53 protein-coding genes and 1 tRNA gene (1 of these 54 only partly in view) are annotated in these 57,671 nt (G+C 60.6%); 24 read left to right on the forward strand and 30 right to left on the reverse strand.

Annotated features, from left to right (window positions below):
- Positions 1-92: 92 nt before the first annotated feature.
- From hypE to PMN64_RS01705, 17 genes are all read right to left on the reverse strand, one after another.
- Positions 93-1,139: a hydrogenase expression/formation protein HypE gene (gene hypE / locus PMN64_RS01625; protein WP_411779398.1), complete on the reverse strand. Its 1,047-nt coding sequence runs from the start codon at positions 1,137-1,139 to the stop codon at positions 93-95.
- Entirely contained in the window at positions 1,139-2,278 is a 1,140-nt protein-coding gene (gene hypD / locus PMN64_RS01630; RefSeq protein ID WP_411779399.1) for a hydrogenase formation protein HypD, read from the reverse strand. Before hypD ends, hypE begins: the two co-directional genes overlap by 1 nt.
- Positions 2,275-2,511 (reverse strand): HypC/HybG/HupF family hydrogenase formation chaperone, encoded by a 237-nt coding sequence (locus tag PMN64_RS01635; RefSeq protein ID WP_411779400.1) that lies wholly within the window; start codon positions 2,509-2,511, stop codon positions 2,275-2,277. The genes hypD and PMN64_RS01635 overlap by 4 nt, the downstream gene beginning before the upstream one ends.
- 1 nt (position 2,512) lies before the next feature.
- Entirely contained in the window at positions 2,513-4,792 is a 2,280-nt protein-coding gene (hypF, locus tag PMN64_RS01640) for a carbamoyltransferase HypF (protein ID WP_411779401.1), read from the reverse strand.
- Entirely contained in the window at positions 4,789-5,733 is a 945-nt protein-coding gene (hypB, locus tag PMN64_RS01645; protein ID WP_411779402.1) for a hydrogenase nickel incorporation protein HypB, read from the reverse strand. The genes hypF and hypB overlap by 4 nt, the downstream gene beginning before the upstream one ends.
- Positions 5,733-6,074 (reverse strand): hydrogenase maturation nickel metallochaperone HypA, encoded by a 342-nt coding sequence (gene hypA / locus PMN64_RS01650; RefSeq protein ID WP_411779403.1) that lies wholly within the window; start codon positions 6,072-6,074, stop codon positions 5,733-5,735. Before hypA ends, hypB begins: the two co-directional genes overlap by 1 nt.
- Complete coding sequence (locus PMN64_RS01655; protein ID WP_411779405.1) at positions 6,067-7,164, reverse strand: nickel-dependent hydrogenase large subunit; 1,098 nt, start codon at positions 7,162-7,164, stop codon at positions 6,067-6,069. The genes hypA and PMN64_RS01655 overlap by 8 nt, the downstream gene beginning before the upstream one ends.
- Before the next feature lie 109 nt (positions 7,165-7,273).
- A complete protein-coding gene (locus tag PMN64_RS01660) occupies positions 7,274-8,134 on the reverse strand; it encodes a hydrogenase expression/formation C-terminal domain-containing protein (protein ID WP_411779485.1) in 861 nt (286 codons plus the stop codon).
- Between the two features lie 347 nt (positions 8,135-8,481).
- Positions 8,482-8,835: a HypC/HybG/HupF family hydrogenase formation chaperone gene (locus PMN64_RS01665; RefSeq protein WP_411779487.1), complete on the reverse strand. Its 354-nt coding sequence runs from the start codon at positions 8,833-8,835 to the stop codon at positions 8,482-8,484.
- Positions 8,836-8,865: 30 nt separating this feature from the next.
- On the reverse strand, positions 8,866-9,450 hold the full coding sequence (locus tag PMN64_RS01670) for a HyaD/HybD family hydrogenase maturation endopeptidase (protein ID WP_411779406.1): 585 nt from the start codon (positions 9,448-9,450) through the stop codon (positions 8,866-8,868).
- Between the two features lie 12 nt (positions 9,451-9,462).
- Positions 9,463-10,182, reverse strand: coding sequence for a Ni/Fe-hydrogenase, b-type cytochrome subunit (cybH, locus tag PMN64_RS01675; RefSeq protein WP_411779489.1), 720 nt, complete (start codon positions 10,180-10,182; stop codon positions 9,463-9,465).
- Positions 10,183-10,204: 22 nt separating this feature from the next.
- Positions 10,205-11,995 (reverse strand): nickel-dependent hydrogenase large subunit, encoded by a 1,791-nt coding sequence (locus PMN64_RS01680; RefSeq protein WP_411779407.1) that lies wholly within the window; start codon positions 11,993-11,995, stop codon positions 10,205-10,207.
- A gap of 8 nt (positions 11,996-12,003) precedes the next feature.
- Positions 12,004-13,104 carry a hydrogenase small subunit gene (locus PMN64_RS01685; RefSeq protein WP_411779408.1) on the reverse strand — a complete coding sequence of 367 codons (1,101 nt, stop codon included), beginning with the start codon at positions 13,102-13,104 and terminating at the stop codon, positions 12,004-12,006.
- Positions 13,105-14,011: 907 nt separating this feature from the next.
- The gene (locus PMN64_RS01690) at positions 14,012-14,992 is read right to left on the reverse strand and encodes a PDR/VanB family oxidoreductase (RefSeq protein ID WP_411779409.1); all 981 of its coding nucleotides are present in this window, start codon (positions 14,990-14,992) and stop codon (positions 14,012-14,014) included.
- Positions 14,993-15,003: 11 nt separating this feature from the next.
- Positions 15,004-15,756 (reverse strand): GntR family transcriptional regulator, encoded by a 753-nt coding sequence (locus PMN64_RS01695; protein ID WP_411779410.1) that lies wholly within the window; start codon positions 15,754-15,756, stop codon positions 15,004-15,006.
- Positions 15,757-15,759: 3 nt separating this feature from the next.
- Positions 15,760-16,809 carry a Rieske 2Fe-2S domain-containing protein gene (locus tag PMN64_RS01700; RefSeq protein ID WP_411779411.1) on the reverse strand — a complete coding sequence of 350 codons (1,050 nt, stop codon included), beginning with the start codon at positions 16,807-16,809 and terminating at the stop codon, positions 15,760-15,762.
- A gap of 584 nt (positions 16,810-17,393) precedes the next feature.
- Entirely contained in the window at positions 17,394-17,675 is a 282-nt protein-coding gene (locus PMN64_RS01705) for a helix-turn-helix transcriptional regulator (protein WP_411779412.1), read from the reverse strand.
- A 378-nt stretch (positions 17,676-18,053) separates the two neighbouring features.
- On the opposite strand from PMN64_RS01705, the gene PMN64_RS01710 reads away from it, so the two are divergent.
- The 5 genes from PMN64_RS01710 to PMN64_RS01730 all read left to right on the forward strand — a co-directional run bounded on the left by PMN64_RS01710 (position 18,054) and on the right by PMN64_RS01730 (position 22,205).
- Positions 18,054-18,129, forward strand: a tRNA-Ile gene (locus tag PMN64_RS01710).
- A 680-nt stretch (positions 18,130-18,809) separates the two neighbouring features.
- Entirely contained in the window at positions 18,810-19,415 is a 606-nt protein-coding gene (locus PMN64_RS01715; protein ID WP_411779413.1) for a hypothetical protein, read from the forward strand.
- 59 nt (positions 19,416-19,474) lie between these two features.
- Positions 19,475-20,512, forward strand: a complete 1,038-nt coding sequence (locus PMN64_RS01720) for a S1/P1 nuclease (protein ID WP_411779414.1) — start codon at positions 19,475-19,477, stop codon at positions 20,510-20,512.
- A gap of 381 nt (positions 20,513-20,893) precedes the next feature.
- Positions 20,894-21,508 (forward strand): SGNH/GDSL hydrolase family protein, encoded by a 615-nt coding sequence (locus PMN64_RS01725; RefSeq protein WP_411779415.1) that lies wholly within the window; start codon positions 20,894-20,896, stop codon positions 21,506-21,508.
- A 178-nt stretch (positions 21,509-21,686) separates the two neighbouring features.
- Positions 21,687-22,205: an acyltransferase gene (locus tag PMN64_RS01730; RefSeq protein ID WP_411779416.1), complete on the forward strand. Its 519-nt coding sequence runs from the start codon at positions 21,687-21,689 to the stop codon at positions 22,203-22,205.
- 108 nt (positions 22,206-22,313) lie between these two features.
- Here PMN64_RS01730 and PMN64_RS01735 read toward each other — a convergent pair whose 3' ends face one another.
- Positions 22,314-22,652 carry a hypothetical protein gene (locus PMN64_RS01735; RefSeq protein ID WP_411779417.1) on the reverse strand — a complete coding sequence of 113 codons (339 nt, stop codon included), beginning with the start codon at positions 22,650-22,652 and terminating at the stop codon, positions 22,314-22,316.
- 105 nt (positions 22,653-22,757) lie between these two features.
- Here PMN64_RS01735 and PMN64_RS01740 point away from each other — a divergent pair, with 105 nt between their 5' ends.
- From PMN64_RS01740 to PMN64_RS01755, 4 genes are all read left to right on the forward strand, one after another.
- A complete protein-coding gene (locus tag PMN64_RS01740) occupies positions 22,758-23,039 on the forward strand; it encodes a type II toxin-antitoxin system RelE/ParE family toxin (protein ID WP_411779418.1) in 282 nt (93 codons plus the stop codon).
- Between the two features lie 57 nt (positions 23,040-23,096).
- A complete protein-coding gene (locus PMN64_RS01745) occupies positions 23,097-23,399 on the forward strand; it encodes a HigA family addiction module antitoxin (protein WP_411779419.1) in 303 nt (100 codons plus the stop codon).
- Between the two features lie 147 nt (positions 23,400-23,546).
- The gene (locus PMN64_RS01750; RefSeq protein WP_411779420.1) at positions 23,547-24,902 is read left to right on the forward strand and encodes an MBOAT family O-acyltransferase; all 1,356 of its coding nucleotides are present in this window, start codon (positions 23,547-23,549) and stop codon (positions 24,900-24,902) included.
- 10 nt (positions 24,903-24,912) lie between these two features.
- Positions 24,913-25,764 carry a hypothetical protein gene (locus tag PMN64_RS01755; protein WP_411779421.1) on the forward strand — a complete coding sequence of 284 codons (852 nt, stop codon included), beginning with the start codon at positions 24,913-24,915 and terminating at the stop codon, positions 25,762-25,764.
- Positions 25,765-26,197: 433 nt separating this feature from the next.
- Here the strand turns inward: PMN64_RS01755 and PMN64_RS01760 are convergent, their stop codons facing one another.
- The 4 genes from PMN64_RS01760 to PMN64_RS01775 form a co-directional block, all read right to left on the reverse strand.
- Positions 26,198-27,103, reverse strand: a complete 906-nt coding sequence (locus PMN64_RS01760) for a dioxygenase (RefSeq protein WP_411779422.1) — start codon at positions 27,101-27,103, stop codon at positions 26,198-26,200.
- A gap of 112 nt (positions 27,104-27,215) precedes the next feature.
- Positions 27,216-28,823 (reverse strand): 4-hydroxyphenylacetate 3-hydroxylase family protein, encoded by a 1,608-nt coding sequence (locus PMN64_RS01765; protein WP_411779423.1) that lies wholly within the window; start codon positions 28,821-28,823, stop codon positions 27,216-27,218.
- A 16-nt stretch (positions 28,824-28,839) separates the two neighbouring features.
- The gene (locus tag PMN64_RS01770) at positions 28,840-29,247 is read right to left on the reverse strand and encodes an ester cyclase (protein ID WP_411779425.1); all 408 of its coding nucleotides are present in this window, start codon (positions 29,245-29,247) and stop codon (positions 28,840-28,842) included.
- Positions 29,244-30,068: a flavin reductase family protein gene (locus tag PMN64_RS01775; protein ID WP_411779426.1), complete on the reverse strand. Its 825-nt coding sequence runs from the start codon at positions 30,066-30,068 to the stop codon at positions 29,244-29,246. Before PMN64_RS01775 ends, PMN64_RS01770 begins: the two co-directional genes overlap by 4 nt.
- Before the next feature lie 151 nt (positions 30,069-30,219).
- On the opposite strand from PMN64_RS01775, the gene PMN64_RS01780 reads away from it, so the two are divergent.
- The gene (locus PMN64_RS01780; protein WP_411779427.1) at positions 30,220-31,143 is read left to right on the forward strand and encodes a LysR family transcriptional regulator; all 924 of its coding nucleotides are present in this window, start codon (positions 30,220-30,222) and stop codon (positions 31,141-31,143) included.
- A gap of 645 nt (positions 31,144-31,788) precedes the next feature.
- Here the strand turns inward: PMN64_RS01780 and groL are convergent.
- A complete protein-coding gene (groL, locus tag PMN64_RS01785) occupies positions 31,789-33,441 on the reverse strand; it encodes a chaperonin GroEL (protein ID WP_411779428.1) in 1,653 nt (550 codons plus the stop codon).
- Positions 33,442-33,734: 293 nt separating this feature from the next.
- Positions 33,735-34,091 (reverse strand): Mth938-like domain-containing protein, encoded by a 357-nt coding sequence (locus tag PMN64_RS01790; RefSeq protein ID WP_411779429.1) that lies wholly within the window; start codon positions 34,089-34,091, stop codon positions 33,735-33,737.
- A 344-nt stretch (positions 34,092-34,435) separates the two neighbouring features.
- Between PMN64_RS01790 and PMN64_RS01795 the strand changes: the two genes are divergently transcribed.
- The 4 genes from PMN64_RS01795 (at position 34,436) to PMN64_RS01810 (ending at position 39,433) form a co-directional block, all read left to right on the forward strand.
- Positions 34,436-35,164: an S-adenosyl-l-methionine hydroxide adenosyltransferase family protein gene (locus PMN64_RS01795; RefSeq protein ID WP_411779430.1), complete on the forward strand. Its 729-nt coding sequence runs from the start codon at positions 34,436-34,438 to the stop codon at positions 35,162-35,164.
- Positions 35,165-35,588: 424 nt separating this feature from the next.
- Positions 35,589-35,852, forward strand: coding sequence for a hypothetical protein (locus PMN64_RS01800; protein WP_411779431.1), 264 nt, complete (start codon positions 35,589-35,591; stop codon positions 35,850-35,852).
- Positions 35,853-36,644: 792 nt separating this feature from the next.
- Positions 36,645-37,097 carry a (2Fe-2S)-binding protein gene (locus PMN64_RS01805; RefSeq protein WP_411779432.1) on the forward strand — a complete coding sequence of 151 codons (453 nt, stop codon included), beginning with the start codon at positions 36,645-36,647 and terminating at the stop codon, positions 37,095-37,097.
- A 2-nt stretch (positions 37,098-37,099) separates the two neighbouring features.
- The gene (locus PMN64_RS01810; RefSeq protein ID WP_411779433.1) at positions 37,100-39,433 is read left to right on the forward strand and encodes a molybdopterin cofactor-binding domain-containing protein; all 2,334 of its coding nucleotides are present in this window, start codon (positions 37,100-37,102) and stop codon (positions 39,431-39,433) included.
- Between the two features lie 287 nt (positions 39,434-39,720).
- Here the strand turns inward: PMN64_RS01810 and PMN64_RS01815 are convergent, their stop codons facing one another.
- From PMN64_RS01815 to PMN64_RS01825, 3 genes are all read right to left on the reverse strand, one after another.
- Positions 39,721-40,302, reverse strand: coding sequence for a ubiquinol-cytochrome c reductase iron-sulfur subunit (locus PMN64_RS01815; protein WP_411779434.1), 582 nt, complete (start codon positions 40,300-40,302; stop codon positions 39,721-39,723).
- A 17-nt stretch (positions 40,303-40,319) separates the two neighbouring features.
- The gene (locus PMN64_RS01820; protein WP_411779436.1) at positions 40,320-40,751 is read right to left on the reverse strand and encodes a hypothetical protein; all 432 of its coding nucleotides are present in this window, start codon (positions 40,749-40,751) and stop codon (positions 40,320-40,322) included.
- Positions 40,752-40,862: 111 nt separating this feature from the next.
- Positions 40,863-42,593: a PQQ-dependent dehydrogenase, methanol/ethanol family gene (locus tag PMN64_RS01825; protein ID WP_411779437.1), complete on the reverse strand. Its 1,731-nt coding sequence runs from the start codon at positions 42,591-42,593 to the stop codon at positions 40,863-40,865.
- 523 nt (positions 42,594-43,116) lie between these two features.
- On the opposite strand from PMN64_RS01825, the gene PMN64_RS01830 reads away from it, so the two are divergent.
- A complete protein-coding gene (locus PMN64_RS01830) occupies positions 43,117-43,305 on the forward strand; it encodes a hypothetical protein (protein ID WP_411779438.1) in 189 nt (62 codons plus the stop codon).
- Positions 43,306-43,663: 358 nt separating this feature from the next.
- On the opposite strand, the gene PMN64_RS01835 is transcribed toward PMN64_RS01830, so the two are convergent.
- Positions 43,664-44,053: a hypothetical protein gene (locus tag PMN64_RS01835; protein WP_411779440.1), complete on the reverse strand. Its 390-nt coding sequence runs from the start codon at positions 44,051-44,053 to the stop codon at positions 43,664-43,666.
- A gap of 30 nt (positions 44,054-44,083) precedes the next feature.
- Positions 44,084-44,764, reverse strand: coding sequence for a protein-L-isoaspartate(D-aspartate) O-methyltransferase (locus PMN64_RS01840; protein ID WP_411779442.1), 681 nt, complete (start codon positions 44,762-44,764; stop codon positions 44,084-44,086).
- 81 nt (positions 44,765-44,845) lie between these two features.
- Between PMN64_RS01840 and PMN64_RS01845 the strand changes: the two genes are divergently transcribed.
- Positions 44,846-45,001, forward strand: a complete 156-nt coding sequence (locus tag PMN64_RS01845) for a hypothetical protein (protein ID WP_411779443.1) — start codon at positions 44,846-44,848, stop codon at positions 44,999-45,001.
- Positions 45,002-45,741: 740 nt separating this feature from the next.
- Positions 45,742-47,160 carry a hypothetical protein gene (locus PMN64_RS01850; protein ID WP_411779444.1) on the forward strand — a complete coding sequence of 473 codons (1,419 nt, stop codon included), beginning with the start codon at positions 45,742-45,744 and terminating at the stop codon, positions 47,158-47,160.
- Here the strand turns inward: PMN64_RS01850 and PMN64_RS01855 are convergent.
- Positions 47,108-48,187 carry a glycosyltransferase family 2 protein gene (locus tag PMN64_RS01855; protein WP_411779445.1) on the reverse strand — a complete coding sequence of 360 codons (1,080 nt, stop codon included), beginning with the start codon at positions 48,185-48,187 and terminating at the stop codon, positions 47,108-47,110. The genes PMN64_RS01850 and PMN64_RS01855 overlap by 53 nt on opposite strands.
- Positions 48,188-49,507: 1,320 nt before the next feature.
- On the opposite strand from PMN64_RS01855, the gene PMN64_RS01860 reads away from it, so the two are divergent.
- From PMN64_RS01860 to PMN64_RS01890, 7 genes are all read left to right on the forward strand, one after another.
- Positions 49,508-50,890: an ABC transporter substrate-binding protein gene (locus tag PMN64_RS01860; protein ID WP_411779446.1), complete on the forward strand. Its 1,383-nt coding sequence runs from the start codon at positions 49,508-49,510 to the stop codon at positions 50,888-50,890.
- 147 nt (positions 50,891-51,037) lie between these two features.
- The gene (locus PMN64_RS01865) at positions 51,038-53,404 is read left to right on the forward strand and encodes a hypothetical protein (protein ID WP_411779447.1); all 2,367 of its coding nucleotides are present in this window, start codon (positions 51,038-51,040) and stop codon (positions 53,402-53,404) included.
- Positions 53,401-54,291, forward strand: coding sequence for a branched-chain amino acid ABC transporter permease (locus PMN64_RS01870; protein ID WP_411779448.1), 891 nt, complete (start codon positions 53,401-53,403; stop codon positions 54,289-54,291). Before PMN64_RS01865 ends, PMN64_RS01870 begins: the two co-directional genes overlap by 4 nt.
- Positions 54,292-54,293: 2 nt before the next feature.
- A complete protein-coding gene (locus tag PMN64_RS01875; RefSeq protein WP_411779450.1) occupies positions 54,294-55,298 on the forward strand; it encodes a branched-chain amino acid ABC transporter permease in 1,005 nt (334 codons plus the stop codon).
- Positions 55,295-56,068, forward strand: a complete 774-nt coding sequence (locus PMN64_RS01880; protein WP_411779452.1) for an ABC transporter ATP-binding protein — start codon at positions 55,295-55,297, stop codon at positions 56,066-56,068. Before PMN64_RS01875 ends, PMN64_RS01880 begins: the two co-directional genes overlap by 4 nt.
- A 2-nt stretch (positions 56,069-56,070) precedes the next feature.
- On the forward strand, positions 56,071-56,790 hold the full coding sequence (locus PMN64_RS01885; protein WP_411779454.1) for an ABC transporter ATP-binding protein: 720 nt from the start codon (positions 56,071-56,073) through the stop codon (positions 56,788-56,790).
- Positions 56,791-56,841: 51 nt separating this feature from the next.
- Positions 56,842-57,671, forward strand: partial view of a hypothetical protein gene (locus tag PMN64_RS01890; RefSeq protein WP_411779455.1) — the 5' portion only. It continues 313 nt past the right edge of the window; the window shows 830 of its 1,143 coding nt (coding positions 1-830); its start codon is at positions 56,842-56,844; the stop codon falls past the right edge of the window.

Here is a 57,671-nt window from a genome sequence, read left to right on the forward strand (position 1 = left end):
TGCGGCGTGCACGCTAGGTATTGCTCCAGAGGCGGGACAAATTGAGACTTCCCGGAAAGCCGAACCAGTCCTTCGTGCCGGCGCTGGCGCCCTCAACAAATCCGGGGCAGTTGTTCGCCCGACAACCAGTCGACAATTCGTCCGCCGCCAAAGCTGGTCGACATCTGCACCAAATGATGACGATCAGCGACCGCTTCGCCGATATCAGCTGCATCGCACCCGAGCGGATGGGCCTTCATGGCGGCAAGCACGGCATCCGCCATATCTGCCGCCACGATTGCAACGAGTTTGCCCTCGTTGGCAACATGGAGCGGATCAAGCCCAAGGAGTTCGCAGGCAGCCGTAACGGCCGGCTTTACCGGGATCGCCTCTTCCTGCAGGCGGAATCCAAGGCTCGATTGGTGCGCGATCTCGTTGAGCGTTGCCGCAACACCGCCGCGCGTGGGGTCGCGCATCACCCGGATGCTCGCGCCGCCGGCCGCAACCATTACGGCGACAAGATCATGCAGAGCTGCGGAATCCGAGACAATGTCGACCTGGAAAGCGAGATTATGGCGTCGCGACATGATCGCAACCCCATGGTCGCCGAGGCAGCCCGAAACCAGTACCCGGTCGCCGATCCGTGCGTTCTCGGCGGACAGCTCGAGCCCGTTGGCCAGAACGCCAACCCCCGTCGTCGAGATGAACAGACCATCCGCCTTGCCCCGCTCGACGACCTTGGTGTCACCCGTGATGATGTGAACACCGGCGGCACGCGCCGCTGCGCCCATCGAATCCGCAATCGCCTTCAGATCCGAGAGTCGGAAGCCCTCTTCAAGGATGAAACTTGCCGCCAGATAGAGTGGGCGCGCACCGGCCATTGCGACATCGTTGATTGTACCGTGCACCGCGAGTGACCCAATATTGCCGCCGGGAAAGAACAGCGGTGAAACCACATAGCTGTCAGTCGTCATCACCATCCTGCCCGAGCGGACACCGAAGGCCGACTGATCGTTGCAACGGGCGAGCCATTCATTGCCGAACGCTTCGTGAAACAGGCCGAGGACCAGCTGCGTCGTGGCGCGCCCCCCGGAACCGTGGGAGAGGTCGATGCATCCGTTCTTGATATCGAGCTTGCGCTGATAGGACTTCACGCGCATCACGCCCGCCGCAGCTGATGGTCGCGGCCCCGGCCATACGTCCAGTGCGCGGCGCAGGCGCCTTCCGATGAGACCATGCAGGATCCTATGGGGGTTTCCGGCGTGCAACCCGTTCCAAATAGCTTGCAGTCGACAGGCCTCTTCACGCCGCGCAGGATGGCCCCGCACTCACACGCCGGATTGTCGGCAACGGGCAGTTCGTGCATCACGAAACGCTTCTCGGCATCGAATTTGGCGTAAGCTCGCTTCAGCTTCAGCCCACTATCGGGTATGAGCCCGAGCCCACGCCATTCGAACTGGTCGCGGAGCTCGAAAACGTTAGACATCTCTTCGATAGCGCGGTGGTTGCCTTCACGCTTCACCGCACGGCTATATTGGTTCTGCACCTCGGATCGGCCGTCATTCACCTGCCGCACCAGCATCAGGATGGCCTGCATCACGTCGAGTGGCTCAAATCCCGCGATCACGATCGGCTCGCCAAATGCGTCGGCCAAACGCCCGTAAGGCTCCGTACCGATGATGGTGCTGACATGCGCAGGCCCGATAAAGCCGTCGATTTCGGCCTGGCCGATAGTCTCGAGATCGGGACTATCGAGAATGCTTTGCATCGCCGGGGGAGTCAGCACGTGGTTGCAGAACACGCTGAGATTCTTCAGCCGCTTCTTCTTGGCAAGCCGGATCATCACTGCCGTCGCAGGCGCCGTGGTCTCAAATCCAATGGCAAAAAAGACCACCTCCTGATCCGGCGTGTGCTCGGCGATCCGGATCGCATCGAGCGTCGAATAGACCATTCGAACGTCAGCGCCGAGCGCCCTGGCTCGTAACAGGGATTGTCCTTGCGTGCCGGGCACTCGCATCAGGTCGCCGTAGACACAGAGAGTGACCTGCGGCCGGGCGACTAACCGGATCGCCATGTCGATCCGGCTGGTGGGCAGAACACAGACCGGACAGCCCGGGCCGTGGATCAAGCGGACATTCGCCGGGAGCAGGTCCTCCAAGCCATAGCGGGCGATCGCATGCGTGTGGCCGCCGCAAAACTCCATGAACCGGTAGGCCCGTTGTGGATTGGCCTCAGTGCCGATCGTCTGCGCGAGACGCTGGGCAATGGTCTTGTCGCGAAATTCGTCGGCATATTTCATGACCCGAGCTCCTGCCCGACGCTACCTAGTTCCTGCAGGAGCTCCAGCGTACGCTCGGCTTCCGCGGGGTCGATTTTGGCCAGGGCGTAGCCGACATGGACAAGGACGTAATCCCCCACAGCGAGATCATCGATCAGCGCAATCGATATTTCCAGGCTGACGCCATCGATGGACACAATGGCCATGTCACCGGGAAGGAGTTCGGCGACCTCAGCCGGTACCGATAGACACATATCAGACTATTCCTTCCAGAGCTTGCGGCTGCTCAGCAGTCTGAAGAGCGGCGATCCACGCTTGGCCGAGGCTCAAGCCGCCGTCGTTAGGTGGAACCTGCCGTGGCAACAGCGCAGTGAGGCCGGCCGCAATGCAGCCGCCCTGGATTTCGTCTGCGAGCACCGCGTTCAGGAAGCAACCCCCGCTCAGAACGACGGTTGTGACGCCAGTTGTCTGCGCAGAGCGTGCGACCCAATCAACGCAGCCGGCGGCGAACGTGCCATGAAACAGCTCGGCTCCCTCAGTGGCGCCGATATCGTTTGCAACCAAGCGCGCAAACAGTGGACGAAGTGACAGAACGCCGTCATCGATCATCCAACCCGCTTCTTGCACCGCAGTCTGCCGCACCCGCGCCTCTAGCTTCATCGCGGCTTCCCCTTCATAGCTCTGCACGGTCGTAACCCCGAGCAGCGCCGCTGCTGCATCGAACAGCCGGCCCGCGCTGGTCGTGGTGGCCCCGCAAGGCCGATCGAGCAATGCCCGCAGATGCTCAGCCTGCGGCTGCGACGCAAAGCGACGCGCAATTTCATGTCCCCGTCCCAAAATCTGAAGCATCGCACTCGCCATCCGCCAGGGCTCGCGGGCTGCACGATCCCCGCCAGGCATTTGCAAGGGTGCGAGATGTCCGACGCGTCGAAACCGGGCGCCCTCGCACAACAAGAGCTCGCCACCCCAGTTGCCGCCGTCGCAGCCATAGCCATGGCCGTCGAGCAAAAGGGCGAGCGTAGGCGCGGTGAGACCATGCTCTGCGATGACGGCAGCGGCGTGCGCGTGATGGTGCTGGACAGCGATCAGAGCGCAGCCGCTTGCTTCGGCAAAGCGGGTAGATGCCATGTCGGGATGCAGATCATGGGCCAGGACAACAGGCCTGACATCGAGGGTCGAGGTGAGATGGCGGACCGTCTCCTCGAAAGCGTGAATCCCTTCAGGCGTATCGAGATCGCCGATGTGCTGGGAGACGAATGCTTCATTACCCCGCGTAACGGTGACAGTCGACTTCAGCGCGCCGCCGACGGCGAGCATGGGTGGCACGGACCCCGCAAGCCGGATCGGTTCGGGAACATAGCCGCGGGCGCGGCGAATGAATTGGCGCCGTCCGGCCACGACCGACACCACGGAATCATCAGCACGCGTCAGGATATCGCGATCATGAGTTACAATAAGATCGGCGATGTCGGCAAGCCGCCGCAACGCCTGGCCGTTGTCGATTGGTAGCGGTTCGCCTCCGAGATTGGCGCTGGTTGTGACGATGACCGGACCACCACTTTCGACGGCCGGACCGCCATCCCTCCGCCTTGTGCCAATCGAGCCGAACGCATGGAAGATAAGGTGATGCAGCGGGGCCACGGGCAGCATGACGCCGAGGCGCGACAGGCCGGGGGCTATCGCGGACGAAAGATGGTTGCGCGAGCGCAGCAAAACGATCGGGCGAGCTACGGTTTCCAGCAATGCGAGCTCGGCGGCGTTGGTCTGCGCAATCTCGTTGGCCTGCTCGATGGAGCCGATCATGACCGCGAACGGCTTTTGGTCGCGCTGCTTCCGCTTACGCAAACGCCGCACCGCGTCATGATTGGCTGCATCGCAAAGCAGCTGATACCCTCCAAGCCCCTTGATCGCCACGATCCGGCCGCCGCCGATCGCCGCGGCAATATCGTCGATCCCATGACTGAGCTGAGGGCCGCATATCGGGCACGCGATTGCCTCGGCGTGAAAACGACGGCTCAAAGGATCGGCATATTCGGCCGCACAGGCGGCACACATCGCGAAGGCCCTCATCGCAGTGTTGCCGCGATCATACGGGAGCTGTCCGGCAATGGTGTAGCGCGGGCCGCAATGGGAGCAGTTGATGAAGGGATAGAGGTAATAGCGGCTTGTTGGATCGAACAACTCGTCCAGACATTGCTGGCATGTCGCGGCATCGGCGACGATCCGCGTCGACGACCTGCCCTGTTCGCTGCGGCGGATCGAAAAGTCTTTGGCCCCAAGCGCGCCGATCTCCTGAACCGAGATTTGGTCGATGCGCGCCAATACTGGCCTTTCGAGCGGCAAGGCGGCCACGAACTGGGACGCGCCCTCACCCTCGACCTCGATGATGACGCCGTCGGGATCGTTGGCGACAAACCCGGCGAGCCCATAACGAGCAGCGAGACCATATACATACGGACGAAAGCCGACGCCTTGAACGGCGCCGCTGACGCGCAGGCGCAGACGCGTTCCCGAGCCGGCGATTGCCTCGTTCATCGCGTGGTGCCCGCGACAGGACGGGTCTGATCTGCCGCTTGCTTCCCAATCCAGGCGTAGAGCGCGGCAAAGCCCGCGCCGGTACGCGCTGAAACCGTCAGCACTTCAATCGCTGGATTGACGCGTCTTGCATACTCGACGGTCTGGCCTAAATCGAAGTCGACCAGGCGGGCCAGATCAATCTTGTTGATCAGCATGAGCGACGATGCGGCAAACATTTCAGGATATTTGAGTGGCTTGTCTTCACCCTCGGTGGTCGAGAGCACCACGATCTTGCAGGCTTCGCCGAGATCGAATGCCGCGGGACAAACCAGATTGCCGACATTCTCGATGAAGAGAATGCCGCGCTTGAGTGGCGGCAAGCGGCGATAAGCCTCCCTGACCATCGCAGCATCGAGATGGCATCCCTTGCCGGTATTGATCTGAATTGCAGGCACGCCGGTCGCGCGAATGCGCTCGGCATCGTTTGAGGTCTGCTGGTCGCCCTCGATGACCCCAAGCTGCCAGCTCCGCTTGAGCTCGCTGACGGCGCGGACGAGGAGCGAGGTTTTTCCCGCGCCAGGACTTGAAACAAGATTGAACACAAGCATGTCATCGGCCAGGAATCGGGCGCGGTTGTCGGCCGCGATCCCGTCGTTCCTGCCGAGGATGTCGCGCCCGATCTGAATGACCCGCTCGCTGCTCATGCCCGCAACCGTCAAGCCGGCCGGGTCAGCCGCGCAATCCCAAAGCGCCCGTCCGCCATGAGCCTGTTGGTGGTTGTGATCATGATGGCGGCGATGATGAGGGCGGTGAGAATGATGCACGTCGTGGCCGGTATGCACATGATTAAGGTCGTGACCGTGACCATGTGCATGGCGACGACCATTGGCATGCGCACCTTGCGCGTGGGTGCGTTCGGTGGAGGGCACTCCTTCGCTACAGCCGCATATGCTACACATCAGTCGATCTCCAGCTCTTTGACCCGCATCTCTTCACCCGCAGTCACCTGCAGCTGGTAGCTGCCGCAGCGGGGGCATGGCTCACAGCGCCGGGCAATCTCGACGCTTGTCGAACAGGCCATGCACCAGGCGAGGCCAGGCTGCTCGACGATCTTAAGAACCGCGCCCTCGGCAATGGTCCGTGCAGCAACGACCGCAAAGCTGAGCTTCATCGCTTCCGGAGCGACATAACTCAGCGCTCCGACCTCCAGACACACGGTCTTCACCTTCGAGAACGATCGTCGGCGCGCCTCCTCCTCAACAATCTCGATGATGCCTTCGCAAAGCGCCATTTCATGCATCGCAGACTTCGCGAAAATTGAGGGTGAAGGCGGCGCAAGGGTCGAACGATTCGATCATCGCGCGAATGGCAGCTCGTGCCTGCGGCCTCGCCATCAGCACCGCGCCGTGCAAACTGCGGACCAGCGGTCCGCGCGCGTGGAAATTCCATTCGGTCGGCGTAAGACATTCGAAGCGCGATATCTGGCCCTGACGGTCGAGCTCGACCGCGTGATAAAGACGTCCCCTGGCGCATTCGATCGCGGCCGCACCACGGCGCGGTCCCAGCCCGTAGCTTTCGGCGATCCCATCCTTCGCTGTCTCGATACGAGCACCGGCTTTGAGCCAAGCGCAGAGGGCGACGATTTCGGCAATTCTCGCCTTCAGCCGCTCAGCCGGGGCCGACCGGCCTGGCGAAAGCCGGCCACGCAACATTTGGCGCGCCCATGGCCCCGTCTCGGGAATACCGCGTCCTAGGTCGGAGCAATGGCAAACCCGCACGTCGTTCGAGAGCAGCCGTTCAATGATGTCGTGGTCGTCCGCAGCGGACAGGAACGAGTGCTGCATCGGCACAGGCTTCAATACGGCTTCGTCGAGCGCGGCGATGCGAAGCGCGAGCGGGCTGCCGCACGTCGGCGCGCCACCTTCATTTGATATGCCGAGAGCGGTCAGCGCGGCCGCTATACGCGCTGTTGCCTCGCGTGGAACGGGAACGCAGCCGGCCTCTGCGCTGCCGACAAGCGCTGATACGTCCTGCATCAGGGCGCGGATCGCGCCGGCACTGGTGGCATCCTTCGCGAGATGGGCGACAAACAGGCCCCGGAGCAATTCCGCCAGCCGCTCGGCAACGACCCGGGTCGTACGATGCTGCCTCGTCGCAAGGCTGATGCCTACGCCACGCGCCGCCTCGATCGCGGACTGGAATGCTACCTGATGCGCGGCAGCACACAATGAAAACAGCCGCGGCAGCGCATTGAGCAACGAACTGGCTGGTCTTCCGGCGAATAGCCGCGCTAGTGGCGGCCGGACGGGCGGCAGGATTTCGACCGTGGCAATCGTGTCGTCAGCGAGCGATACGGTGACCTCTATTCTGTTACCAACGGCGAGGCTCATGAGCGCCCCCTCGTGCCCTCTGCGAGATCGTAGACGATCCGGCAGATGCCGCACCCCATGCGCGCGTCGTCTGCGAGATTCTCTCGGACGGCAACAGTCTCGAAGCTCGTCATTCGAAGTAAGCCTCGATGATTTCCTGCATGCGTTCGGCGGAATCCTCGAAGTCCTCATCGGCTGCCAGCGCAACGATAGGCACGCCGCCAACCTCCAGCGTATCCAGGATGACGCTATCGGTGGAATTGAAGAACTGCACCGACCAGACGTTCCGGATGCCGGTCGCATGCACGCGGCACGTGCCGTAGCCACGCGAAGTGAGCAGGATCGGTCCGTTGCCGACGCTTTGCTGCAGAAACGCCTGATCGACCGGGTTCATCGGCAGGAGCGTGAAATTGATCACATGTGCGCACATGCCGGGCCGCCAGGCCAGCGCCCGTTCTCGGATTTCCGCGAGCACCGGTAGCACGTTCATCGCGCCTTCCGGGGCCGCATTGATCGTAAGATTAGTCGAGGTCAGGTCGCTTGCCGCGCGCCGCACGATCTGCGGTACCGCGCCGACTTCGATATACTCTTGTGCCGGGTCGCTGCCGATGCATACGCGCCAAATTCCTGCAAGCACCGATTCTTCGATCCGTGCCACAGAGCCATCTGGCAGCGCAGCGACGCCGGCGATTTCGCCTGTCCCAAGTATGTCGGCAATCAGCTTGCGCTCAAGATCGCTGAGAGTCGCGAGCTTGAACAGCTGCGTTTGTGCAGCGCTCTTCTGGCCGGCAACGGCAGCGGCGAGGTTTGACAACAGTGCGACGGCATTCGGACAATTCCTTGCCAGCTCTACGCCATCGAGCGAAGCGAGCTTGGCGGGCGCGGCAGCAGCCGTCGGCCCGCTATGGCCTGCCTCGAGGCTTTCCGCGCCGGTCGGAAACACGCTCAGCGGATGCTCGGCGCCTTGCGCAAGGGAAATGCCTGCTTTCATGACGCGACGTTCGCTCGTGCGGGCTGAGGAGTGAGCATTCTTGACGACAGACGCGCCGGCGCGCAGGTGATCAATGAGTCTGAACATGTGGTCGGTAGAAATTCTCCATATCCCGGCCCGTGCGTCGTTGCTTGCGGTCACGACCCTCGGACGGACCGCGCCGTGTCAAATCATGCTTTCCCGACCGAAAGCTCATCAGGCTCCTTTCTATCGTCGTGGTCCACGGGTGGGTGTTAGCAAGGTGTGTGCCAATCACCGTTTTGTCGTAATTTTGCGTTCTTCCGCTCCTATCAAAAGTGCAAGGTCCCGCTTGAGATCCTCGGCGTAGAGCTTGTTTCGGCGCGACACTAGTTATCCGTGAACAATGGCGAGTCGAACAATGGCAAGTGGGCAGGACGGCAAGCGTCCGGCTCGCGCAGATGCTCGGGCAGAAGCGGCTCGCGACCGATCAAATCCGCAAAGAACCGGTCGCAGTCGTGGCCGTTGAGGGCCGCCTCGAGACCGCCGAGCGCCTCTGCGATCAGCCGTGCCTCATCGTCCTCCAGGAGCCGCACCGCGGTATCGATATGGACCAGCACCTTGGCGCCGACCGGCGGGTTAGAGAGCAGCATGGCCGAGACGATCCGCTTTTCGTTGCCATACTCGCACAGCGCCGAGATGCCGTCGGTCTCAATAATCGTCATTGGCAGGCCAAGGCACATCGTAACCAACACATCGTAACCTGCGAGCCGCTAGATCGGCCGCGCCCTCATCTCATAGTTTGCATGGTCGATGTCGTTCGCGAGCAAACGTTCCGAGGGAGGCAACGGCGCGGTTCGAAGTCTTGCCGGCGCCCTCCACTGGATCAACAGTTCGCAAGCCAATTCGATCGCAGGCGCAATCTGGGTGCGCACCGGAGCGGTGAGCGGACCACCCCAATTCTCCAGATCCATCGGCTGACAGCCAATGAGAGCAAGCTCTCGCGGGCAGCGGCCAAGCAGGTCGGCCGCACTTAAGACGTCCTGAAAGCCGGTCTGATGCAGGCTCATTTTCTTGGCGGCCGTGAACCTCGGCACCTCGTCGTCTCGCACGAGCTTCAACTGGCCGGGCGCAAGTCCATAGTCGATGGCATCGAACACGATCAGGCAATCGGCTTCCTCAAGAAAATTCACCAAATAGAGCCCTTGCGTACCGCCATCGAGGACGGTGACGTTGTCAGGGACGGCGTAGCGGCGGTGGAACTCTTCCACCGCCCGCACGCCGAATGCCTCGTCGGCCCACAGGATGTTGCCGATGCCGAGCACCAGGATACGTTTTGGGTTCTGCGGGGTCAGCATCGGCATCCTCAATCAATCGCGGAATTCGCGCTCGCCCGAAATGATTGAAGAGATGGTGCTCCGGCGCGACATGATATCCTCCCAGACCGCCACGTAGATGTGGAGGAGCGCAAAGCACACGATGACCCACATGCCAAGGCGGTGCCAGGTATGAACGTCCTGACTGTTCGGCCAGACCGCAAACACCCAGCCGAACATCTTGTATTGCCAGCCGTCGTTGCCGAAGCCCTGCGCATAAAGTGCAAAGCCTGTGACGATCATGAACGCGGTCGTCAGCGTAAACATGAAGAACATCGCGAGCTGAGCCAACGGATTGTGCCCGACATGTTCCTTCGGCTCGGCCGCGAGGAAAGCGTACCAGCGCACCGCGTGCCAGAGCGCGCTCCAAAAGAACCTGCGCCAAATCGGGACGTAGAAGATCTGCCTCGCATGGGAGTTTCCCACCAAGGCCAAATAGATGCGCAGCAGGAAGCCGATTGCGAGCACATAGCCTGCGGAAAAATGCGCAAAGCGGAGATAGCCGAACAGGAAAATGTCGCTTGCCTCTCCCGGCATTGACGGTATCCCGGTTCCGATGACGTAGCCCGTTATGCCCAAGACCAGAATGGCTGCCGCATTGACCCAATGCCACAGCCGCAGCGGCTCTTCATAGAGGTAGACGACATCACGCTCGACACTGCGATCACGCCTTGCGGCATCGTTGCCAATACGGGTGGTAGCGGTTTGCGGCATCTTGTCCAGCACGGTGGCCTCCCTATCGAACCTTGACCGAAGCCATTTCCTGGCCGTCGGGGCTCATCACGTGGGTCGAGCACGCCAGGCACGGATCAAAGGAATGGATCGTGCGCAAAATCTCCAGCGGCTGCTCTGGATCAGCCATCGGCGTATTGATCAATGCGGCTTCAAATGCGCCGATATTACCCTTGGGATCGCGCGGCGAACCGTTCCACGTCGTCGGCACGACGCACTGGTAGTTCTCGATCTTGGTGTCCTTGATCTTGATCCAGTGACCGAGCGCGCCACGCGGCGCCTCGGTGAAGCCGTATCCCTTGGCCACCCTCGGCCAGCTTTCCGGCTTCCACTTGCTGGTATTGGCCGTTGAGGTGTCCCCCGCCTTGATGTGAGCCACCAACTTGTCCTGGAAATAGCGCAGTTGATGCGCCCCCCACTGGCATTCGAGCGCACGCGCTGCGGTGCGGCCGAGCGTCGAGAAAAGCGCAGTCACAGGAAGATCGAGTGCCTTGAGCAGCCTGTCGGTCGGATCCCTGAATTCAGCTTTGCCTTGCGCATAACCTATGATGTATCGCGCCAGCGGTCCTACCTCGACGGCGTTGCCGCGCCAGCGCGGCGCCTTGATCCAGGAATACTTGCCGCCCTCGTCGAGCTCCCTGATGTCGGTCCTGGTGCCCTTGAAGTTGGGCCCAAGCTGGAAATTCGGCTCGGTGACGCCATCCCAGGGATGCAGCCCGGTGGAATCGTCGGGGTATTTGTACCAGGAGTGCGCGACGAATTCCTGGATCTGCTCGGGATCACCGTGATCGATCGGCAAGACCTCCTTGAGATTGCCATCAAGGATGACGCCGCGCGGCAGCTTGAGACTTGTCGCGGAATAATTGTTGGCGTTTTCGGGGATGTCGCCATAGGACATCACGCTCTTGGCCGACAAACCGCCGCCATAGAGCCAGTCTTTGTAGACTGCGCCGATCGCCGCGACATCGGGCAGATATACCTTTTCGACGAACTCGATCGAACGGTCAATGATCGAGGACACCAGGTTGAGCCGCTCCATGTTGATCGCACCCACCGCGCCGGTGCCATCGACATTGATCGCGCAGGGCACGCCGCCAACCAACCAATTCGGATGCGGGTTCTTGCCCCCATAGACGGCGTGGATCTTGACGATTTCCTTCTGGAAATCGAGCGCTTCCAGATAATGCGCCACAGCCATGAGGTTCGCTTCCGGCGTAAGCTTGTAGGCCGGATGCCCCCAATAGGCATTGTTGAACGGGCCGAGCTGCCCTGAATCGAAGAACTTTGTGAGCCTGATCTGCAGATCCTTGAAATAGCCCGGTGATGAAAGCGGCCAGGACGAGACCGACTGCGCCAATCTCGAGGTCGCCTTGGGATCGGCCTTGAGTGCTGAGACCACGTCGACCCAATCCAGCGCGTGAAGGTGATAGAAATGCACAAGATGATCATGAACCTGCAGGCATAGCTGCATGATGTTGCGTATCGAGTTGGCGTTCTCCGGAATCGTGATGCCGAGCGCATTCTCAACGGCGCGCACGGAGGTGAGCGCATGGGTGCCGGTGCAAACGCCGCAAATCCGCTCGGTAAACGCCCAAGCGTCGCGCGGATCGCGCCCGCGCAGGATGGTTTCGATGCCACGCCACATCGTTCCGCTCGAGACGGCATTTCGGATCACATTGTCCGAATCGAGGTTGACCTCGACACGCAGATGACCCTCGATTCGAGTCAGCGGATCGACGACAACGCGCTTGCCGGACCGATCGAGCTTGAATCCATTGGGGGTCTTCACGCCCACCTGCCCCCCTAGCCCCGACGATTGTTCTGAGCTGCGCCATCCCCTTTACGGGTGAGCCGCTTCGCGGCTGTGACCGCCGCATGCGCGGCAACGGTAAGACCGGCAACGCCGGCAGCCGCCATGCCGATTTGATCGGCGTTCTTCTCGATGCCGAATTGCTTGATGGTCGTGAGGTGGTCATAAGTCGAGCCTCTGTCCCAAAAGCCGTCTTCGGCGCAGCCGAAGCAGCCATGACCGGACTGGATCGGGAAGGAAATGCCGCCGTTCCACCGAACGGTCGAGCAGGCGTTGTAGCTGGTCGGTCCCTTGCAGCCCATCTTGTAGAGGCAATAACCCTTACGCGCCCCCTCGTCGTCCCACTCCTCGACAAATTGGCCAGCATCGAAATGGGGACGCCGATAGCACTTGTCGTGGATGCGCTGGGAATAGAACATCTTTGGCCGCCCCTGGCGGTCGAGCTCGGGAAGTTTTCCGAACGTGGTGATGAAGGTTACAACGCCGGTCATGACTTCAGCGATCGGCGGACAGCCGGGCACTTTGATGATCGGCTTGTTCGTTATCACCTTATCGATTGGCACAGCCCTCGTCGGGTTGGGCTTGGCCGCCTGCACGCAGCCCCATGACGCACAAGTGCCCCAAGCGATGATCGCCATGCAATCGTCCGCCATCGACCTGAGCTTTTCGACGAACGGCTTGCCGCCATCAATGCAGAACATTCCGCCTTCGTTCAGCGGTGCATTCCCCTCGACGGCAAGCACATACTGGCCTTTGTACTTGACGCGGGCCTCCTCCAGAATAGCTTCGGCCTGGTGTCCTGCCGCCGCCATGATGGTATCGTCATAATCGAGCGAAATCATCGACAGGACCGCGTCTTTGACCAGCGGATGGGCCGAGCGGATAAAGCTTTCCGAACAGCAGGTGCATTCGAGCCCATGCATCCAGATCACGGGCATACGCGGCCTGGTCTCGAGCGCGTTGGCAATATCGCTCGCCGCGAGCGGGCCGAGCCCGAGGCTCACGGCCGTCAAACTGCAGAATTTGAGGAAACTGCGACGCGTGATACCCTGACGTCTGATCACATTGTAGAACGTTTCCGTTGCCGCGCCCATCGCCCCTCCAGTGATCTGTGATCAGTTGACGGCTATGACAAATTGCTGGCGTTCGGATAGCAAGAAGCAGGCCAATCGCACTGCCATCTGACAGATAGAAGCCGCTCCTCTGCCAAATTGCGGAGAGATTGCCGAGGCCAGCGTGAGCCGGCAAGCGGTTCGACCGCGCCCCCGGATGACAGCGCTCGCGACGTCCGCCAACGCCTGTACCAAGGATCGATGCCACAAAACGCACGATGCCCGGTGATGCACCCATGACGGGCACCTGGTCGTAAGCTCACAGGAAGGCACGTCATGCTCGAGCAGATGTTCAAGCCCTGCACGAGAGGCAAGCGGCGCCATTGACCGTTCATTCCATCGCGCCATTCGCGTCTGATTTGAAACGCCGATGTGCGAAACCGCACCAACCAACATGATCATCCCGCCCTACCGGGGGCGAAGTGTTGACTTGTCAATCGTTCAGCGTGGCCTGCAACGCTTTCACGTCCGGCACGCCGATTGCTGAAATAAGAAGCTGCAGTTGAAGACGCCGCACACCTCACCCGTTCACGAGTTCACAATGAGCCTTGCTCGGTTGATCCTGATCAATCGACGTCGAAGCTAGGCAGAATTGTAGAATGCGGCCTCGAGAAGCGCCGCTCCGGCGCGGCCTCTGCCCGAGGCGGACTGGTTCGACGGCGAGGTGGAGGTGGTAGCCGCCTGGCAGATCTTCACTGATAAGCCGGGGCGCCCAGGAGTATGCACGCTTCCTCGACAGGCTGCAGCACACCCTAACTAGAGCAATAGCCAGGAGTAGGCCAGGCGACTGTGAGGCGAGCACCGCCAGAAGCATAAGCCCCGCTCTGCTTCAGGCCGCGGCGGCCCAGACGCACCCACGACTATTGTCGTGGAAAGCATTGTGACGAGCCTAGACCGCGTCCGGGCGATGCAGCATATCGACCGTGATGGTGCCGCGGGCGCGCGAGACACATGCGCAGATCTTCTCGTTAGCGCGCTTCTGATTCTCGCTGAAGAAGACGTCACGATGGTCAACCTCACCGTCGATATGGACGAGGTCGACGGCACAGACGCCACACTCGCCGCGCCGGCAATCCGAAATGACCTCATAACCAGCCGCATTGAGCGCATCCAGCATCGAGCGATCGCGGGGAATCTCGATCTCAATGCCGCGGTCCGCGAGGCGCACCCGGAAATCTTCGGTCGGCAGCAAGCCGCTCGAACCGAAGGTCTCGTAGCGCAGGTCGGGCAACGCACGCCCCGCGCTGGTCCAGGCCCGACGCGCAGCATCGAGCATTCGCATCGGGCCGCAAAACAGGGTCATGGCATCGGGCGGCAGCGAGGCGAACAAGGTGTCGAAATCGAGCCGGCGCCCTTCATTGCCTGCATGGACGACGAGGCGCTCGTTCAGCAAGGTGGCCAGAACATCCAGATAGACAGCATCTTCGCGCGAACGCATCGCGTAATGCAACGAGAATTCGGCTTTGCGGCGGTCGAGCGCCTGTGCTGCCCCAATCAACGGCGTAATGCCGATGCCGCCGGCGATCAGGCAATAATGCCGGCGCGACCAGTCGATCGGTAGCAGCGAGGTTGGCAATGTGATGGTCAGCCGCGCCCCGGGCGCGAGCGACCACATATAGCGCGAGCCGCCGCGGGAATCCTCGGCGCGTCGCACCGCGATACGGTAGCCGGCGCGGTCGCCTTCGCCGATCAGCGAGTAGGACCGCGTCTCGGGGCGGCCATCGACGGTGACGGCGACATCAATATGACTGCCGACCGGGTAGGCCGCACCGTCAAAAATTTCCGGCCTGATCAGGAACTCGCGGATCGAGGAAGTCAGATCGCGGGTCGCAATCAGGGTTGCGGGAGTCCAGGTCTCGATGAAACGCATGCGCTCGTCCTTTAATCGCCTGCAGTCCTGATGAGTGCCAGCCCCGGCAGCAGGTCAAAATGCGTCTTATTCTTTAGCACCAGCCGCAAATTGCGCGACGCCAGCCGCGCGTGCTCGCGCATGATCGCCTCAGCCCGCGCACCCTCGCGGTTTTCGATAGCGTCGATCACGACACGGTGTTGATCTTGCGCAATCAAGAGCGTCTGGTGCGCCTGCGGCAGTTCCGATTGGGTCATCACAAAACCGCTCGGCGAGGCAAACGGCAGCGCGGACGCGCGATCGACCTGCCGGATCAGGGGCGGGCTGCGCGACAATTCGGTCAACAGCGCATGAAAGTGCGCATTCAGCGTGACGTAGGAGGAGAAGGCCTCGATCGAGATCCGATCCTGCTGCACCAGGCCGTCGATTTCGTCGAGACATCCTTTCAGTGGCTCGAGATCGCGCGACGAGACCCCGCGCTCGGCGGCAAAGCGCGCGGCTAATCCCTCCAGCGTGCCGCGCAGTTCGATCGAGTCCAGGACATCTCGCTCGGAGAACGCCTTCACCGTGAAGCCGCCGGAAGGGATCGCTTCCAGAAGCCCTTCCTCCTCCAGCCGAACCAGCGCCATTCGCACGGGGGTGCGAGAGGCGCCGGTCGTCTCTACCGCCTGCAATTCGGAAATCCGTTCACCAGGCCGCAAATCGCCCGACAGGATCAGATCGCGCAGGCAGAGCTGCGCGCGCACGGTCTGTGAGACGGAGCGATCACTGTCTCGCTCGGCCATGCCCTACTCCGCAGCCTGCCGATGTTGCGGCGGACTCTCTGCCTCGATCATGCGATCAATCAGGCGGCGCGCCCACATCGCTCCTGCATCGATATTGAGGTTGTAGAAGATCCGATCGGGGTTTTCGTCGATCGCGCGCTGCTGCGCCTCGAGAATGAGCTCGTCCTCGCGGAAGATGCTGGAAACGCCTTCGCGGAGTTCGGTGGTCAGACGCTGTTCGCCCAACCGATAATTGCGCACGAATGCCCAGAAATAGTGGCAGCTCGTATCCGTCTCAGGTGTGATGGTGTTGAGAACAATCCCGTTGACGCCGGCCGAGCGATCGCCTTCGGGCGCGCCGGTGCCGGCCGGCGCGACACCGACGTCGATATTGATGGTGCACGGCGCCGCGAAACGAATGATTTGCCAGCGGTCCACCGGGCCCGCCTTTTGCAGTTGCTTCGCCCAGAATGGCGGCGGAGCAATCCCCTTCATCCAGCGTGTCACGGTGGCGGTCATCTCGCCATGAGTGACGTCGAACGGCGCTTCAGCGATGGCGGCATTGCCGATGCTGGCGCCGTGCACGAAGGTTTCGTGCGTCAGGTCCATAAGATTGTCTACGACCAAACGGTAGTCGCATTTGAGGTGAAGGGTCTTGCCGTCGCCAGCCCAAGCGGGATCGTCGTTCCAGTGCATGTCGGGCACCAGCGCTGGGTCAGCCAGCGCCGGATCGCCCATCCACAGCCAGATGAAGCGATGGCGCTCGACGACAGGATAGGCACGCACGCAGGCGGAAGGGTTGATCGTCTCTTGCGAGGGCATGAAGGTGCAGCGGCCCTGCGCGTTGAACTTCAGCCCATGATAGCCGCAGACGACAGTGTCGCCCTCAAGCCGACCTTTTGAGAGCGGCACCAGTCGATGCCAACAAGCATCCTCCAGCGCGGCCACCTCCCCGTTGCTGCGGCGGTACATCACGATGTGCTTGCCGCAAATCGTGCGCGGCAATAGCGCCTGTTTCACGTCGGCGTCCCAAGCGGCGGCGTACCAAGCATTCATCGGAAAACAGTGACCCATTCGCTCGCTCCTTCCTTACTCTCCGTGGATACTCACAGTATACATTGGCGAAAGTGTGCAGCGAGCATGAGGATAATGTGCCTTGAAATTGATAATTTTAGCGGTCATATTGATAGTTCGGATGAAGAAGCTGTATACATAGATCCGGAAGATGCAATCGAGCGTATTCAGGAAGCGGGAAGCTGGCCCACCCCTTTTGCGATCTTTGCTCTCGCGAAGACGCGCAAACCGCTCGTCGAGCCGCTAGCCGGTAAACAACGCCACCCGGGCGCTGGGTCCTTTGCGGGCCGGGGACTGGCTCGCAGTTCAGCTCGCCGACCGTCGTTTTGATCACGTAGAGCGTGGCGATCTGTTCGAGCGCTTCGATTGCGATCGGCGCATTTCCGAACGCACCGCGCGCTCCGCCTACCGGCCACCTCACCTGTGACTGTGACCTACTCTTTGCCTTCCGGTCACTTACGATTAGGCCTGCGGATTCTTATCTTTGAGGTTGAATCGCTTCACTTGCGTTACAGCCCGCGCGTACGGGTTTCGCGTCGCATCGAGCTCATCTCGCGCCAGATGTCATCGTCTGCGCGCCGCGGTCAGCGACCTTCCTGGCCCGCGTAAGGGCGCAGTATTGGGAGCGTCTTGGCTGGTAGCACCGTCCCTTTGCCGGGATCCGACGTCGACGTCTTGGCGCCGAGATCGGCCCAGGCTTTCAGATCATCCTGCGCGTAGACAACACGACCACCGATCTTTCGATACGTGGGCCCTGTGCCGTACGTGCGATGCTTCTCGAGCGTACGGCCGGAAAGGCCAAGATAACGCGCGGCCTCCGGTGTACGCAGGAAGCGCGGGGATAGGCCGCCCATCGTATTAGGCATTTGAAACCTCCAAGGTGACCAGCGCGCTGCGAAAGACGGCGCTAGCGTGCATGCGGTCATCATAGAGAAGCGCGCTCTCGGAGGGGGATAGCGAACATTGAGGAGGCAATTTTCGACATCCCTAAACAGGAAGGGCTATTTGTCTCGGCGCCGCCCACGCCAGAGGGGTCCAAACGGCATGCGAACTTGGAGGCGGCATCAACTGTCGATTTGGCGGAAGACGCTTCCGCGGCCTGGTGTTCGAATTACCAACGAGGATTTGTGAAATCGTGATACCGCGTTGCTGAACCGTGGGTCGGAGATTGCCGGAACCCCGCGCACCGTGTAAACGGTGCCCGCCACCGTTGCCGGCCGCGCCACGCGGCCCGGAAGGCGGCGGGGCCTGTAGCTCAATGGTTAGAGCCGGCCGCTCATAACGGTCTGGTTGCAGGTTCGAGTCCTGCCGGGCCCACCAGCAAGATCAGCGTCTTACCGAGCCTTCATTGCCCGCAGCGCGACGACCGCACCAGAAACCGCACCAGATACGTGCTCTTTTCGTTCGTGAACGTAGCGCGGCGGCGTCGGTCCATGTGCGGGCCGATCGGCTTCTATGCTGCTGCCGCCTGCTCCGATTGCGCGCCCATCCCATAGCAAAGAAAGCCGGCACCTCGGCCGAGGACTTCGGGTCCGACTTCGACTAGCGGCGCACCACCCGACGTAGCGCCCAGAGAGGCGCCCCATCGAGCACGCAGAAGCGACTGACGATCACTTGCTTCCCGTGCGGCAGCATCCCAGGGCCGCTCCGGGTCGTGGCCGATCGAGAGCCATCGAATAATTTTGCTTCCTGTGTGGATCACCCTTAAATAGTGCGATATGCTCTTTCTATTATTGCGATAGTTATTTTACGGAGCCTTTGTATGTCGCGAATCCTAAGGTCCGGCGCGTACAAATCCTTGGTCCTTCCTATGATGTTAAGTCTCGTCGGAAGCTCCCTTGCAGCTTCGGCTCAGAACGTCACCTCGCAAGAGCACGTCACCCTCTGCACAGCCATCGATCTCTGTTATTGCGTCAACACAGCGTACCGGCAGGCAATCGAAGCAAACATAGTTCGCGTACGTCGGTTGCTTCTCGATAACCGGTCGCAGGGGAAAGCGATTGGCTACCTCAGCGTTCCAATATCGGCGGCAGGTGGAGGTTACACCCTACAATGTCAACGTGGCGCACGACACAGCCGCGGACTTGCAGATTCGTCTCGGCGCCCGCGCGGCATGGATCCTGAATCCAGCGGCCGAAGGCAGCAAAGAAATGCAGGGCGCCAGCGGCGCTGACTACATGTACATGTGGACGACAATTTTAGAAGGCCCGAACGGCAACGGCGAGGACTTCGATTTTTTTGACTTCGCTGGACCATCCGATTTCGCAAAATCGTTCAAGCTACCAAACGTCGGAACGCTTGAAGCACTCGACAATTACTTCGATGCAAAAGTGAGGGACGATCCGGACTTCAAGAAGGCTGCCGACGCCGGAGATGTTACGAAAGCTGGATTCAGACGGTACTACGGTCTGCGCGCTGCAGTTTCCTTCAGCCTCGGCTCGCATGACGAATGGAATATTGCCCGAATACTTAATGATCGCCGACGCGGCGTTGCAGATCTCGGTATCCCTAACCAGATCGCGCTGTTCTTCGATGGGCAACCGGTTTTGCCCGGCGGCTATGACACGTCAATCAGTTCGGGGGACGTAGGACGCTACATCAAATAGGCGCAGGCCAACGGCCTATAAGGTTCGACCCAGCTCAACGACGGCAGAGAGGACTCATCATGACAAAGGGCGTTGTCGCAATTGCGTGTGCGCTATATCTGCTGTTTGCGAACGATGCACTCGCGTGGAATGCCAACGGCCACCAAATTGTAGGCGCCATCGCCGACGAAATGCTGCATGCGAATGCCAAACAGCAGGTTGCGGCGAATTTAGGCGTCGACCTACGAACGGCCGGCCCCTGGCTCGATTGCGTCAAGAGCGTACATCACTTCGCGGACGGCACATTCCACTATGTGGTCGAGCCTGCCTATGAGGAATCTTGCAAGCCCTTCGCTTCGGCGCATCCCGTCATGCAACAATATGTGAAGCGAAACTTTGTTCAGTGTAGCTATCTCACGAAAAGAACCGACGACGACAAGAAGGACTACCTAGAAGAAATGGGGTGCCATAACACCTATCACTTTGACGACGTCGCTATCCAACGCGATCACTTTGACCGAAATTTTCGAGGGACCAACGACCACGATATCGTTGCCGCCATCACCGCCGCGATAGACGTCTTGCTGGACAGACCGTCACCGCCGCCATTCAAGATTGCAGACAAACGCGAAGCACTGTTCATGTTGGCGCACTTGGTCGGCGATCTCCACCAACCGCTCCATGTTGGAGCCGTCTACCTGGACAAGAATGGCGGTCAGGTCGATCCCGACGCGACGTACGGGATCGATCCGGCTACCGACACGATCGGCGGCAACATAATCCAGGACAACGGAAAGAACTTTCATGGAGATTGGGACGCCCCGCCGACCGGTCTCAAGGTCGAGCAAGCCCTCGACCTGCTTCCGCAAGCCAAGGCAGTCCCCCCTGACAATAGCCGCATTGAAGAATGGCCCGTCGCCTGGGCTACCGATACAATCAAGGTCGCGCCGCAGGCCTTCGCGGGTGCGGTCTTCGCAAGACCCCCCGGCCAAGACGCGTGGTCAGTCACATTTCCCGATCATGCGGCTTACGTGCAAAGCCGAGACATCATCAAGCGTCAGCAACTAGCCAAAGCTGGCGCACGGCTGGCAAATCTGTTGAATCAGATCTGGCCATAGCGAAGCGAGACAGGGCTCCTTACAATTCAAGGATGTAGTCTGATCGGTCAAAGGCAATCGATGAGCTGTGAAAGCCTATGGGTCAGTTGTCTCCTCCGCATGGCTTCTCCAACTCGTGCCTCACGGAGTACCTTGGTGTCGGATGATCCCGAGCGCCTTTTCGGCAAACTCCTCTTCGTCAACCTGTATGCTGATCTTCCGGTGGGGGCTTGTCCGCGACGAGCATGCAAACCGTTCCTGCAACGCCGATGAATCAGGTGATCCGCCCGACTTGCGATGCAGTCGAGATAGTCGTCGTCCCGCGGAAGCGTATCGCCGCCTTAAGGGCGGTGATATCTGTCATAGGTTGCTCTATTGCGGGCTGCGGTGGTAGGAAGGCGCATGTTCCGCGCCCTGTTACTGATTGCGGTGCTATCGGCATCAGCCGCGAGCGCTCACGATCACCTAGAAGCCAGACTGTTCGTCATCCGGAGCCAGCTCGCGCAGGCTGGCCCATCGCCCGTTATTTTCGGAGGCGATAGCATCGTCGAATCTGCGCTGTTGCCAGCTGAAGTCTGCGGACATCGGGTGGTGAACGCAGGTATCGGAGGTGCCAAGACCTATGACTATGCGCTCGCGGTTCGACGCCTCGATTTCAAGGCTAAAGCTTTCGTTATCGGCATCGGCACCAATGACTCGATGCCGGCAAACGTTGCTGAATTCCCCGATCGCTATCGCTTCCTCTCGAAAGCTCTGAGCGCACGATCGGAACTCGTTCTATTTGCCGACATTCCTCCGCTTGAATCAGGCGTGAATGCAGAACAGTTCGATCCGAAATCGTCCGACGAGATAAGCACGATGATCAGAAGCTACGCTGGACGCCAATTTGTCGATATCCGATCGGCCCTCATTGCGATCAACAAGAAGACAGTCGATGGAGTACACCTCGCTCCGGAGGCGCAAGCTATTTGGCTCAATACCATCCTAACTCGGCTCAAGTCGGCCCTTGGATGCTAGCGAGCCGCTTGGGTTGCGGCGCAATATCGCTTCTAGATATTGTCTGCTGTGGGTCAGAATGATAGATGCAACACATGCACATTGACACAAAGCGTTTTCCGCGAGACCCGCGCATTCTTCCGTACTGGAGGGTTGTCCTGAAATCGACGTGGCTTTTCCTCAAGGCCGATCTCAGGCAATGGTTCAAGCGAACCTAGATTTCCTCGCAAAGACCCTACTGGGGCGCCCCACCTGCGTGCTTGCGCGAGGCGCCAAGCTCGGCTGGAAGGCTCGGATACTCAATGCGCGGCAAAGCAGCGAGCATATCAGAATAGGCCCGAATACCTTTGTGGCCGGCGAGCTGTTCGTTTTCGCCCACGGTGGCGACATCGAGATCGGTAGGGATTGCTTCATCGATGCGGGCACTCGGATATGGTCGGGCGGGTCAATCAAGATCGGCAACAATGTCGTGATTGGGCCTGACGTAAACGTCTTCGACAATCATACGCATCCGCTCCGCGCTGCGGCGCGCCACGCCCAGATCAGAAGCATCTTCACTATCGGGCATCCCAAGCAAATCGAGCTCGCTGAGCGACCTGTCGTAATAGGTGACGGTGCTCAGATCGGGGCCGGAGCGATCATTCTCCGCGGGGTCGAGATTGGAAGCAACGTCATCATTGAGCCCGGCAGCGTGGTCAGCAAAAGCGTTCTCGAATAGCCGCCAAATCTTATCGGCGGCTCACTCGCGCCAACGGCTACCTGCTCCAGCTTCTCGATGAGCGGCTTGTGATCCGCAGCGGGTTCGAACCCGCAGTAACGACACCATTCAATTGAGCTGCGCCTTATCAAGCGGCGCTTCAGAAGCTCCTTCGCCGCTTCCTGCGGCGATGTTCGCAAGTTCATCGTCGGTTACTTCGGATGCATTCTTGACGCCGATCTGGTTGGAGTGCTCGACATCAGCTGGCCGGGCATGGACATAAGGCGCAGCCGCCTTAGCGGCCTCGAACAGATCCGCCCGCGGAATATCCTCGCAACGCACGATCGCAAGCATGAAATCGAGCGGGCTGGTCCCGCTGGCTAGCACTTTCTCGCGCGCCGCCTTATTTAGCTGTGTCGCCGCGCCCGGCTTTCGGCCCGCACGCTTCCGTGCTCTGCCACGTTCCATGTTTGAGAACTTTGAATGTTTGGTTTCAATTCAGCCGAGAAGAATGTATCTCGACATGATACAAAACCCTTGCAACCCGTATCACGACATGATACATATTAGCTCATGATCAAGAGCTTCAAGGACGAGCTGACCGAAGCGGCCTTCAACGGTAAAGCCAAGAAAGGCTTTCCGGCTGATCTGCTCAAGGTAGTTCGCCGTAAGCTCCAGTACCTGAACGCGGCCGTGAATCTTGACGACCTGTTGGCCCCTCCCGGCAATCGGCTCGAAGCCCTGAAGGGCGACCGTAGGGGCCAACATTCCATCCGCGTGAACGATCAGTTCCGCATCTGCTTTACGTGGACTGAGGAAGGTCCAAAGGAGGTCGAGTTCGTCGACTACCACTAGCCGGAAGATGTCCGCTGGCCAATTGGCTGGTAGGTCCAAGACCAAGGAGGGTCCCACATGGCAAAGAAACTACCCCCGATGCACCCGGGTGAGGTGCTCCGAGAGGAATTTCTTATTCCCCTCGATATTTCAGCCGGTGCGCTCGCGAAGGCCTGCGGCGTGCCGCGCACCAGGATCGAGCGCATCGCGAGCGAGGAGACCTCGATTACCGCGGACACTGCGCTTCGCCTGTCCAAGGCTCTCAAGACTTCTGCCCAGCTCTGGCTGAACCTGCAGAATGCCTATGACGTGGAAATGGCTGAACAGGAACTCGGCGACGATCTCGACAAGATCAAACCGATCGACGTGAAAGCGGCCTGAAACACCCGCCGGCAATTGGACACAAGCCACCCGGCGGGTGAAAGCTGCGAGACCGACCGCAACAATCAGATTCTGATTTGCGCGCGCTTGAGAGTTGCTTAAAGAACTCTCTTCCAACTGCATGGGCATGCATAGTTCCGCAGAGCGATGACCTTCACATCTTGGCCGTTTGCAATCTTCGTTGGCGTGGTCTTCGCCATCTATTACCTGCCCTTCCTGAGGCGAGCACAAGTCTACGTCCTCATCGCCGCAAGCATCTTCTTCTATGGATATGGGCAGCCGGAATTGCTGCCCTTGCTTGTGGTTGCCGTCGTCGGAACCTGGCTGTTTCTGGTGTTGTCCTTTAAACACCGCGGATGGGCGGCCGCCGGGATCATCTTCAATCTCGGTCTCCTCGCCTTCTTTAAATACAAGTTCCTGTTCGTTGCGCTGCCAATCGCGACAGGCCACGCTCTCGGCGACTTCCTTCTCAATCTTCCACTGCCGATCGGCATTTCGTTCTTCGTCTTCCACAACATCAGCCTCTTGGTTGACCTGCCGAAGCTCGGGCGACCGGCAACAGTGTGGGAGATATTCCTTTATGTGATCTTTTTCCCGCAGCTGGTCTCTGGCCCAATCACGCAAGCCCGGAACTTCTTCCCGCAGATCGAGCCCAAGGAGCTATCGAAGGTTCCATTCGCCGAGGCCACTCGCTGGCTCGTACTCGGATATTTCTTCAAGCTCTACTGCGCCAACAATCTAAACGAGATGACGTCCTATATGGCTCACCCTCTCTTCGAGACGGTGAAGATGGGCGATAAATGGCTCCTGCTCTTCCTGTATAGCTTCCAGATTTATGCCGACTTCTTCGGCTATTCCTCGATTGCGCTCGGGCTTGCATTGCTATTCGGGTATCGCTTGCCTGAGAATTTCAACAGGCCGTACATCTCGCGGTCGATCGCCGAATTTTGGCGCCGCTGGCACATCTCGCTTTCAAGCTGGCTCCGCAACTACCTCTACATCCCACTGGGCGGCAGCCTGCACGGGCCGGCGCGCACCTACTTCAACCTGATCGCGGTTATGGGCCTGGGCGGCTTGTGGCATGGAGCAGCCTTGAGTTACCTGGTTTGGGGCTTGATGCACGGCGTCCTGTTGGCGATCGAACGCCCGTTCGTCGATAGGTTGGACGGACTGAAGTCGCCAGCTATCCAGGTATTCCGGGCCGCGGTGGTCTTCCTCGCCGTCTCAATGCTCTGGATATTCTTCAAGCTGCCCGACTTCAGCCACGCAGCTAGCTACTTCGCAGGGCTCTTCTCAGCGAGCGATATAGAGCATCCGCCGAAGATCTACCGGAGCCTGGCGCTCGCCTATTCGCTTCCGGTCATTCTTCAGCACTTCATTTTGCCGCGGCAACCGCAACGCGCCTGGGTTCGCGCCATTGAGCCGTTTGTGTATGGCGCGCTGGCTGCCCTCGCCTACGCGGAGGCCGGCCCAGAGTCGGCCTTCATCTACTTCCAGTTCTAGGATGCGAATAATGGTCTGGATGCTGAAATTCGCAATCACGGCGATCGCTGCGATAGGGATTCTGAAACTCGCCGGCGGCCATGAAATTCCTCCGCTCACTACGACAACTGACGGCCTCAACCATGCGATAGCCGCCCGATATCTGAACCATCCCTCTCATCAGGCAGTCATCGTAGGGACCTCGCTTTCAGGCAGGATGTTGGATGACTATTTCGCGCCCGCGAACATCGAGAACCTAGCGCTCTCCGGCGAGTCGGCTGTGACTGGGTTAAAGCTCGTAGCTGAAGCGGCGCCGGCGCCAAAGCTCGTCCTGATCGAGGCCAACATTTTGGGGCGCCCCGTCAATCAAGACCTAATCGATAGGGCAACTCAGACATCCGTGCTTCGGCCGATACGTACCGCTGCCCAGTATTACGAAAATCGTAGGCACCCGAAGAGCAAAGAGGACGTTCGAGCAGAAGTTGATCGTTTGATCGCGAGTTCTCCGTCCAACGCGCCGGATGTCGAGCTCGCCAAGCAGCTTTTCGTAGAAGCGCAAGCCGCTCCACAGCAGGAAGCGGCCCAGAATACGATCGCTGAGATCCGGAAGTTCAAGGCCATTTTGGTGTCGAAGGGAGCGACCGTCCTGCTCTTTCATATGCCAAGGTCGCCAGATTATGAAGGCACTCCCCTTGCCGCCAAAAGCACCAAGCTAGCCTCAGACGCATTTCCAAGCGCGTCGGACTGGCTGGATATCGCTGTCGATCGATCTGAGCTGCGCTGGACCGATGGCATGCACTTGGACCCTAGATCGGCTGCGTTGGTTGCTCGCCTCATCGGGCATTCGGCCGATAAATTTATGGCTTCCAAGACCGGCTCATAGCAGCGGCGGTGCGCCAAGCGTGACGGTAGGATACGTTGCCGTTGCGGGCCTCGATACGCTTGGCCGCCTCTTCGAGCGCCTGTCGCACGATCTCATCCCGATCTATCAAGCTTCGCGGCACCGGAACAATCGCTGGCATCGGCTCGATCTTTACCGGCCTTATGCGGCCCTCGCATTGCTCTCGCGCGCGGATGCCCATTCCCGTGAGTAAGGCACTCCAGCTTTCCATGCTTGCGACCGCGAACGGTGGTGATCGAGCGTTGTTGCAGCAAAGAACTTCCTGAGCCGGATACTTGCCCAGTGTGAAGCCCATGGCGACGACATATCGCCGCTCTGGGTTTATGGTGCGCTCGGAGGGCGTTCGCATTTGCTGCGGCCGCAGTAGCTTATCTGGATGACGAATGAGTAAGGGGCATTTCCTGCTCAAAGACCCTTAATCAGTGCCCGCGGCGAGAGGCTGCGGCACGTGGCCTGTGCCGGGCCGAACGCGAAAGTCGTAGGTCATCCTATACCAGGGGCCGGATGCTTTCCTTCCGTCCGGCATGACCGCACCATCATTCCGCTCGGCCTTGCAGACCAACTCTTCCTTGACCCCAAACACGACGTCCGAATCCAGGTAGTCATCGCCTTCGAGAAAAACGTGCGTCACCAGGGGCTCGAAGCCCTCTGCGTTCACCAGGAAATGGACGTGGGCGGGCCGCATGGCGTGGCGGCTTGACGCGCGAATCAGCTCGCCGACCGGCCCATCGGTCGGAATCGGATAGCTGCATGGCAGGATGGTACGGAACGCAAGCCGGCCGCCTGCATCGGTTCGGAAACGCGCCCGCAACGAACCGTTCCCCGTGGCATGCGACGGCTTCTGCGTGTCGTAAAATCCCTCATCGTCTGCATGCCAGATATCGGCGATCGCGTTCGCGACCGGCGCTCCATCGGGAGCGGTCACGCGCGCACACACAAACATCGGCTTACCGCTTAGTCCGGTAGATATGTCGCTACCATTCGGTACTTCCTTGTGCTCGCCGACATAGAATGGTCCAAGGACCGTGGTTCCGGTGGCCCCCTCCCTTTCCCTGTGATTGATGGCATCGACCAGCATCGACACCCCGAGCACGTCTGACAGCAGAATGAACTCCTGACGAGTCGGGGTGCATTTCTGACCAGTCCGCGTCAGGAAGTCGATTGCCGAGCTCCACTCCTCGAACGTCAGGTCGGTCCTTCGTACGAAATCGTGAAGCGTGATCACGAGCTCGACCATTAAGAACCTTTGCCTCTCGTTCGGTGTCTGCGAAAAGCTCTCGACGACCCGCTTGGTCAGGAGGCGATCATCAAACTGAGGCATGGAGGGAGTCCCGGAGAGGTTCATTGCAATATCGCCAGACGGATTTCCCGTCTCACGCTTTGGATCGCGAGCAGCAAGCCCCGGGACGGCGAACCGTCCCGGGGCGCAGGCGTCAGTTGAGGGCAGCCGCTGCCGGCTTCTTGTCGACTTCGCCGCCGATGTAGCCGTCATGCACGTCCTGGGCCTTGGCGTAATCGGGCTGGAACCGGACGCTGGCGTAGTGCGAAGCCTTTTCCGCCTCCTGTGCGCGCTTGCCCAGTTCCGCGGTGTCGCCGAAGCCGAGCACCTGGCGCGCCAGCTCGGTGAGCGGGCCATCAACCTGATACTCGGTGCGCTGCATCGTCAGCAGGTTGATGAGGTACAACGGCGTCCCGTTGAACTTCTCGAACATCTCGTGCCGGCTGCCCCACTCGGTGAGGAAGCGCTCGCTGATCTGACGGAAGATCTTGATCCGGTCGTGAGCGCTGATTTCGGCGCCGCGCAGCGCTTCCGCCAGCTTCGGTCCGATATAGGGATCGTCCAGCTCGCGCTTTGAGGGTTGAATGACCACGCCGCGGCCGCAGAAATCGATCAGCGTGTTGACCATCTTGTGCTGGTGCTCGAGATAGTAGGCACGGCCGAAGTCGATGTAGATATTGTTGGGCTTGTAGAGCCCGCCGGGCGTCGCAAAGCCAGTTTCCTCGGCGGCGATCATGAAGGCGCGGCAGGTCTCGCGGAAGCGGATCAATTCCGCAAGCTGTGCCTGGACGACTGGATTCGACGTTGTTCCCAACGATTGCGTGAGCAGCAGCGCAAGCCCGACCATCAGCTCGGCGTGGACGCAATGGCGAATCTGGGTCTCCAGATGCACCCAGTCGAATTGCCGCTGCGGATACCACTTAGCATGATCGGGATTACCGATATGCTGCACCTGATTCCACGGGATCAGCACGTCGTCGAAATACACCATCGCGTCGAGCTCGTCGCCGATGGTAGCCAGCGGCCGGTCATAGGGATCGGCGTCGGGCTCGGCATTCGACTTTCGCGCGACCACCGAGACGCCCTTGGTTGCGATCGGCACCAGGGCGTAGACGGTCTGCTCGGGCGTCTGTCCGGGACGCCAGAGATTGCCGATCAGAAGATGGTTCACGAACGGCACCGACGTACCGATCGCTTTCCAGCCGCGTACGAGAATGCCATCGTCCCGTTCCTCGACTATCTTCAGCATCGGGGTCTCGGCCATCGCGTTGTCGCGTCCGCGATCGAACTGCACGTCGAGGAACATCGGGGAGATCGCGAGGTCCTTCGACGTCACCTCTTCCCACTGGTGCTGGATGTTCTTGGAGAGATCGCGCTTGCCGTTCTTGAAGCGCGAGTTCTCCGCCCATGGCTTCTGGTCGTCGACCTGGGTGAACATGACGACGTTCATGCCGGCCGGCGGCCGCGTGAAGATTCCGCCCTTGAAATGCCGGCAAAGGAAGTCGCAATATTTCCGGCGCCGCACCACGTCTTCCTTGGATCGCGGCAAAAACCAGTGCATCGACTGGCGCTTGCCATTGGCATCGACGAAGGTCGCGATGTCCTGATTCTTCGGATCGAGATGAAGGTCGTAGTACTCGGCGACCGCGTGCGCGTAGCCCTTTGTTGCCGGATGAGTCGTGACGTCTTCGATCAACTCGCCCCCGACGTAGACCTTTCGACCATCACGCAGGGACTCAAGATACTCTTTGCCGGACCTCATGCTCTAATCTCCAGTTTTAGGGGGTGAGTTGCCTCTGGAACGTGGCTGCATCCCAGTAGTCTCTGCTGCAAAGGATCAGGCCCTCCTTGGTACGAAGGACGAGAACGCCTTGGAGCGACACTTTCTGACCGCACGGCTGGATTGGGCCCATCTGCCCACTCAGGGTTGCGGTCATGAGATAGGTGATCGCGACCAATCCGGTCGGATCGACGATCTGGGCTTGCGCGGACCAATGCGCATCAGGAAACCAGCCGAAGAATTTGCTCAGCCCGTTTGCGATCTCGACGGGACCGCGCTTGGGCTTGCCCTGCGCGATGTCCTCGTGGGTCGCATCGGACGCGTACAGCTTGGCAACTGCATCCGGGTTGTGATTGTTGTAGGCTTGGTAGAGAAGCTCGGGCAGCCCGATCAGCGTCATCGTCATGCCCTTTCGACAGTAGCAAAGTCGTCGATCCCGACGCCGCGCAGATATTTTCCTTCGCCGTAGAGCAGCGGCCGACGCGACATTGGCGCGAGGATCGACTCGATGATGGCGATGACGACGTTGTGGCTCCCGACCGGGCGGACTTCCGCGACCTTGCAATCGAAGCTGACGGTGGAATCGCGCAGGATCGGCATCACGACCCGACTGGGGAGCAATGCGGCCGGGACGACGTGATCGTCGACATACTTGTCCGAGCCGGCGGCGGAGCAGAGCTGAGATACGTGAAGCTGCGCCTGACTCAGCAGGTTCACGGCGAAGCGACCGTCGCGCAAAATGTCAGACGCCGTCACCGTGCGGCTGTTGACGCAGACCAGAAGGGTCGGCGGATCCATGCAGACCGGAGTGAATGCACTCACGGTCATCCCCCACGGCCGTCCCGCATGGCGCGTGGCGATGACGGTGACGCCGCCGACCATGCGCCGCATCGCTGTTCTGAACACGTCGGCGTCGGAGCCGCCTTCCAGCTCCCACGAAGCCTGTCCGGCTTCGTTGCTATGTTCGTTGCGCAGCGCACATCGTCCTTCACGCTCGGCCATGTATCCTCCCGTCGTCGGGCATCCCGCACCTGCGTCACGCTTGCGACTTGCTCGCTCTTGTTTGCGTGCCGCGACCAATTGCGGCGCGTTGCCTCGACCATCGAACGGTAGGCGCAGGGCAGCGGGAACGTCCAATCGATATTTGAGATTCGAACTATTGGCCGCGTCGATGCGGCCTGCTGCTGCAGCGCGCCCTCTGGCGAAGTGCCGCGTCTTGCGCAACATTGTCGCCTATGACTGTTGATGGTATTGACTTGCTGAGACCGAGTTCTGTTGCATTGCAGAATCCTGGCTTGCTCAATCGCTGATCGATCGCTGACTCCGCAAGAGAGCACGATTTGAGTGGCACGATTTGCTCCATTAATGGGAGCCTGTTTTGAACCTTCGGAACGTTGATCTGAACCTGCTGGTTGTGCTCGATGCGCTGCTGAACGAACGCAACGTCAGCCGCGCCGGCGAGCGTATCGGCCTGAGCCAGTCCGCGGTGAGCGCTGCACTGGCCCGCCTGCGGGACATGTTTCACGACCCGCTGCTGGTTCGCGTCGGCCGAGATCTCGCACTGACGCGCAACGCTGAGGAATTGATCATCCCGCTTCGCGAGACGCTCGACCACATCGAAACGAGACTTCTGCAAAAGCGAGGCTTCGATCCGAGCGCGGATGTACGGACGTTTTCCATCAGTGCGTCCGATTATGCGGCGCTGGTTCTTCTCGCCCCGTTTGTCCGCGCGGTCGCGGCCGAAGCGCCGAATGTAACGGTTCACCTGCTGCCTCGATCGCGAGATCCCGCCCGACTCCTTCAGGCGAATCAGGCCGACCTTGTCATCGAGCCGAGCGAGCTGTTCGGCGACAGTGAGTATCCGTCTTCCCCGCTGATGAGCGATCGCTGGCTTTGCGCATTGGACGCCAACAATCTGGCGGTGCGGCATGGCAAGATCACGCAGGAGCAATTTTTGCGGCTGCCGCATCTAGTCTACGGCATCGGACGCGATCGGCAGCTCAACCTGGCGGACCAGTATTTGGCGCAGATCGGCATCCAGCGGCAGATCGACGTGACGGTTGAAAGCTTTCTGCTGGCGCCCTTTCTGATTCAGGGCACCCACCTCGTCAGTCATGTCCTCGAACGCGCCGCCAAGCGCCTGATTCCGACGAGCAACATCCAGCTGGTGGAATCACCCTTTGACGTGCCCGATATCCACGAGGCGATGTACTGGCATCCGCGCCACACCACCGATCCCGGACATCGGTGGCTGCGCGAGCGCCTCAAGGCAATCGCCAAGGACCTGGATTCGACCAAATAGCGGGACGGGGATACCCGGCGAGCTTCAAGGACTCGGCTACGATCCGGCGACCGGCTATGTTGCTACTGATTTGCTACAGGATCGCAGCAACAATCATCGCGGGCCAGTAAATCAATGATCCAACGGCTGCTTCTGGTAGCGGCGGAGCGCTACCGGGCTTTCCCCACACCCAGAGAGCCTACGGTACCTGCAATCTTCCGCGTGAAGCCACCCCTCGGCCCATTGCTAACCAGGCTAAGCTGATGAGGGGTGCACAAACGCCAAGAGCGCAATTTGCGCCAACAGTGTCGTATTGTGTCGAAGACAAGGACCCCTTGGGCCACTGCTTCCCCCAACCGCAACCTGACAAAGCCGCTGATTAAGAGTCAGCTACCGGTTGAGAACAATCAATGACTTACCGGTCGCACCAGCGGATTCATCGGGCAGAAAGTGGGCATTCGTCGCACGATCATAATGCTTCGTTTGCACCGCCTGTTAGTGCCTCAGCCAAGGGTGGAGGCTGCCCGGCTGGATAGCTAGTTTGGGAGCTGCGCCTTACTTGAGATAATCTGTCGGAGGTTCGAGTCAGTGGTGGCACAAACCCGCCGAACTCAAAGGCCCGGCATCGCCGCCGAGCCTTTATCGTTGAGCTCTGAATATTCGGAGTTAGAAGTCCATACCGCCCATGCCACCCATCCCGCCCGCACTCGGAGGCATGCCGCCGCCACCCGCGTTCTTCTTTGGCACTTCGGCCACCATGGCTTCGGTGGTGATCAGAAGAGCCGCCACCGAGGACGCGTTCTGGATCGCCACCCGAACCACCTTGGTGGGATCGATGATGCCCTTCGAGATCAGGTTGCCGTACTCGCCGGTCTGCGAGTCGAAGCCGTAGGAGTATTGGTCCTTTTCGAGGATCTTGCCGATGATAACGGAACCGTCCTCACCGGCGTTAATCGCGATCTGGCGGGCCGGGTAGGACAACGCCTTGCGTACAATCTCGACGCCGGTCCTCTGGTCGTCGTTTTTGGTGCGAATGCCCTTGAGGTGCTCGGAGGCGCGCAGCAGCGCGACACCGCCGCCTGGTACGATACCTTCCTCGACCGCCGCACGGGTCGCATGCATCGCGTCATCCACGCGATCTTTGCGCTCCCTCACCTCGACTTCGGTCGCGCCGCCGACGCGGATCACCGCGACGCCGCCCGCGAGCTTGGCGAGTCGCTCCTGCAGCTTCTCACGGTCGTAGTCCGAGGTGGTCTCCTCGATCTGCGCCTTGATCTGGGCGACGCGGGCGTCGATGTCGGATTTCTTACCGGCGCCGCTGACGAGCGTGGTGTTCTCCTTGTCGATCATGACCTTTTTGGCGCGACCGAGCATCTGGAGCGTGACGTTCTCGAGCTTGATGCCGAGGTCTTCCGAGATCGCCTGGCCGCCGGTCAGGATCGCGATGTCCTGGAGCATGGCCTTACGGCGATCGCCGAAGCCCGGAGCCTTGACGGCCGCGACCTTCAGGCCACCGCGCAGACGGTTCACCACAAGCGTGGCCAAAGCCTCGCCTTCGACGTCTTCGGCGATAATAACCAGCGACTTGCCGCTCTGCACCACGGCTTCCAACAAGGGAAGCAATTCATTCAACTGAGATAACTTCTTCTCGTTGATCAGGACGTAGGCATCTTCCATTTCAACGCGCATCTTCTCGGCGTTCGTGACGAAGTAGGGCGAGATGTAGCCGCGATCGAACTGCATACCTTCGACGACTTCGAGTTCGGTCTCCAGCGACTTGGCTTCCTCAACCGTGATGACGCCCTCGTTGCCGACCTTCTTCATGGCGTCGGAGATGAATTTGCCGATCTCGGCATCGCCGTTGGCGGAGATGGTGCCGACCTGGGCGATTTCCTCGTTTGAAGTGACTTTCTTGGAGTTCTTGACGAGGTCGGCGACCACGGCTTCCACTGCGAGATCGATACCGCGTTTCAGATCCATCGGGTTCATGCCGGCGGCAACCGACTTGGCGCCTTCGCGGACGATCGCAGCCGCGAGCACGGTCGCGGTGGTGGTGCCGTCGCCGGCCGCGTCCGCCGATTTGGAGGCGACTTCGCGCACCATCTGCGCGCCCATGTTCTCGAACTTGTCGTCGAGCTCGATCTCCTTGGCGACCGTGACGCCGTCCTTGGTGATGCGGGGAGCGCCGAACGACTTGTCGAGCACGACGTTGCGGCCCTTGGGACCGAGCGTCACCTTCACCGCATTGTGGAGGATGTCGACACCGCGGAGCATGCGGTCGCGTGCATCGACGCCGAATTTGACTTCTTTGGCTGACATAATGATCTCCTTTTCAACTGGTCAGATCGTGACGCCGCGCGACTGGACAGGCTCCTGTGGGATGAGATTTGAATGGCCGGCCTCCTCCTTCGAGGTGCCGGTTGCCTCGGGCCTTACTTAGGATGAGGAAACGGGCTAAAGCGCTTAAGCGGCCTTCTTGGTGGTGGGGATGCGCGTGGGTGAGCGACGAGAACGCCCAAATAGGCCAACGCTTCAGTTCCCCTCTGGAACCCCGAGTTCGCGAAGCACCTCGACTCCCTCCGTTTCATCGACACGGACCGTCTTCGCAAACGTCAACAGGTCACGTGAAAGAGCCCGATCCTCCTTGCGCGCGAACGGTTGTACATCCGGATTGCCTCGGGTGTGGGCTTCAACAGGACCTTGCAGCCCTTCCGTTCGAAATAGGCCTCAGCTTCCGGTGACAGGTGCACGTTGCCATACTGGCCTGAGCCAATGACGATCTGGTTGCATCCCTTCTCGAAAAGGAATCTTGCCTCGTCTTCTGAAAGCACGTGCGAACTACCATAGAGCTTCTTTGACAGCTTCTTTTTCCGCTTCACAACTTCGCCGGAAAGGCGAACGACCACGTCGTGCTCATAGGTTTTTCCGTCGATCGTAATCGTGCCAAATGTGGTGCTGTCAATATTCATCGGGACCTCCTCCCAACTCTCGCTTCAACACGCAGCAGTGAGGCGCTTCGACGCCGGTGCCAGTAGCGTCCAGGAAAGCCTTCCAAACGCTCGGGTTCGGTCATAGAATTCGTCGTGTGGATCACTGGGTAATTCCCAGCTTCTGGCCAACAGCGTGACGGAGAGTTGCGCGACGGTGTCCGGCCGGACCCGCCTGTGGGCACGAGCGCCCGCGGGCGTCCGCTCATTCTACTCCCGATCGGGCGAAGATCGTAAGCCGAACCGTCGACAATTTCGGCCGTTGAGGTCCAACAGGGTTCGTCCGCAAGGTCGCGGCGTGCGGGCCACGAGCGCAAGCTGACAACATGATTGTGCTGTTCACGGATTTCGGATTGCACGGCCCCTATACGGGTCAGGTAAAGGCGGTGCTGCACCAGATGGCGCCGGGCGTTCCCGCTATCGACCTCTTCGCGGATGCGCCCGTGGGCAATCCCAAGGCGTCCGCGTACCTCTTGGCCGTCTATGCCTCGTGGTTTCCGGTGGGAACCGTCTTTCTCTGCATCGTCGATCCCGGCGTCGGCGGGACGCGCCCGGCCATTGTGCTTGAGGCCGACGGCCGGTGGTACGCCGGTCCCGGCAACGGCTTGTTTGAGTTGGTTCAGCGCCGTGCCGCAAAGACGCGCAGTTGGGACATCGACTGGAGGCCTGAGCGGCTCTCTGCCAGCTTTCACGGGCGCGACCTCTTCGCACCTGTCGCAGCTATGCTGGCGCTCGGCGAGCCACCACCCGGCCAGCCGCGGGGGGATGGCGCGGATCGCCGCGCGGACTGGCCGGACGACCTCCGTGAGATCGTCTACGTCGACCATTTTGGCAATGCCATGACTGGGTTGAGGGCGGCCATCCTCGCGCCCACCGCCAGGATTGCCGCCGCAGGTCGGCTACTGGAGCGCGAGAGGACCTTCAGTGATCGGCCGCCAGGCGCAGCCTTTTGGTATGAGAATTCGAACGGGCTCGCCGAAATAGCGGTCAACCAAGGGCGCGCGGACCGCGATCTCGGTCTCGCGATCGGCATTCCGGTCGAGATTGTCTCTTAAAGGAAGGCGGTCCCCTCACAACTTTGATCTGCAGTGATGCTCATGCCAAGAAAACAGAGTTCGAGAACGGATTGGCTGAAGCCCAAAAAGCGCCGCGCGAAGCCACCTGCGACCGGCAACAGGCGACTGTCCGATCAGACCCGCAAGATTCTCGGGAAGCATTATGCGAGCAAATATCGGGTGCAGTAATCAGGATCGCCTGGAATCCCAGTCCTATGAAAAGGCGGGCGCGGCACTTCGATGGGTGAACTAGGATGTTGTGGAGCCCACGAACCCTCTGGTTTGGCGTACGCGCCATCTTGGCCAGCGCCGTGCTGGTTACGGCTTCCGCTGCGCAGCGAGAGGCCGCCGATCGCCGGCGGATGGTCGATGACATCGACGCAATTCTCGCCTTGTGTTGCACATGCGATGCGGGCTTATTGGCGTGATCAACAACGGGCGGTACGCGGGCGAGCGCGCGGTTGGTTATCTCAGTGTGAAACAGGCAGTCAATGATTTCCGCAAAGTAGGCTATGGCGGCCCGTGTCCGCCCCATGGCCATGGACCTCATCATTATCACTTCCGGCTGATTGCCATCTCGACCGACCTGCTTCAGGCAAAGGCCAACGCGTCCTGCCGCGAGATCGAACGAGAGGCGCGCAAGTCCTCAATCGCGGAGGCGACCCTCGTCGGCTGGTATGAGAGATAGATAGTGACGACGGGAGGCGCTCGCGCCACTTTCCAAGGCTTCAGTTGCATCAGTACAACCTGACCGTTTGCCATCTTTCGATATAGCTAGGCGATTTTCCTGTTCTGCAGCGAGTCATGTGGGTGACGACGGTCACCGCGCCTATTCGACTTGCGGACGTATGTGATGAGCGCCTCGCGATGCCATCGAGACGGAATAAACATCGATTGCGGCCGCAACGTGCATATCTTAGGGGCGGCGGTACGGCCGAGATGGCCGCGCTCCAACCCTCCGATCGGCACCGAGCCTGCTTTGTTTGGCCCCTTGCCGGCGCAGCACTTCTACATACGCCACGCACGCAATCTAGAATTCAGCAATGTTGAGCTTCGAGCCGTCACCGTCGACGTGCGCTGGCTCACCATGCGGATCCGATCTGCTGTCCGCAGTCGCCGACCGAGGCATTGTTTCTTGCCGCTCCCGCGCAGTCTCAGACCTTGTTCGCTCGAAAACTAAAAAGCTTCGGCAACAGTTGCTCCCCTTCAGCAGGAAAAAATTAGCCAGCTCTACGTCAATTTCTGATAGCATCCCAACCTGCGCGACGAAGGTCCGCCTGCACAACAACCAAGAACTCAATAGGAGCAGGACACATGCGCAAGAACAGACAACCGAACAGGTCCTGCAATGAGGTCTGTCAACCTTCCTGACACGGTTCAACCGTGCGGGAAGTCGAGCGGTTGACGCAGCCAAATGGAAGCACGTTCCGGCTTGCGCCGAATTGGGCCTCAGCAGCTTAAGAAGAGCGGAGGGACGATCATGTTAAAGTTGAAGATTAATAGCCAGGAACAGAGCTGGGATGGTGATCCTAATCTTCCCCTGCTTTGGTTTCTGCGTGATGAGGTGGGATTGACTGGAACTAAGTTCGGCTGCGGCCAAGCCCTCTGCGGCGCTTGCACCGTCCTTGTCGACAAGGATGCCGTACGCGCGTGTATCACCTCGGTTTCCGACGTGGTCGGCCGCGAGGTCACGACGATCGAAGGGCTCCACCCGACGGGAGATCATCCGGTTCAGAAGGCTTGGCGCGACCAAAACGTCCCGCAATGCGGCTATTGCCAGGCCGGTCAGATCATGCAGGCAGTTGCGCTGCTGATCCAAAATCCAAAACCGTCTCGCGACCAGATACGGGAAGCGATGGCGGGCAACATCTGCCGATGCGGCACGTATCAGCGCATCGAAAACGCCGTCCATCTCGCATCGACGGGGGTGTGACCATGAATATCCTGACCAATCCCAACAAACTCCGTGGCTTTGAGCGACATATCAAGGTCGGGAAAGTCAAAGTCGAGAACGTTTCGCGTCGCAGTATCCTGAAGGGTCTCGGCATCGCCGGCGGCTTCGTGCTCGCCGCTCCGGTGATGTCAAGCCCCGCTTTTGCGGCGTACAAAACCGGCGCGGACGACATGCCGCACGGTACCGTGGTCGACCCGCGCGTTTTCGTGGCGATCGCACCGGACGGAATAGTTACGATCTTCGCGCACCGCTCCGAGATGGGAACGGGCGTCCGAACCAGCCTGCCCCTGGTCGTCGCCGAAGAGATGGAAGCCGACTGGTCGCGCGTCCGCGTCCAGCAGGCGCATGGCGACGAAGTCAAATATGGCAACCAGGATACCGACGGATCGCGCAGCACGCGGCATTACTTGATGCCGATGCGCGAGATCGGCGCCTCCGCGCGCATGATGCTTGAAGCTGCCGCGGCGAAACGCTGGGGCGTGCCTCCCATCGAGGTGAAGGCCGTCAATCACGAGGTGGTCCACAGTGCGAGCGGACGTCGCATCGGCTTTGGCGAGCTGGCCGCCGACGCAGCGAAGCAGTCGGTGCCGAGCATTGAAAGTCTGAAACTCAAGGACCCTAAGGACTTCCGCTATCTCGGCAAAGGCGAGACCCGCATCGTAGACCTCCGCGATATCACCGTCGGCAAGGCGCAGTACGGCGCCGACGTCCGCCTGCCCGGCATGAAGTATGCCGTTATAGCCCGGCCACCGGTAACCGGTGGGAAGCTCGTGTCCTTCGACGGGGCCGAGGCCATCAAGGTTTCCGGCGTCGAAAAGGTCATGGAGGTCAAAGGATGGCCGTGGCCCTCCAAGTTCCAGCCGCTCGGCGGGGTGGCGGTGATTGCGCGCAACACCAGTGCCGCCATCAAGGGGCGCGACGCGCTGAAGATCGTCTGGGACGACGGACCCAACGCCAAATACGAGTCGGTTGCCTACCGGGCCCAGCTCGAGGAAGCCGCGCGCAAACCGGGGCTGATTGTGCGCAAGGAAGGCGACGTCGACGCCGCCTTAAAGGGCGCCGACAAGGTGATCGTGGGTGAGTACTACCTGCCGCATCTTTCCCATGTCACCATGGAGCCGCCCACCGCGGTCGCAGACGTCAAGGGTGACAAGGTGGAGATCTGGGCGCCCTTGCAAAGCCCGGGAGGAACGCGCGAAGACGTCGCGAAAACGCTTGGCATTCCCGAAGAGAACGTGAGTGTCGACGTCACGCTGCTCGGCGGCGGATTTGGGCGCAAATCGAAGTGCGATTACGCGCTCGAAGCGGCGCTGCTTTCGAAAGAGCTAGGCGCGCCGGTGAAGGTGCAGTGGACGCGGGAAGACGACGTCCGTAACGGCTTCCTCCACACCGTGTCCGCGGAACGCATCGAGGCTGGCCTTGACAAGAACGGCAAGGTGATCGCGTGGCGGCACCGCAGCGTCGCGCCGAGCATCGCCTCGACCTTTAAGGCCGATACGGTGCATGAGGCGGCCTTCGAGCTCGGCATGGGCCTTGTCGACATGCCGTTCGAGATCGCCAATATCCAGTGCGAGAACCCGGAAGCGACCGCGCATACCCGCATCGGCTGGTTCCGTTCGGTGTCGAACATCCCGCACGCCTTCGCGGTCCAGTCCATGGTTGCCGAAATCGCCCATGCCACCAACCGCGATCCAAAGGACATGCTGTTGGAGCTCATTGGCTCTCCACGGCTCGTCAATCTCTCCTCCGTGAAGGACCTCTGGAACTACGGCGAGCCTTACGACAGCTATCCCATCGATACCGCCCGACTTCGCAAGGTGGTTGAACTCGTCGCGGACAAGGGCGGCTGGGGACGAAGTTTGCCCAAAGGACACGGGCTCGGCATTGCGGTACACCGGAGCTTCGTCAGCTATATCGCGACCATGGTCGAGGTATCTGTTGACGAAAAGGGCAAGCTCACGGTGCCCAGGGTCGACACCGCCATCGATTGCGGAACATATGTCAACCCGGAGCGCATCCAGGCTCAGATTGAGGGCGCTGCCATCATGGGCCTGAGCCTTGCCAAACATGGCGAGATCACCCTCAAGGACGGCAAGGTGCAACAGGGCAATTTTGACGATTTCCCTGTGGTCCGCATCGACGAGGCCCCGCTTTTAACCAACGTCCACATTGTGCCTCCGGGCGCCGATACGCCGCCGAGCGGCGTCGGCGAGCCGGGCGTGCCCCCGTTCGCGCCAGCGTTGATCAATGCCATCTTCGCAGCCACCGGCAAGCGCATCCGAGCGCTGCCGATCGGCAAGCAACTGGAGGCATGAGGCGTGGGATGACCCAAAAGAAAGCGGCGGACCGAAAGGTCCGCCGCATTTCCTTGCCGGCAGCTTTTTCCCGGCGTTACTTCTTGACCGCGAAAACCCAGACAACGCCGCCCTGAGGAACGCTGTTCTCCGACCGGCGATGGCCGACACTTAAAAGAAGCAGCGGATCCCGTCGAGCTTCGATAGGGAATTCTCGCCGAAGGGCCAGCACATCGGGCGCGGCATCGCCCAGATGAACCTGTTCATCCTGCTCTCGGCGCTCGGACGGTCTCAATGTGAGGCGCGGATCAGCCCTGCGTGGCACCGACGCGACCCGAAAAGGTCGAAGCAACCGTCACGACGCCGTCCTTGAGCTTCAGCCCGAGCGCCGCAAGCGGACGCGGAGCCGGCCCACCGATCACCTCGGCGGCGTTTCGGGGATCATAGATGGCGCCGTGGCAGGAGCAGACGAACGCGCTGCGCTCATTCGACCACGCGTTCACGGGGCAGCCCTGATGCGTGCAAATCGCCGAATAGGCAACGACGCCGTCTGCGGCGCGAGCCCGCGTCTCATCGCTCAGTGCGGCGGGGTCGAACCTCGCCAGGACCACCAGATTGAGGCGGCTGTCGCTGCGCACCGTGCCGTCCGGAGCCATCGGATAGGCCTGCACTTGCGGGCCGCCGAGCGTAAGGTCCTCGGCCCGCACAACTTGTCCCTTGTTCGGACCGGTCAAAAACGCGAAGCGATCGTCCGGCGCCGGGGGCTTGGCAGCCTCGCCCTCCTCGGCCGTGCGCGCGGGACCGGCCAACATCAGCAGCGGCGCAAGCGCCAGCCCGAGGATCGTTCGACGCTTGTAGCAGCGACGGTGCAGCCAATCATCGCAAGGCATGTGGCTCACTCCTTCCACTATTCGGTTCCATTGACGTTCGCGATCAAGCGCAGCGACACCATTGCCAGCTCGTCGGGGCCATGGATGTAGCCGACCCTGAAGTAGCCATTGATCGGGTGTCTGCCGGGCTTTGTGGCCCGCACGCCGATTGCGAAGTCGAGCCCGCCCTCCTGAATGGTGCCTCGCACCACACGACGCTCGAACGCCACCCCATCGTCAAACGACGAGAGCTCGATCACGCGATTGTTGTAGCCCTGGAGAACACGGTAGCCGTCGCGAATGCGCAACGTGGCGTGCAGCACGGCCGGCTCGCCGACCTTGGCGGACACGTCGGTCACCTCGACCGTGTAGGCTGGCGACTCATCAGCTCGCGCCGGTTCGAACCCCAGCGATGCCGGAGAGGTCGCCAGCGCGGCGACCAGTGTAAAGGCAGAGAAACGGATCAGCATCAGAATTCCCAACGAATGAGGCCTAACCAGTTTGCTCGAAAAGACAACGAAACCCCGCCGGCCGAGAAACCGGCCGCCATTGCTTGCGGCCGGTCGCGAACAAAGTTGGACTCACTTGGAGACGGCGAAGACCCAGACGACGCCGCCCTGCGGCACGTCCTTCTGCCAACCTACCAGCTCGCTCATCAGCCCCTGCTGGAAGGCCGCGTCGACTCCGTAGCCGGACTGCACCGCCACATACTGCACGCCGTTGACCTCGTAGGTCGAAGGCGGCGCCATGATCCCGGAGTTGGTCTTGAAGTGCCAAAGCTGCTCGCCGGTCTTGGCATCGTAGGCGCGGAACTCCCGATCGTTGGTGCCGCCCGTGAAGAGAAGGCCGCCGCCGGTGGTAAGTATCGAGCCCCACATCATTGAGGCCGGATAAAGGTTGCGCCAAATCCGCTTGCCGCTGTCGACGTCGTAGGCCTGGATCTCGCCGTAGAAGCTCGCCTTCGTGTCGACCGAGAAGTGAAGATCCGGGATGGCAACGCCTGTCCACCACTGTCCGGGGACGCGCTCCTCAACCTTGCCTTCCAGGTTGTTGCAGTGGTTCTCGTTGGACGGAATGTAGACCATTCCGGTCTTCGGGTTATAGGCCTCGTACGGCCAGTCCTTGCCGCCCCACAGGCCAGGGCAGAACTGGGCCGCCTTGCCGGTGGCCGGCTTGTGGGCCATGTCGACCTCAGGCCGCCCGGTCTTCGGGTCGATGCTCTTGAAGACGTTCTGCGGCACGTAGGCCTGTGCGTTGATGTAGGAGATCCCGCCGTCCGGATTGCGCTTGAACCAGTACAGGTAGCCGTTGCGTGCCGGCTTCAGCAGGCCCTTGGTGGTGGCGCCGTCCTTCTGGAAGTCCACCAGCATTGGGGGATTCATCTCGTCCCAGTCCCACGACTCGTTCTGATGGTACTGGAAATAGCTCTTGATCTTGCCCGTATCGCCATCGAGCGCGAGCGTGGAGGAGGTGTACAGGTTGTCGCCCGGCCGCTGATCGCCGAACCATGGCGAGGCGTTGCCGGTCCCCCAATAGACCGTGTTGGACTCGACGTCATAGGTGCCGGTCATCCAGGTGGAGGCACCGCCGGTCTTCCAGGTGTCGGGCTTCTGCCAGGTGTCGCTTCCCGGCTCGCCGGGTGCCGGAACCGTGTAGGTCTTCCACACCGGCTTGCCGGACTCGGCGTCGAATGCCTGCACGAAGCCGCGCACGCCGAATTCGCCGCCCGCCACGCCGACCAGAATCTTGCCCTTCACCACCAGGGGCGCCATGGTCATGTAGTAGCCGGTCTTCCAATCCTCGACCTTCGCCTCCCAGGCGATCTTGCCGGTCTTGGCGTCGAGCGCGACCAGCACGGCATCGAGCCCGGCGTGATAAACCTTGTCGCCGTACAGCGCCACGCCACGGTTGGTGTTGTGCAGGGCGCTGAACCCTTCGGGAAGCTTGGGCTTGAAGCGCCAGAGCAGATCGCCCGTGGCCGCATCCAAGGCGATCACCTGGCTGTACGGCGTCGAGACGAACATCACTCCGTTGTTCACGATCGGCGGCGCTTCGTGACCAGAATCCACACCAGTGGAGAAGGTCCACACCGGCACCAGCGCCTTCACGTTGCTGGTGTTGATCTGATCGAGAGAGCTGTAACTCCAACCCTTGTAGTTGCCGCGCGTCATCAGCCAGTTGCCCGGCTCCGGATTTTCCAACCGCGCTGCGGTCACCGGACTGTAATTCCCGCTCGAACCGGCGACGGCAGCGGTTGAAACAAGGGTTGTGAACGCGACAACGGTCGATAAAAGCCATTGCTTTCTGGTCATGACGTCATCTCCCTGTGCCTATCTCTTCACCCACCCCATGGTGGGTGGTGCGATCGTTTGGGGCACGGGAACCGTTGCGACCGCGCCCCTCACCCTGGGTGCTGAGCACCTACCCTTCCAACAAAACGTGGCAGCTACTCTTTCTCGTTTGCTCGCCACCTGTCTCGATTGCTCCAAAACCCCAGCGTTGCCCACGGCCATCGCGTCATAGCTTTGGAGTGCAGAGTCATGAGGGTTTTGCATAATAACCACAAACATCCACTGATCGTTCAGTCGCCTGCCAAACTTATTGTCGCATGCGATGATTCCCCGAGAGCTTGACACGGCGATCCCCTCGCGGCTCCCAGGCACATGCTCCACAGATCAACGATTCCGACCTCAAGCAGATGCTTGCGCTGACGCGCGGCGGTATGCTCTCGGCAATGGGAAGACCGAACATCGTCGTTGGCCGCCCGCCGGAGTTCAGTGGCGGGTCGGAATTTGGGCGCCCGAAGAGATGCCCGTCGGCTCGCTCAAAACGTACATGATGCTGACATTCCTCACGCTCGCTCACGCCCGATGCCTGACCCCGGCCGGATACGAAAGCGCAGCCAAACTCGAGCCTGCCCGCAAAACCATGGAAGGCGTCAAAGCCCAATACTTCATCGCAAATTCCGTTAAGGCCAGGGTAACGCTGACCCCGGAGTTCGTCGTTGCTTCCCCACCAAACTGAGAACGTCCTCCGCATAAAGCGAACGCTCAATCGTCTGGAAAACGATCTGAACCGATCGCCCGAAAGCACGTCGGTGCGCATTGGGCATCACATACACGCCAAACACCACGAGAGCAGGCTGCGGGGTTGGTAAAAGCAGTCACGCCGCAGAAACGCGGCTGTGGGGACGAATATAAGCGCGACTGAACGCGGCGCACGACGCGGGCAATCCGCTGCAGTGCACGAGTCCGTTTGCGGCCCTTCTGAGAAGTGGGGGTCCGACCGAAAGTCCGCTTTGCGCCAAGAGCTGCCCTCCCCGCGTGGTCGCATTTTGACCCACAGCTGTCATGAAAATGCTCACTGGAAAGCGTGCGCGTGCTTAATCACGTCGATATGCCTTGAACGAAAGAAAGGCGCCCAGCCCCAGGAGGACGATGGCTCCTGCAATGATCGCGCCGGTGATCTGACCAATTCCGGCGGCAATCGCGGTGAGTACGGTTGGAAAAAGCATTCGGGCAAGGCCACCCAGGACGAACAGCCAGCCAAGGACGGTCACAAGCACCGGCCATCCGTTCATCCAGCTATTGTGAACGCGCACAATGGCAAGCCCAGCGACGAACAAGAGGATGCCTGACACGAAGATGAGTGCGAGGTCGCGGGAAACCTGTTCCGCCAGTGCGGGGAACGAGCCAATGTTCAGCAGCATGCCGGCAGCGATAGCGACAAGGGTGGGACCGATCAGGCCGGCGATCGTTTTCGAACTGGTCATCTATGCTCCGCTACGGATGCGCCATCGGGCTCATGATAAGCCGGGCTCAGTCCCCTCGAGTTGAGAGAATCGAACGGGCAGAATCTCCTTCATGGTCATTCTGCCGTTGGCGAGCTTCTCGGCCACGATAAGCTGCTGCGTATTGGGCAGGCCGGCCGGTATCACCATTTTCCCACCTGCTTTCAATTGGTGGATCAGCGGAGGAGGAATCAGATCGGGAGCGGCCGTCACGATCACCTTGTCAAAGGGGGCGTGCTCTGACCAACCGTGATAGCCATTGGCAATCTTGAGTTCGACATTGCTGCAGCCCTGCTGTCGGAGTCGTTGTTTCGCCGCTTGGCCAAGCTCTTCGATTATTTCAACGGAGTATACCTTGCGGGCCAGCTGCGCGAGGATAGCGGCCTGATAGCCAAGACCGGTACCGATTTCGAGCACGCTGTCGTCGGCATTGATGTCGAGCAGGTCGGTCATTAAGGCGACGATAAATGGCTGCGAGATCGTCTTTGCGAAGCCGATTGGAAGTGGAATATTGTAATACGCGTAGGGCTGAAGTTCGATTGGCACAAACGCATGCCGCGGCACCTTGCCCATGGCCGTCATGACGCGTTCGTCCAAGGCACTCTTGCCGATTGTGTCGCACAGGCCAAAGGCACTGGCGGCGATGACCGCGAGCATGTGTTTACGCAGGGGCTCAAGATCTTCTGCTCGCATTGGCAACCTTCACGGGCACACGATCGGAAAGCTTGCCCTAACTGATGTTCCAGCCTGCCACGGATCACACAGGCTTTGCGCATGGGCGGTGCGTCCGCGCTCGCCCAGCCGGACTATTACAGCAGCCGGCCACCCGCCACGGCCACTATCGAGGCAATGCGGCGCAGGTTCCTCAAGTGGAACTTTGCCGCCGACCACGTTGCCCACGACACGCTGAAGATATCGCAGGCCGATTGAGGACAAGACACCTTCAAACGGGCGGGAAAGATTGTATAATCTCTACAGCTGCCCATGAAGCGGAACATGCCGAAATCTTGGTTGCGGAACGGGCAGCGACCATGCCGTCGGCAGGCATTTTACCAGCAATCCGGCGCCGCTCCTTTGCTCGCGCGGCCGTCTCATCGCCGAAAATCTGGCGACGTAAAAGCGATCAGATTGGATAAGTATTGCGGTTGAGCAGGACTCGATACCGTCCACATCTGCGCCGAAGGACGGCGGGACGCTCTTTTTGCTGGCATGCTGGTTCATCAAAGGACCCCTGCATGCGCGCGACCACGATGCGGTCGCTGGGGCGATCGCGAAACAGCAATGATTGAAAGTCATCGTGGTGTATGGGTCGATGGCTTGCCTCGCTCGACGGCCCGGTGCTCATCAACGATGAGCGGATACTTGGCCCACCGAAAACGCCCGCACGCGATGTCAGCAATTGGCCCTAACGGACCAAGAGCAACCCCTGCATCAACGTCCGCTTTACAGAAATAAGCCGGATAGGGTCGTACGAAGTCAAAATGCGCCTCGTCCGCTGACGAGAGCACGCTGTGCTCTCCGATGGTCCCGTAGAGCGTTTTGGTCTAGCATGAAGCTGGGACAGCGTTCGAACTCCCGAGTGGACGGCGATCGTGCGGTCCGACTGCGATGCTCCAGCGCGTACAACGGGCAGAGCCGCCTCTCTGCGCGGCGTCGGGTGGCCATGGGCTGTGCTGGCGTGGACCGCGCTGCTGGTGGCGATCGTCGTGTCGTTCAGGCCGACAGTCCCGGTTATCTGGGGCGACACGCCGCCCTTCGTGGAATCTGCGCTTCTTACGCTCGAGACCGGAAGGCCGACCGTGGCGGGTGGGCGCGATCCGGGTTACCCGGCGCTCCTGGCCGTGACGGTCGCGTTCGGAGGTGACCTCAGTACGGTGGTGCGGCTGCAACAGGCGGCGTGGGCCGTCCTGATGTTGGCACTTGCAGCAACTGCCCAGACGGCGACGCGCAATGCCGCTGGGCTCGTGCCGATCATCCTTGTGGCTTTGTATCCGGGCCTGCTGCTGTTCAGGCACGTCCTCACCGCAGACCTTCTCTTTGCGGTGTTCCTCAATCTGGCAGCGGCTGGGTTGCTCGTTGCCAACTGCGCCGGCAGAACGGCGCGGTGCTGCGCGGTCGCAGCCGCCGTCCTGTGTGCAGCAGTCGCGGCGTGCCTCAGGTCGCAGGGAATGCTGGTCCCAATCGCCACCGTCCTGGTGGGTGCTTGCGTCGCCCGGCCAGACACGCCCGCGCGCGTTGCCGTGATCGCCCTGTCCGTGGCGGCGGCGCTGGCCCTCCTCGCCGCCGGTTCCCGGTTCGGGGCTTCCGACTCCGACCAGTCGTCCACTGTGTTCCTCCCCAAGACACTGTTCTGCAATCACCTGAACATCGTGCTTGCAAGCGATGCAGCGCGACGCGAGATAGTGTCGGCGGCCGGCGACCGCGCCGACGCCACGATGGCACGGCTTGCCGCCGACTTTGCCGCGGAGCCGGGTCGCTGGCCCGTGCTCGGGTTCTTCGGCGACGCGTGCCTCTTCGACGCCGCACTGGATCGAGACGTCGCCGACGATACCGGGAATGCTGTCGGCGCGGCCTCAGCCTATCGCAGCATTTTCCTGGCCGCCGTGCGCGACCGGCCGCTGGCCTACGCGGGCAAATTCGTCCATCAGATGGCCTATGGAGCGTCGGTCGCATGGCCGCCGTACGGACTTGAGCCCGCCATACCGGTGTCGACCGACGACGTGCCGCTCGTGTCCGACATCATAACGCGGCACGGCCGGGCGGCTGAGCCCATCGATCTGCAAGGCGGACCGGTTCGGATCGGCCTATTGTCCGATCTCCCTGGCATCTCCGCCTATCTGTTCAAGGCGTTGTCCACCGCCTTCGTTATCGCCGTCTTATTTTGGGCGGTGACCGCCGTGTGGCGTCGGCGACCTGAGTTCTCGGCGCGCGCAGGGATCGTGGTTGTGATGTGGGCGGCTTCGATCGTGACCGCCGCCGGCGCCCACACCCTCGATGTCTGGCGATATTTGGTTCCCGCAGTGCCGATGGTGAGCCTCATGCTGTCCCTTTGCGCCGTCGAACTGGCCGCATGCCTGCGGAGGGACTAGTTGCGCCACTCGCGAGTCTCGTGTGCGCAGAAGATCCGGTCGCATCGCCTGCGCGGGACGAGTCCTGACGGGACGCCGATCGGGACAGATCGGATGACATCTCTCGCCCCGGAGGGCGCAGGGCCAAATAAGCAAGCCGCCGCAACTCGCGGTGGCCACGCACGACGGTGTCGAGAATCATTCCGCTGAACAAGCTAAGGAAGGCGAGTATCATCAGTCCTGTCGAAAGAACCGCGGTGGGCAAACGCGGCACCAAGTCGGTCTCAGCATACGTGACGGCAACAGGCACCGCGATCACGATCGAAACGAACCCGAGCACCGCGCCGGCTGTACCGAAAAAGAACATCGGCTCTTCGATTCGAAACAGCGTCAGGATTGTTGACAAGATGCGCCAACCGTCGCGGAATGTGGAGAGCTTGGACGTCGAACCTTCCGGCCGTACTTTGTAAGCAGTCACGACCTCGGCCACCGGCATGTGCAACTCCAGAGCATGGATGCTCATCTCCGTCTCTACCTCAAAACCTTCCGAGAGAGCTGGGAAGCTTTTTACGAACCGGCGCGAGAATACGCGATAGCCCGACAGGACATCGCTGAACGAGCGACCGAAGATACGCGACAACATTCCAGTGAGGATCGCATTGCCGAGGCGATGGCCTGGCCGATACGCGGTCTTGGCGATCGAACTTCGTACCCCTACCACCATGTCTAGCCGACTTTCGACCAACTCCCGTACCATCGTCGGAGCAGCCGCTGCGTCATAGGTCGCGTCGCCGTCGGCCATCACATAGACGTCGGCATCAATGTCTGCAAACATCCGGCGGACGACGTTGCCCTTTCCTGGCGTCAGTTCGGTTCGAACTATCGCGCCAGCAGCGCGAGCTACATTCACAGTGCTATCAGTCGAATTGTTATCGTAGACATAAATGACAGCGTCAGGCAAAGCCGCACGGAATGCTGTTACCGTGGCGCCGACGGCCGCCTCTTCATTGCGACAAGGAAGGATTACCGCCACACTGTGTTGCTTCATGGCCTGACCATAAGGCCTGCAGTCTGCTCATCCAGTTCGCCCGGATCCAGCCGTATGAGTCATGAGGATTTGTAAATCAACACAAGCATCCGCTGATCGTTCCGTCGCCTGCCAATTCATTGCGGCGTACAATGATCCCCCGAGGGGTTGGCCACGCGATCCTCCCGCGGCTCCCAGGTACATGCTCCGACCCCGAGCAGATGCTCGCGATGTCCGGTCCGCGACGCCGGAACGCACTCTGGGTGCGTTGGAGTGTTCGGGGCCGTCGCACACATACCGAGCTACGAGAACGCGCGCCAGAACCCCTATCAAGCTCTATCGGTACTTCATCCGGTACGACATAGCTGATCGCCCTGTGGTGGACCTGTCCAAAGCAATGCATCGTCCGTAGTTGGCATTCCCAAATGGACGTTCCGCACCATTTGGTGCATACAGTTGGCGTCACCCCTGAGTTGCTCCAATAGCACTTGGTCTCCTGCGGAACTGGCGTATCGAGGCCTACGGTGAACCGGCCGCAGATCGGCTACCTGGCTACTCGGTTCGTGTCAGTCGCCCACTCACGCAGCGCAGCAATTTCGCCGGGACAAGAACTCCAATCCAACTGTCTCCCGCCATATCCGGACTCAGCAGCCTCCGTCATCGTGGGCATGTCTGGTTCATCTTGGCTTCCGGGGATAGAACAGCTCTTCGACAGACGGTTTCGGGTCTTTGATCCGAGAGCGGTCCTTGCGATCGTTCTTCTCTGCTTCGAGCTTCTGCAGGAAGCGGAAACGCGGCGATCGGGTCGCGTGCCCTGATCGGGCGTGCTTGGTCATGCCGAAACCCTTTTGGCCGCCATGGGTCATTTGATGCCAAGCAAGGCTGTGTAGCCCATCTCTTGCGTCCAGGAGCTGCCACCGAGGCCAAGCTTCCTGCGGTTCGCCGAAAGCACGATCAAAGGATAGCCCTGATCGTCAACGCGCGCGAGGCTGGGACAGTCAGTTTGCGAGAACAGAATGCTGCACCGCGGCGGGCTGGGATGCGCAAGACATCACCAAAGCTTGCGCGCCAGTTCAGTTCAGCGGACGGGCGCCCTAACCAGGGCGTCGCGCCGGCGCAGCGCCGCTAGCAAGATTCGCCCCCAGCACCGCCTACATGCGGCGGCGTGCATCGGCCGGGGCTCGAGAGGTGCAATCCATGACGCCGAACGCGGCGTGTGTCAAAAAGGCATCCAAGACCTGTGGTTTGCAGCGATAGAATGGCCTAAGATGTGGGCACGAGCCCTCTCAGGAGCTTGAACGTGACGAGATCATCGATGTCCTCGATAAAGGAGGATCAACCATGGAGCACAGAAACGTAGATCGTAGAAGCTTTCTCAATAACCTCGGCGTGACGGTCGGCGCTGCCGCGGCAGCAACCGCGATGCCGGCCATTGCTCCCGCGTCGGCGCAGACTCCGGCGGCACCGAAAGGAAAAATTCCCGATACGCCTCTCAAGTTCGGTCACATGACCTTCTTGACGGGCCCCGGAGCAGTGCTCGGCGAGCCTTCACTCAAAGGCCATATCTTGGCGACCGAGGAAATCAACGCACAAGGCGGCATTCTCGGCAAGCGCAAGATCGAGACGATCACCGCCGACGAAGCAGCCGGCACAGACGCGAACGTGAAGGAGCTTCGCCGTATGAAGCTCTCCGAAAAGATCGACATGTTTACCGGCGTCATATCGAGCGGCAACACGCCGGCGCTCGGCCCGGTCGCCGAGGAGCTTGCCGTGCTGACGATTTTTGTCGACGGCTGCACCGACTTCCTGTGGGACAAGGCGGTGCCGAATCCAAAATACGCGTTCCGCATCACCAACATCCAGTCAGCGGACGGTGTCACTTGCGCGGTGGCGGCGGCGCAGACCTGGCCTGAGGCAAAGCGGATCGCGCACATTCACCCGGACTACAGCTATGGCCGCAATGCCTTCGACCACTTCAACATCGCGTTCGGCAAGCTTGTGCCGGGCACGCAGGTCGTCTCGGAAGGCTGGCCGAAGCTCGGCACCACCGATTTCACCGCTCACATCACCAAGGCGATGTCGTCAAATCCAGACTTGATCGTTTCGTCGGTCTGGGGCGGCGATTACGTGGCAATGTACAAGCAGGCCTTGCGTTACGGCATGTTCAACAGCGCGAAGTTTGCAAGCACGATCGCTTTTGGCGTTGCGCCGCATGCAATCGGCAAGGATCACCCGGAAGGCGTGATCGCGGGCGTGCACGCGAACTATTACTTCACCTTCCCGCCGGGAAATCGGTGGCCCGCCAACCAAAGGTTCGTCGAGAAGTACCATAAGCGCTGGAACGAGTATCCGAACTTCCAGTCGGATGGTGCGTATCACACGCTCTATATGTACAAGACTGCAGTCGAGAAAGCGAACAGACTCACAGGTGGCTGGCCGGAGGAAGAGGCGATCATCAGCCAGCTTGAAGGCATGTATTTCGAGACGGCGGCCGGTGATCTTTACATCCGTCCGGACAATCACCAGGGCTACAAGGACGCGGTGACGGGCTTCAGCAAGATCGTGCCCGAATACCCGTTCCCAATCCTGGATCCGAATCGGATGGTGACTATTCCGATCCGGAATATTACGGCGCCTCCGCACTGGCCGAAGCCGGGCAATGGTCACAACGATCCGACGGCCACCTTTAATTGGATCAAGGAGACCTGGCCGCAGGTCGCTTGAATGGTGCAGTCGAGACGGCCATGCCTTCTCGAAGGCATGGCCTTGTTCGGGTCTCCATCGAGCGGCCGGCAACGCAAACCTAACATCCACGTTGTGCGGCCACAGCGATATCCTGCAGGCACTGCCGCGATTTCGGTGGAGCGGAAAATGCCTCTGCACGCAGCTTCGCCCCGGGCGCGAATAGGCGGCTTGTTGCTGGGGCTGACATGTGCGGTTGTTATTGCGCCGCCATCGGTACGGGCCGACCACGAGGTATCGTATTTTCCCTCGTTCTACCCGCATGAAATCCGCATCGAGCCGCTCGATCCGGAAGCAGCCGCTCGCGAGTTCGCGAACAAGACCGATCCGCTGCACGTTTATGTCGGTAGCGCACCACACTTTTCCGGCCAGATTCCCGAGCATCTCAAGTCGGTCGAGTCGCTCAAGTCCCTGATCACCGTTAGCGTCAATCCGCAGTCATCGCGGCTTCAAGGCCGCGAGGCGCGCTGCCACGCCATCGAACAGGCCGCCGCTGCGCTGGCCGAGTCACCTGACGTCGTGGTTCATCCCTATCCCATCACGCCCTATCACGCCGATTATTTCGGCCACGCAGATCGGGTGTCTCCGGGCAAGGCCACGCGCACGCCAACAGATGGGGTCACGCCGACGTTCCGCCCTGGCGCCGATCCGTCTCTGCTCTCGCTGCAGGCCCCCGTCCAGGCAACCGATTGGGATGTGAGTCTCGATGAGACTTCGGTGAGCGGGTTGCTGATCGACGCAGGCGTCAGCTTCAACGATTGGCCAGCGCCACCTTGGACCAAAGAGGGATGGTTCCAGGCCTACCAGTTGCTTCGTCCGGCCCTCAGCCAGGTGAGGGATCTAGAGCAGGCCGATGAGCTCTATGGGCGCCTCACTCATAACGAGTTCAGGGATCGCGCTGGACAGCTCAACCTCGAGCGCGAGTTGCTGACAGGTTTGATCGACAGTTGCGAGCGCGCCGTGGTCGGCTATCGGCTGCGGCGGGAATTCTACTCTGACGACTTTTCCGACGGCATAGAGAATATTGCCGTGGATTCGCAATCTGGCCTGAACTCGGCCGTCTTCCTGAGGACGGTCAAGCTGAAGGATTTCCTTTGGAACGGTTCGCTGCGCATTGGTATCGATCCGCGTCCGAGCGCAGCCTGGAATCCAATCGCGGGCTTCACTGATGCGGCTGGCCGTCTGGTGTGGTCGACCATCGGCGACAACGCCTTTCTGCCGATTCCATTTAATAGCCGATGGGTCCAGAACCGCGCCGAAATCCGCGTCGCGGACGTCTCCGAGATCAAGCGGTCGGTCCGCATTCCCAACGATGCGCTGATGCCGCAATTCATGACCGGCAGACTTGGCCCGGTCGGGTCGGGCCATGGCGCGATGGCCAAAGTGCTGTATCGCCTTTCGGCGTCGAATTTCAGCGACGGTTCCGTGATGGAGGCGGCCGACTTACTTTATCCGTATGCGCTGGCATTCCGTTGGGGCGCCAGCGGGCAGGATGCGGCGACCCATGATCCGGAGATCGCCGCTGCGACGCGGCTGATACGCGAGCGGCTGCGCGGCGTGAAGCTCGTCCGGGTCGAGGAAACCTCGCGGCTGGTCGCCGATCAGACCTTCACCTATCGCAGCCCGATGATCGAGGTTTATCTCGATGACCTGACTTTCGACGAACAGGAGAATGCCCTCATCGCTCCGCCCTGGAGTTCGGTGCCGTGGCCCGTACTTGCGCTGATGGAGGCGGCGGTCGAGCGCGGCATCGCTGCCTTCTCGCGCGGCGAAGCTGAACGGCTTCGCCTGCCGTGGCTCGATCTCGTCCGCGATCCAGAACAACTGAAAACGTTCCGCGCGCTGATCAAGGAATTTGCGCAAACCGGCTACCGGCCAGCAGCGCTCGAATTGCTGGTCGGCCCGGAGACGGCGAAGGCCCGTTGGCAGCTTCTCGACCAATTCGTTGAAGCCAATGGTCATTTGCTGGTGACCAACGGGCCCTACCGGCTAAAGGCCTGGTCGCCCGAGGCGTTCGTTTTCCAGGTCGTGCGGGACTTCACCTATCCCGTCGGTCTTGGGACGTTCAACGGCTTTGCCTATCCGGCACGAGCGCTCATCGGCACAATCGAGCGCACTGGCGATCTCGTGCTGGTCAGCGCCGACGCCGAATTCGCCGTCAAGCAGCAACGCGACCATCGCCCCGTCCGCGCGCCGCTGCAGCCCGGCACACTGCGCGGCACATTGCTACCCATTCGGCCGGAATCGCACTTCTTCGTTATTGGCCAGGACGACCGGGTAGCTGCCGCCGGAAGCCTGATGCGGCAACCGGATAATCGGTTTGCGGCATCTCTGCCGACCACCCTTCAGTCCGGCATCTATGCGCTGTTTGCGGCGATCTTTCTCGACGGAAACACGATCAATCCAACAATCGGACGCATCGAACTGCGGAATGACGAGACGATTGGCAAGGCCAGGCGAACCGGGAACGAAAACGACGCGGAGGGCAAACCGTGACGATCTTCGTCATCCAGATTCTCAACTCGTTCTTTTACGCGGCGGTCCTGTTCCTTATCGCCGCGGGCCTAAGTCTGATCTACGGCGTCATGCGCATCGTGAACCTAGCGCACGGGTCGCTCTATGCGCTCGGCGCCTATGTCTCCGCCTGGATTGTCGGCAGTGCGGTCGGGCATGCGCTGGAAGGAAATCTCGGCCTGGCTGGAATGCTCCTCCTGCTTCCGCTCGGCGCCATTACTGTCGCGGCCGTCGGCGCGCTGATCGAGCCTACCCTGCTCCGCCCGCTCTATCGACGATCGGAAGAATATCACCTGCTGGTCACGTTCGGCCTGCTCATGATCCTCGAAGACGTCATGAAGCTTTTGTTCGGCCGCACGCCATTATCAGCCGGCGCGATCATGGACCGGATGGGCAGTATCCCGGTTGGTCGCCTGATGTATCCCACCTACAACCTGTTCGTCGTCGCAGTCGGGATTGCCGCCGCCATCGGACTGTGGGCGTTTATCTACCGCACCAAATTTGGCGTCATCCTGCGCGCGACCTCGCAGGATCGACGCATGGCTGCGGCGCTTGGAATCAATGTCAGTCGCGTCTATGTCCAGGCCTTCGCTATCGGCTGCTTCATGGCAGGCCTTGGTGGCGCGGTGGTGGTACCGGCGCAGGCGGCGGTCCTCGGCCTGGGTATCGATGTGCTCATTCTAGCCTTCGTGGTCGTCGTGATCGGTGGGCTCGGGAGCTTGCAAGGAGCGCTCGTCGGCGCGTTGATCGTCGCCTTCGTGCGCACCGCCGGCATTCAGTTCTTCCCCGAGATTGAGCTCGCGGTTCTCTACCTCATAGCGGCCGCGGTCCTGCTCGCCCGTCCCACCGGCTTATTCGGAAGGGCATGACGATGGTGATAGCGGACGCCCGCGGCACCTCGACCAGGCGGATTACCATCGGCTCCGCAATCGTGCTTGTGACCCTTGCGATCCTACCGCAGCTCGTCGATGTCTATCAGACGGTGCTACTGACCTACGGTCTGATCATGGCCATTGCCGCACTCGGCTTCAATCTGCTGCTTGGCTACACGGGCCTCTTGTCCTTCGGCCATTCCGCCTATTTCGGTGCCGGCGCCTATTTGGTGGCCTTCATCATGCGAGATTTCGGCGCGCGCTCCATGGAGCTGTGCATCGTCGGCGGGATGCTTGGCACGCTGATCATTGCTTCGATTTTCGGATTCGTCTGCGTGCGGCACACCCGCATTTTCTTCGGCATCCTGACACTTGCGTTGTCGCAGGTCCTCTGGAGCCTTGCCTTCAAATTCTTCTGGGTCACAGGCGGCACCGACGGCATTCGGGTCCCCTATGCCAATCTCACGCTGCTTGGCGGCCTGGTCGACTTCAAGGGAGCAGGCTCGTTCCAGCGTTTCATCTATGCCTATTATTACTATGTGCTCGCGCTGTTTGCCGTCTCCACGATCATTCTATGGGTGATCACGCATTCGCCGTTCGGCAAGGCGTTGCAGGCGATCCGCGACAACGAAACGCGCGCGCGGTTTGTTGGCATCTCGGTACGGCGCTATCGTTGGATCGCTTTCATGATTTCCGGGACCTTTACGGGACTCGCCGGAATTCTGTGGGTTCCGCTCAACGGTCTCACCACGCCCGACATTCTCTATTGGCCATTCTCCGGCGAGATCGTGTTCATGACCGTGCTGGGCGGATTCCGCTCGTTTACCGGTCCGATCGTCGGCGCAATGGCGTTCAACTACCTGAAGACTTACGCGATCGCCAGCACGGAATATTGGCAGCTTCTGCTTGGCGTCGTGCTTGTCATTTTGGTCATGGCGCTGCCCGCCGGCATCGTCGGAACGACCGCGCGGCTCGCTGCAAAGCTCGGGAGATCGACGAAATGACCCTCCTGGAGACGGTCAACCTGAAGAAATATTTCGGCGACACGCGCGCTGTCGACGATGTCAACCTGACCATTGCAGAAGGCGAGTTCATTTCCGTGGTCGGCCCCAACGGAGCCGGGAAGACTTCCCTCTGCAACGTCATCAGCGCCCAACTCAATCCCGACTCCGGAAAGATCATCTTTCGGGGTCGCGACGTGACCCATTCATCCGTGATCGAGCGCGTGCAAGCCGGCATCGCGCGCAGCTTCCAGTTGGTTAACCTGTTCGACGATCTGACGGCCTTCGACAACGTGGCGCTGACGATCTTTTCGCGCGATGGCAAAATCCGGAACATGACGGCGCTCGCCGACCGCGACCGCGAGGTCGCGATCGAAGCTGACACGATCCTCGATCAGTTCGGACTCGCTAGCAAGCGCAACGAGCCTGCGCGGGGGCTCGCGCAAGGCGAACGCAAATTGCTTGACGTGGCGCTCGCTTATGCGCTGCGGCCGAAGCTCTTGTTTCTCGATGAGCCGACCAGCGGGGTGAGCACTCGCGAGAAGGACAAGATCATGGACATCATCGCCTCGGTCGTGCGTAGCGGAGGCATCACCGCCGCGATCATCGAGCACGATATGGACGTCGTCTTCAAGTATTCCAACCGAATCGTGGTGATGCACCAGGGGGCGATTCTCGCCCAGGGCACGCCGGACGCCATCAGAAATAATGACGACGTTGCGATGATCCTGCTCGGCTCCTCCGGGCCGGACGCATTTTCACGAAAGGAATGATCGTGCTGGAGATCAAGGCGATTCACACCTACCGCGGCGCCGCTCACATCCTTAACAGCGTTTCGCTGCGCGTGGACCAACGAGAGGTCGTGTGCCTGGTCGGTCGCAACGGGGCGGGCAAGACCACGACGATCGAGAGCATTATGGGCTTCCTGCCACTGCGGGCAGGCCAGATCCTCTTTGCCAACGAGGACTTGACCAACCTTGCCCCGCATGAACGCGCCAAGCGCGGAATCGGCTATTCGCCGGAGGATTGCGGCGTCTTCCCGGAACTATCCGTCGACGACAATTTGATGATCGGCCGCTGGCTCGGAGATGAAGTGTCACGCCGGCGGGACCGAGTTGTACGTCCAGACCCGCAGACGCAGGCTTTCGGACTCTTTCCCGAAGTCCAGGGTCTACTGCAACGCCAAGGCATGTATCTGAGCGGCGGTCAGCGTAAGATGGTCGCGATCGCGCGCGCGATGATGTTGTCGCCTTCCCTCCTCCTGCTCGACGAGGCATTCGAGGGGCTGGCGCCGGTCGTGGTCAATCGGTTCACAGAAGCGGTCATGAAGATCAAGGCGCTGGGCGTCTCCATCCTGATGGCCGAATCGCATCTCGCCGCCGCGTCCCGTATCGGCGACCGGCTCTACGTGATCGATCGCGGCGAGATCATTTTCCACGGTTTGCCAAAGGAAGCGCGCACCGATGAGAGGGTGATCAAAGCTCTGCGCGGATGATGCGCATCGTCGCCCACACGATGCGAACGACGGTTTTGCTGGAATTGCATCATGAAACGCTGCGTGACGCTTGGATTTCTGTTGTCGGCCCTGACTGTGACCGGAGCAGTGCGAGGCGGTCACGAGTTGCCGGTCTATCCATCCTATTATCCGCATGAGATCGAAATCCAGACCATCGCTCCCGACGCTGCGGAGAGCCTGCTGCGACAGTCCAAGATCCACGCTTATCTCGGAAACGAGCTCAACCTTTCTGGCTCCGCGCCGGACCTGATCGCTGCCGTGGAATCGCTCGGGTCGCTGGTGACGGTCCGCATCAACCCACAATCGTCATATGCAAAGGCGGATGCGACCGCCTGCGCGGTCGCGCGCGCGGCTGCCCGAAAGATCAACTCGATGAATCCGGATGTGATCCTGCATCCCTACCCGATCACACCGCTCCACGGCGATTATTTGTACCATGTCGATCTCGCCGATGCGGCGAAGCAACGCCTGCTCTCCGACACGGAGGCTAGGCCGGCAATCCAGGATCTGAAGCTGAAGGCAGCCGACGCCGCCGCGAAGCGCTTGCTCGGCACCGAGAAGGCAGCGCCGGAATCGGATTGGGACGTTGAAATCAGGGAAACCAGCTTCCTGGAACTCACTGACTCGGCAACGACCGTGATCAACGGCTGGCTAGTCCCGCCAGGGGCGAGAAGCGGATGGTACCAAGCCTATCTCGTTCTGCGCGACGCAATCGATGCCGGGACAAGAGAGCGCGTAGAAGCTGACCTGCAACGGATCCAGTCCGGCGATGTAAACGACCCGGTCGATCGCATCAATCTGGAGCGAACGGTCGTGACAGCCCTCATCAGCGGCTGCCGTCAGGTCATCGTCGGCTATAC

The sequence above is a fragment of the Bradyrhizobium sp. UFLA01-814 genome (genome assembly GCF_046718885.1).
In the GTDB taxonomy this organism is placed as follows: Bacteria; Pseudomonadota; Alphaproteobacteria; order Rhizobiales; family Xanthobacteraceae; genus Bradyrhizobium; species Bradyrhizobium elkanii.

Coding starts and splice junctions, on each gene's coding strand:
- PMN64_RS01735 (WP_411779417.1), bottom strand. CDS start 22,652: ATGGAACGTGGCAGAGCACGGAAGCGTGCGGGCCGAAAGCCGGGCGCG.
- hypD (WP_411779399.1), bottom strand. CDS start 2,278: ATGAAATATGCCGACGAATTTCGCGACAAGACCATTGCCCAGCGTCTC.
- PMN64_RS01820 (WP_411779436.1), bottom strand. CDS start 40,751: ATGCTGATCCGTTTCTCTGCCTTTACACTGGTCGCCGCGCTGGCGACC.
- PMN64_RS01665 (WP_411779487.1), bottom strand. CDS start 8,835: ATGTGCCTTGGCCTGCCAATGACGATTATTGAGACCGACGGCATCTCG.
- PMN64_RS01815 (WP_411779434.1), bottom strand. CDS start 40,302: ATGCCTTGCGATGATTGGCTGCACCGTCGCTGCTACAAGCGTCGAACG.
- groL (WP_411779428.1), bottom strand. CDS start 33,441: ATGTCAGCCAAAGAAGTCAAATTCGGCGTCGATGCACGCGACCGCATG.
- PMN64_RS01660 (WP_411779485.1), bottom strand. CDS start 8,134: ATGAAAGCAGGCATTTCCCTTGCGCAAGGCGCCGAGCATCCGCTGAGC.
- PMN64_RS01695 (WP_411779410.1), bottom strand. CDS start 15,756: ATGGCCGAGCGAGACAGTGATCGCTCCGTCTCACAGACCGTGCGCGCG.
- PMN64_RS01860 (WP_411779446.1), top strand. CDS start 49,508: ATGGAGCACAGAAACGTAGATCGTAGAAGCTTTCTCAATAACCTCGGC.
- PMN64_RS01810 (WP_411779433.1), top strand. CDS start 37,100: ATGAATATCCTGACCAATCCCAACAAACTCCGTGGCTTTGAGCGACAT.
- PMN64_RS01755 (WP_411779421.1), top strand. CDS start 24,913: ATGGTCTGGATGCTGAAATTCGCAATCACGGCGATCGCTGCGATAGGG.
- PMN64_RS01685 (WP_411779408.1), bottom strand. CDS start 13,104: ATGGGCGCGGCAACGGAAACGTTCTACAATGTGATCAGACGTCAGGGT.
- PMN64_RS01825 (WP_411779437.1), bottom strand. CDS start 42,593: ATGACCAGAAAGCAATGGCTTTTATCGACCGTTGTCGCGTTCACAACC.
- PMN64_RS01690 (WP_411779409.1), bottom strand. CDS start 14,992: ATGCGTTTCATCGAGACCTGGACTCCCGCAACCCTGATTGCGACCCGC.
- PMN64_RS01700 (WP_411779411.1), bottom strand. CDS start 16,809: ATGGGTCACTGTTTTCCGATGAATGCTTGGTACGCCGCCGCTTGGGAC.
- PMN64_RS01725 (WP_411779415.1), top strand. CDS start 20,894: ATGTTCCGCGCCCTGTTACTGATTGCGGTGCTATCGGCATCAGCCGCG.
- hypB (WP_411779402.1), bottom strand. CDS start 5,733: ATGTGTAGCATATGCGGCTGTAGCGAAGGAGTGCCCTCCACCGAACGC.
- PMN64_RS01845 (WP_411779443.1), top strand. CDS start 44,846: ATGGGCGGTGCGTCCGCGCTCGCCCAGCCGGACTATTACAGCAGCCGG.
- PMN64_RS01875 (WP_411779450.1), top strand. CDS start 54,294: ATGGTGATAGCGGACGCCCGCGGCACCTCGACCAGGCGGATTACCATC.
- PMN64_RS01745 (WP_411779419.1), top strand. CDS start 23,097: ATGGCAAAGAAACTACCCCCGATGCACCCGGGTGAGGTGCTCCGAGAG.
- hypF (WP_411779401.1), bottom strand. CDS start 4,792: ATGAACGAGGCAATCGCCGGCTCGGGAACGCGTCTGCGCCTGCGCGTC.
- PMN64_RS01865 (WP_411779447.1), top strand. CDS start 51,038: ATGCCTCTGCACGCAGCTTCGCCCCGGGCGCGAATAGGCGGCTTGTTG.
- PMN64_RS01835 (WP_411779440.1), bottom strand. CDS start 44,053: ATGACCAGTTCGAAAACGATCGCCGGCCTGATCGGTCCCACCCTTGTC.
- hypA (WP_411779403.1), bottom strand. CDS start 6,074: ATGCATGAAATGGCGCTTTGCGAAGGCATCATCGAGATTGTTGAGGAG.
- PMN64_RS01740 (WP_411779418.1), top strand. CDS start 22,758: ATGATCAAGAGCTTCAAGGACGAGCTGACCGAAGCGGCCTTCAACGGT.
- PMN64_RS01795 (WP_411779430.1), top strand. CDS start 34,436: ATGATTGTGCTGTTCACGGATTTCGGATTGCACGGCCCCTATACGGGT.
- PMN64_RS01730 (WP_411779416.1), top strand. CDS start 21,687: ATGGTTCAAGCGAACCTAGATTTCCTCGCAAAGACCCTACTGGGGCGC.
- PMN64_RS01765 (WP_411779423.1), bottom strand. CDS start 28,823: ATGAGGTCCGGCAAAGAGTATCTTGAGTCCCTGCGTGATGGTCGAAAG.
- cybH (WP_411779489.1), bottom strand. CDS start 10,182: ATGCCGCAAACCGCTACCACCCGTATTGGCAACGATGCCGCAAGGCGT.
- PMN64_RS01655 (WP_411779405.1), bottom strand. CDS start 7,164: ATGAGCCTCGCCGTTGGTAACAGAATAGAGGTCACCGTATCGCTCGCT.
- PMN64_RS01840 (WP_411779442.1), bottom strand. CDS start 44,764: ATGCGAGCAGAAGATCTTGAGCCCCTGCGTAAACACATGCTCGCGGTC.
- PMN64_RS01775 (WP_411779426.1), bottom strand. CDS start 30,068: ATGTTGCGCAAGACGCGGCACTTCGCCAGAGGGCGCGCTGCAGCAGCA.
- PMN64_RS01750 (WP_411779420.1), top strand. CDS start 23,547: ATGACCTTCACATCTTGGCCGTTTGCAATCTTCGTTGGCGTGGTCTTC.
- PMN64_RS01830 (WP_411779438.1), top strand. CDS start 43,117: ATGATGCTGACATTCCTCACGCTCGCTCACGCCCGATGCCTGACCCCG.
- PMN64_RS01770 (WP_411779425.1), bottom strand. CDS start 29,247: ATGACGATGACGCTGATCGGGCTGCCCGAGCTTCTCTACCAAGCCTAC.
- PMN64_RS01880 (WP_411779452.1), top strand. CDS start 55,295: ATGACCCTCCTGGAGACGGTCAACCTGAAGAAATATTTCGGCGACACG.
- PMN64_RS01635 (WP_411779400.1), bottom strand. CDS start 2,511: ATGTGTCTATCGGTACCGGCTGAGGTCGCCGAACTCCTTCCCGGTGAC.
- PMN64_RS01720 (WP_411779414.1), top strand. CDS start 19,475: ATGACAAAGGGCGTTGTCGCAATTGCGTGTGCGCTATATCTGCTGTTT.
- PMN64_RS01855 (WP_411779445.1), bottom strand. CDS start 48,187: ATGAAGCAACACAGTGTGGCGGTAATCCTTCCTTGTCGCAATGAAGAG.
- PMN64_RS01805 (WP_411779432.1), top strand. CDS start 36,645: ATGTTAAAGTTGAAGATTAATAGCCAGGAACAGAGCTGGGATGGTGAT.
- hypE (WP_411779398.1), bottom strand. CDS start 1,139: ATGCGCGTGAAGTCCTATCAGCGCAAGCTCGATATCAAGAACGGATGC.
- PMN64_RS01705 (WP_411779412.1), bottom strand. CDS start 17,675: ATGCCTAATACGATGGGCGGCCTATCCCCGCGCTTCCTGCGTACACCG.
- PMN64_RS01760 (WP_411779422.1), bottom strand. CDS start 27,103: ATGCCTCAGTTTGATGATCGCCTCCTGACCAAGCGGGTCGTCGAGAGC.
- PMN64_RS01790 (WP_411779429.1), bottom strand. CDS start 34,091: ATGAATATTGACAGCACCACATTTGGCACGATTACGATCGACGGAAAA.
- PMN64_RS01670 (WP_411779406.1), bottom strand. CDS start 9,450: ATGCTGACCCCGCAGAACCCAAAACGTATCCTGGTGCTCGGCATCGGC.